General features: G+C 60.7%; 49 protein-coding genes and 1 riboswitch (2 of these 50 running past the window's edge). Of the genes, 10 read left to right on the top strand and 39 right to left on the bottom strand.

The genetic code is table 11. The annotated features are described in order from the left end of the window. The 13 genes from ACQZ5F_RS14790 to ACQZ5F_RS14850 all read right to left on the bottom strand — a co-directional run. On the bottom strand, positions 1 to 987 hold the 5' portion of the coding sequence (locus tag ACQZ5F_RS14790) for an ABC transporter ATP-binding protein (protein ID WP_225338590.1). The gene continues 648 nt to the left of window position 1, outside the view; 987 of the gene's 1,635 nt are visible here — the first part of the coding sequence; it begins with the start codon at positions 985 to 987; its stop codon lies off the left edge, out of view. Further along, the gene (locus tag ACQZ5F_RS14795; protein WP_046801390.1) at positions 984 to 1,802 is read right to left on the bottom strand and encodes an ABC transporter permease; all 819 of its coding nucleotides are present in this window, start codon (positions 1,800 to 1,802) and stop codon (positions 984 to 986) included. Before ACQZ5F_RS14795 ends, ACQZ5F_RS14790 begins: the two co-directional genes overlap by 4 nt. Next, the gene (locus ACQZ5F_RS14800; RefSeq protein WP_003511005.1) at positions 1,799 to 2,743 is read right to left on the bottom strand and encodes an ABC transporter permease; all 945 of its coding nucleotides are present in this window, start codon (positions 2,741 to 2,743) and stop codon (positions 1,799 to 1,801) included. Before ACQZ5F_RS14800 ends, ACQZ5F_RS14795 begins: the two co-directional genes overlap by 4 nt. Before the next feature lie 180 nt (positions 2,744 to 2,923). Next, positions 2,924 to 3,829, bottom strand: a complete 906-nt coding sequence (locus ACQZ5F_RS14805) for a LysR family transcriptional regulator (protein ID WP_046801479.1) — start codon at positions 3,827 to 3,829, stop codon at positions 2,924 to 2,926. 117 nt (positions 3,830 to 3,946) lie between these two features. Then, positions 3,947 to 4,891, bottom strand: a complete 945-nt coding sequence (locus ACQZ5F_RS14810) for an isoaspartyl peptidase/L-asparaginase family protein (protein WP_137086498.1) — start codon at positions 4,889 to 4,891, stop codon at positions 3,947 to 3,949. Positions 4,892 to 4,936: 45 nt separating this feature from the next. After that, a complete protein-coding gene (locus tag ACQZ5F_RS14815) occupies positions 4,937 to 6,475 on the bottom strand; it encodes a hydantoinase/oxoprolinase family protein (protein WP_225338591.1) in 1,539 nt (512 codons plus the stop codon). After that, entirely contained in the window at positions 6,472 to 7,548 is a 1,077-nt protein-coding gene (locus tag ACQZ5F_RS14820; protein WP_046801393.1) for a DUF917 domain-containing protein, read from the bottom strand. Before ACQZ5F_RS14820 ends, ACQZ5F_RS14815 begins: the two co-directional genes overlap by 4 nt. Positions 7,549 to 7,665: 117 nt before the next feature. Next, positions 7,666 to 9,261: an ABC transporter substrate-binding protein gene (locus ACQZ5F_RS14825; protein WP_225338592.1), complete on the bottom strand. Its 1,596-nt coding sequence runs from the start codon at positions 9,259 to 9,261 to the stop codon at positions 7,666 to 7,668. Between the two features lie 43 nt (positions 9,262 to 9,304). Beyond that, the gene (locus tag ACQZ5F_RS14830; RefSeq protein WP_004438394.1) at positions 9,305 to 10,438 is read right to left on the bottom strand and encodes a DUF917 domain-containing protein; all 1,134 of its coding nucleotides are present in this window, start codon (positions 10,436 to 10,438) and stop codon (positions 9,305 to 9,307) included. After that, positions 10,431 to 11,987, bottom strand: a complete 1,557-nt coding sequence (locus ACQZ5F_RS14835; protein ID WP_225244282.1) for a hydantoinase/oxoprolinase N-terminal domain-containing protein — start codon at positions 11,985 to 11,987, stop codon at positions 10,431 to 10,433. Before ACQZ5F_RS14835 ends, ACQZ5F_RS14830 begins: the two co-directional genes overlap by 8 nt. A 17-nt stretch (positions 11,988 to 12,004) precedes the next feature. Then, positions 12,005 to 13,651 carry a nickel ABC transporter ATP-binding protein NikE gene (gene nikE / locus ACQZ5F_RS14840; protein WP_225338593.1) on the bottom strand — a complete coding sequence of 549 codons (1,647 nt, stop codon included), beginning with the start codon at positions 13,649 to 13,651 and terminating at the stop codon, positions 12,005 to 12,007. Positions 13,652 to 13,655: 4 nt separating this feature from the next. Next, the gene (locus tag ACQZ5F_RS14845) at positions 13,656 to 14,537 is read right to left on the bottom strand and encodes an ABC transporter permease (RefSeq protein WP_046801396.1); all 882 of its coding nucleotides are present in this window, start codon (positions 14,535 to 14,537) and stop codon (positions 13,656 to 13,658) included. Beyond that, positions 14,537 to 15,565, bottom strand: coding sequence for an ABC transporter permease (locus tag ACQZ5F_RS14850; protein ID WP_006311992.1), 1,029 nt, complete (start codon positions 15,563 to 15,565; stop codon positions 14,537 to 14,539). Before ACQZ5F_RS14850 ends, ACQZ5F_RS14845 begins: the two co-directional genes overlap by 1 nt. A 136-nt stretch (positions 15,566 to 15,701) precedes the next feature. Between ACQZ5F_RS14850 and ACQZ5F_RS14855 the strand changes: the two genes are divergently transcribed. Continuing rightward, complete coding sequence (locus tag ACQZ5F_RS14855) at positions 15,702 to 18,053, top strand: helix-turn-helix transcriptional regulator (RefSeq protein ID WP_448730618.1); 2,352 nt, start codon at positions 15,702 to 15,704, stop codon at positions 18,051 to 18,053. 3 nt (positions 18,054 to 18,056) lie between these two features. Here the strand turns inward: ACQZ5F_RS14855 and ACQZ5F_RS14860 are convergent, their stop codons facing one another. From ACQZ5F_RS14860 to ACQZ5F_RS14905, 10 genes are read right to left on the bottom strand one after another with little or no spacing between them, the layout of a single operon-like run. Continuing rightward, positions 18,057 to 18,767 (bottom strand): ribonuclease activity regulator RraA, encoded by a 711-nt coding sequence (locus ACQZ5F_RS14860; protein ID WP_052818966.1) that lies wholly within the window; start codon positions 18,765 to 18,767, stop codon positions 18,057 to 18,059. A 34-nt stretch (positions 18,768 to 18,801) separates the two neighbouring features. Beyond that, entirely contained in the window at positions 18,802 to 19,599 is a 798-nt protein-coding gene (locus ACQZ5F_RS14865) for an NAD-dependent epimerase/dehydratase family protein (protein ID WP_225338595.1), read from the bottom strand. 10 nt (positions 19,600 to 19,609) lie between these two features. Beyond that, positions 19,610 to 21,334 carry an L-arabinonate dehydratase gene (gene araD / locus ACQZ5F_RS14870; RefSeq protein ID WP_225338596.1) on the bottom strand — a complete coding sequence of 575 codons (1,725 nt, stop codon included), beginning with the start codon at positions 21,332 to 21,334 and terminating at the stop codon, positions 19,610 to 19,612. Between the two features lie 38 nt (positions 21,335 to 21,372). Further along, positions 21,373 to 22,452, bottom strand: a complete 1,080-nt coding sequence (locus ACQZ5F_RS14875) for an ABC transporter ATP-binding protein (protein ID WP_225338597.1) — start codon at positions 22,450 to 22,452, stop codon at positions 21,373 to 21,375. 22 nt (positions 22,453 to 22,474) lie between these two features. After that, a complete protein-coding gene (locus ACQZ5F_RS14880; protein ID WP_052818962.1) occupies positions 22,475 to 23,518 on the bottom strand; it encodes a carbohydrate ABC transporter permease in 1,044 nt (347 codons plus the stop codon). Further along, entirely contained in the window at positions 23,511 to 24,479 is a 969-nt protein-coding gene (locus tag ACQZ5F_RS14885) for a carbohydrate ABC transporter permease (protein ID WP_448730617.1), read from the bottom strand. Before ACQZ5F_RS14885 ends, ACQZ5F_RS14880 begins: the two co-directional genes overlap by 8 nt. 57 nt (positions 24,480 to 24,536) lie before the next feature. Then, positions 24,537 to 25,808, bottom strand: a complete 1,272-nt coding sequence (locus tag ACQZ5F_RS14890) for an ABC transporter substrate-binding protein (protein ID WP_046801403.1) — start codon at positions 25,806 to 25,808, stop codon at positions 24,537 to 24,539. Positions 25,809 to 25,829: 21 nt separating this feature from the next. Beyond that, positions 25,830 to 26,903 (bottom strand): Gfo/Idh/MocA family protein, encoded by a 1,074-nt coding sequence (locus tag ACQZ5F_RS14895; protein ID WP_052818959.1) that lies wholly within the window; start codon positions 26,901 to 26,903, stop codon positions 25,830 to 25,832. Further along, on the bottom strand, positions 26,900 to 27,916 hold the full coding sequence (locus ACQZ5F_RS14900; RefSeq protein ID WP_046801405.1) for a Gfo/Idh/MocA family protein: 1,017 nt from the start codon (positions 27,914 to 27,916) through the stop codon (positions 26,900 to 26,902). Before ACQZ5F_RS14900 ends, ACQZ5F_RS14895 begins: the two co-directional genes overlap by 4 nt. Then, positions 27,909 to 28,961, bottom strand: coding sequence for a Gfo/Idh/MocA family protein (locus ACQZ5F_RS14905; RefSeq protein ID WP_448730616.1), 1,053 nt, complete (start codon positions 28,959 to 28,961; stop codon positions 27,909 to 27,911). The genes ACQZ5F_RS14900 and ACQZ5F_RS14905 overlap by 8 nt, the downstream gene beginning before the upstream one ends. A gap of 102 nt (positions 28,962 to 29,063) precedes the next feature. Between ACQZ5F_RS14905 and ACQZ5F_RS14910 the strand changes: the two genes are divergently transcribed. Continuing rightward, positions 29,064 to 29,777: a GntR family transcriptional regulator gene (locus ACQZ5F_RS14910; protein ID WP_225338599.1), complete on the top strand. Its 714-nt coding sequence runs from the start codon at positions 29,064 to 29,066 to the stop codon at positions 29,775 to 29,777. Between the two features lie 33 nt (positions 29,778 to 29,810). Beyond that, positions 29,811 to 30,731, top strand: a complete 921-nt coding sequence (locus tag ACQZ5F_RS14915) for an SMP-30/gluconolactonase/LRE family protein (RefSeq protein ID WP_225338600.1) — start codon at positions 29,811 to 29,813, stop codon at positions 30,729 to 30,731. Between the two features lie 24 nt (positions 30,732 to 30,755). Here the strand turns inward: ACQZ5F_RS14915 and ACQZ5F_RS14920 are convergent, their stop codons facing one another. The 10 genes from ACQZ5F_RS14920 to ACQZ5F_RS14965 form a co-directional block, all read right to left on the bottom strand. Beyond that, on the bottom strand, positions 30,756 to 32,069 hold the full coding sequence (locus tag ACQZ5F_RS14920; protein WP_225338601.1) for an HlyD family type I secretion periplasmic adaptor subunit: 1,314 nt from the start codon (positions 32,067 to 32,069) through the stop codon (positions 30,756 to 30,758). Continuing rightward, positions 32,056 to 33,918 (bottom strand): type I secretion system permease/ATPase, encoded by a 1,863-nt coding sequence (locus ACQZ5F_RS14925; protein WP_225338602.1) that lies wholly within the window; start codon positions 33,916 to 33,918, stop codon positions 32,056 to 32,058. The genes ACQZ5F_RS14920 and ACQZ5F_RS14925 overlap by 14 nt, the downstream gene beginning before the upstream one ends. A 13-nt stretch (positions 33,919 to 33,931) precedes the next feature. Continuing rightward, positions 33,932 to 34,687 carry a calcium-binding protein gene (locus ACQZ5F_RS14930; RefSeq protein WP_046801410.1) on the bottom strand — a complete coding sequence of 252 codons (756 nt, stop codon included), beginning with the start codon at positions 34,685 to 34,687 and terminating at the stop codon, positions 33,932 to 33,934. A 104-nt stretch (positions 34,688 to 34,791) separates the two neighbouring features. Beyond that, on the bottom strand, positions 34,792 to 37,566 hold the full coding sequence (locus tag ACQZ5F_RS14935; protein ID WP_225338603.1) for a TonB-dependent receptor: 2,775 nt from the start codon (positions 37,564 to 37,566) through the stop codon (positions 34,792 to 34,794). A 149-nt stretch (positions 37,567 to 37,715) separates the two neighbouring features. Then, positions 37,716 to 38,711, bottom strand: a complete 996-nt coding sequence (locus ACQZ5F_RS14940; protein ID WP_448730615.1) for a FecR family protein — start codon at positions 38,709 to 38,711, stop codon at positions 37,716 to 37,718. Positions 38,712 to 38,823: 112 nt separating this feature from the next. Next, positions 38,824 to 39,324 (bottom strand): RNA polymerase sigma factor, encoded by a 501-nt coding sequence (locus tag ACQZ5F_RS14945; protein WP_046801413.1) that lies wholly within the window; start codon positions 39,322 to 39,324, stop codon positions 38,824 to 38,826. 173 nt (positions 39,325 to 39,497) lie between these two features. Further along, positions 39,498 to 40,253, bottom strand: coding sequence for an ABC transporter ATP-binding protein (locus ACQZ5F_RS14950; protein ID WP_448730614.1), 756 nt, complete (start codon positions 40,251 to 40,253; stop codon positions 39,498 to 39,500). Next, entirely contained in the window at positions 40,247 to 41,314 is a 1,068-nt protein-coding gene (locus tag ACQZ5F_RS14955) for a FecCD family ABC transporter permease (RefSeq protein WP_225338604.1), read from the bottom strand. The genes ACQZ5F_RS14950 and ACQZ5F_RS14955 overlap by 7 nt, the downstream gene beginning before the upstream one ends. Beyond that, entirely contained in the window at positions 41,311 to 42,450 is a 1,140-nt protein-coding gene (locus ACQZ5F_RS14960) for an ABC transporter substrate-binding protein (protein ID WP_225338605.1), read from the bottom strand. The genes ACQZ5F_RS14955 and ACQZ5F_RS14960 overlap by 4 nt, the downstream gene beginning before the upstream one ends. A gap of 96 nt (positions 42,451 to 42,546) precedes the next feature. Beyond that, positions 42,547 to 43,680: an ABC transporter substrate-binding protein gene (locus ACQZ5F_RS14965; RefSeq protein WP_225338606.1), complete on the bottom strand. Its 1,134-nt coding sequence runs from the start codon at positions 43,678 to 43,680 to the stop codon at positions 42,547 to 42,549. A gap of 114 nt (positions 43,681 to 43,794) precedes the next feature. On the opposite strand from ACQZ5F_RS14965, the gene ACQZ5F_RS14970 reads away from it, so the two are divergent. Further along, positions 43,795 to 44,619: a class I SAM-dependent methyltransferase gene (locus ACQZ5F_RS14970; protein WP_225338607.1), complete on the top strand. Its 825-nt coding sequence runs from the start codon at positions 43,795 to 43,797 to the stop codon at positions 44,617 to 44,619. Between the two features lie 17 nt (positions 44,620 to 44,636). Here the strand turns inward: ACQZ5F_RS14970 and ACQZ5F_RS14975 are convergent, their stop codons facing one another. The 5 genes from ACQZ5F_RS14975 to ACQZ5F_RS14995 all read right to left on the bottom strand — a co-directional run bounded on the left by ACQZ5F_RS14975 (position 44,637) and on the right by ACQZ5F_RS14995 (position 49,363). Then, positions 44,637 to 45,110 carry a pseudoazurin gene (locus ACQZ5F_RS14975; RefSeq protein ID WP_225338608.1) on the bottom strand — a complete coding sequence of 158 codons (474 nt, stop codon included), beginning with the start codon at positions 45,108 to 45,110 and terminating at the stop codon, positions 44,637 to 44,639. Further along, positions 45,107 to 45,907 carry an ABC transporter ATP-binding protein gene (locus ACQZ5F_RS14980; protein WP_046801420.1) on the bottom strand — a complete coding sequence of 267 codons (801 nt, stop codon included), beginning with the start codon at positions 45,905 to 45,907 and terminating at the stop codon, positions 45,107 to 45,109. Before ACQZ5F_RS14980 ends, ACQZ5F_RS14975 begins: the two co-directional genes overlap by 4 nt. Then, positions 45,904 to 46,932, bottom strand: coding sequence for a FecCD family ABC transporter permease (locus ACQZ5F_RS14985; RefSeq protein ID WP_046801421.1), 1,029 nt, complete (start codon positions 46,930 to 46,932; stop codon positions 45,904 to 45,906). Before ACQZ5F_RS14985 ends, ACQZ5F_RS14980 begins: the two co-directional genes overlap by 4 nt. Next, entirely contained in the window at positions 46,929 to 47,960 is a 1,032-nt protein-coding gene (locus ACQZ5F_RS14990) for an ABC transporter substrate-binding protein (protein ID WP_052818947.1), read from the bottom strand. Before ACQZ5F_RS14990 ends, ACQZ5F_RS14985 begins: the two co-directional genes overlap by 4 nt. A 160-nt stretch (positions 47,961 to 48,120) precedes the next feature. After that, a riboswitch (cobalamin riboswitch) is annotated at positions 48,121 to 48,356 on the bottom strand. Positions 48,357 to 48,484: 128 nt separating this feature from the next. Next, positions 48,485 to 49,363 (bottom strand): GNAT family N-acetyltransferase, encoded by an 879-nt coding sequence (locus ACQZ5F_RS14995; protein ID WP_225338609.1) that lies wholly within the window; start codon positions 49,361 to 49,363, stop codon positions 48,485 to 48,487. A 240-nt stretch (positions 49,364 to 49,603) separates the two neighbouring features. Here ACQZ5F_RS14995 and argE point away from each other — a divergent pair, with 240 nt between their 5' ends. The 6 genes from argE to ACQZ5F_RS15025 all read left to right on the top strand — a co-directional run bounded on the left by argE (position 49,604) and on the right by ACQZ5F_RS15025 (position 56,243). Further along, positions 49,604 to 50,728, top strand: a complete 1,125-nt coding sequence (argE, locus tag ACQZ5F_RS15000) for an acetylornithine deacetylase (RefSeq protein WP_448730613.1) — start codon at positions 49,604 to 49,606, stop codon at positions 50,726 to 50,728. Positions 50,729 to 50,746: 18 nt separating this feature from the next. Beyond that, positions 50,747 to 51,673, top strand: coding sequence for a 2-hydroxyacid dehydrogenase (locus ACQZ5F_RS15005; protein ID WP_225244264.1), 927 nt, complete (start codon positions 50,747 to 50,749; stop codon positions 51,671 to 51,673). A 29-nt stretch (positions 51,674 to 51,702) separates the two neighbouring features. Then, a complete protein-coding gene (locus tag ACQZ5F_RS15010) occupies positions 51,703 to 52,059 on the top strand; it encodes a cupin domain-containing protein (protein ID WP_004438300.1) in 357 nt (118 codons plus the stop codon). 190 nt (positions 52,060 to 52,249) lie between these two features. Further along, a complete protein-coding gene (locus ACQZ5F_RS15015) occupies positions 52,250 to 53,713 on the top strand; it encodes an aldehyde dehydrogenase family protein (RefSeq protein WP_225338611.1) in 1,464 nt (487 codons plus the stop codon). 13 nt (positions 53,714 to 53,726) lie between these two features. Continuing rightward, entirely contained in the window at positions 53,727 to 54,770 is a 1,044-nt protein-coding gene (locus ACQZ5F_RS15020; RefSeq protein ID WP_225338612.1) for a tartrate dehydrogenase, read from the top strand. A 15-nt stretch (positions 54,771 to 54,785) separates the two neighbouring features. Further along, on the top strand, positions 54,786 to 56,243 hold the full coding sequence (locus ACQZ5F_RS15025; protein WP_225338613.1) for an NAD-dependent succinate-semialdehyde dehydrogenase: 1,458 nt from the start codon (positions 54,786 to 54,788) through the stop codon (positions 56,241 to 56,243). A gap of 218 nt (positions 56,244 to 56,461) precedes the next feature. On the opposite strand, the gene ACQZ5F_RS15030 is transcribed toward ACQZ5F_RS15025, so the two are convergent. Next, positions 56,462 to 57,671 carry the 3' portion of an NAD(P)/FAD-dependent oxidoreductase gene (locus ACQZ5F_RS15030; protein WP_225338614.1) on the bottom strand. It continues 65 nt past the right edge of the window, so 1,210 of the gene's 1,275 nt are visible here — the last part of the coding sequence; its start codon lies beyond the right edge, outside the window — the gene reads right to left on this strand; it ends in the stop codon at positions 56,462 to 56,464.

Here is a 57,671-nt window from a genome sequence, read left to right on the forward strand (position 1 = left end):
GGTGCGGCCAAGCGTGGTCTTGCCGGAACCGGAACCGCCGACCAGCGCCACGACCTCACCCTCATGAATATCGATACTGACGCCGTGCAGCGCCCGCTTGGGCTTGGCTTTCTTCAGCAGGGATTTGCGTCCGGCATAATCGACGACGATATCGCGGGCCGAAACCATCGGCGCCTTGGACGTGTCGATGGCGCGCGGCTCGCCGCGGAACGGCAGGGAGGAAAGCAGCTTTTTGGTATAGGGATGCTGCGGCGCGTCCAGCAGGTCTTCGGTGCGGCCCTGCTCGACGATCGCACCTTTTTCCATCACCACGATGCGGCTGGTATAACGCGCCACCATCGGCAGATCATGGCTGATGAGCAGCACGGCCGTGCCTTCCGCTCGCGTCAGCTCCACCATCAGCTCCATGACATCACGCTGGATGACCGCGTCGAGCGCCGTCGTCGGCTCATCGGCGATCAGCAGGGCCGGTTTCAGCAGCATGACCGAGGCCAGCATGATTCGCTGGCGCATGCCGCCGGAAAACTCGTGCGGATAGGCCGTCAGCGCGCCTTCGGGATCGCGGATGCCCACGCGCCGCAGCATATCGAGAATTTTCTCGCGGCGTTCTTCCGGGGATAATTTCGTGTGAAGGATCAAGCCCTCTTCCAGCTGCCGGCCAATCGTCATCGACGGGTTGAGGGAGGTCATCGGCTCCTGAAACACGACACCGATCTCCGCGCCGCGCAGACGCCGAAGATCCTTCACCGGCAGGGACATGACATCCTGCCCCTTGTAGATGATCGATCCGCCGGTGACGGCGATGGCCGGTGGCAGAAGCGAAATGAGCGCGCGGGTTGCGAGCGTCTTGCCCGAGCCGCTTTCGCCGACGATGCCGAAGATTTCGCCCGCGGCAATATCGAAGGAAACATCCTTGACCACCCGGTGGCCGGTTCTGGCGACTTCGAGCGAAAGGCCGCGAACGGTGAGAAGTGTAGTGTCCGTCATTTGAGACCTCTCATGCGCGGGTCAAGCCTGTCGCGCAGGGCATCGCCCAGAAGATTGATGCCAAGCAGCGTCAGCGCGATGCAGAGACCGGGGAAAAGCCCGAGCCACACGGCCTGCTGGATGAAGGGCCGGCCGGCGGCCAGCATGTTGCCCCAGGTGGGCGCCGGCGGCGGCACGCCGAGGCCGAGGAAGGACAGCGCACTTTCCGAAAGGATGGCCCAGCCGAACATGGAGGTGGCAAGAACCGTGATCGGCGCGATGCAATTGGGCAGGATGTGGCGGAACATGGTGTAGATCTCACCATTGCCCATTACCAGCGACGCCTCGATGAATTCCCGCTCACGCAGAGAAAGCACGGCACCGCGCACCACGCGGGCCATGGACGGCGTATAGGCGATGCCGAGCGCAAAGATGATGCCATACTGGTTGGCGCCGAAAACCGCGAGCAGGCCGAGCGCCAGAAGAATGCCCGGAAAGGCCAAGAGCGCATTGTTGATGGCCATGATGACGCCATCCACCCAGCCGCGCGCATAACCGCTGACAAGGCCGATCAGCGTGCCGAAGATTGTCGCGAAGCTGACCGTCAGAAAACCGATCCAGACGCTGGCACGCGCGCCGACCATCAGGCGGCTCAAAACATCGCGCCCGAATTCGTCGGTGCCGAGAAGATGGCTTGGGCCGGGCGCGGCGAGACGCGAGGCGAAACCGAGCTTCATCGGATCATAGGGTGTCCAGAACAGGCCGGTCACGGCGGTGATGAGCAGGAGGGCGATGAGAAAGCCGCCGATAAGCCCGTTGAGTGTGAACTTTTTCATTCGGCAACCACACGCGGATCGAAGAGGGGATAAAGCAGGTCGACGAAGAGGTTGACCAGCACATAGGACAGCGAGACGAACAGCAGGCAGCCTTGAATGACGGGATAGTCACGGGCAAAAATACTGTCGACCATCAGCCGCCCGAGACCGGGAATGGTGAAGACCGTCTCGATGACGGCGATACCGCCGAGAAGATTGCCGAGGATAAGGCCGATCATTGTCCAGGTGGGACCAAAGGCGTTCTTGAAAGCATGCCGCCAGAGAACCGCGCTTTCCGAAAGGCCCTTGGCGCGGGCATGGGTAATGTAATCCAGCCGCAGAACTTCCAGCGTCGAGGCGCGCGCCATGCGGATCAGCACACCCATTTCATGGATCACCAGCGTCATAACGGGCAGGACGAGATAAAGCATGCCGCCGACGAGATTGTCGCTGATCGACACATATCCGAGCACCGGCAACCAGCCGAGCTTGAGGCCGAAAAACAGAAGAAGCAGAAGACCCAGCCAGAATGTCGGAATGGACAGTAGCAGCGTCGCCGTTCCCACCAGCGCAAGATCGGTCAGACTGTTCTGTTTCCAAGCGGCGATCACGCCCGCAGGAACCGCAATCAGGCTGGCGAGCAGCACGGCGACGACGACGATCTCGGCGCTGACGAGGAAGCGCGAGACGACCAGCGGCAGCACCGCCTCGTCATTGACGATGGAGCGGCCGAAATCGCCCTGCACCACATTACCCGCCCAGATGACGAATTGTTGCGGCATGGACTTGTCGAGGCCGAGTTCGGTCCTCATGGCTTCGATCTGTTCCGGTTGCGCCATGTCGCCCAGCATCAGGGCAGCCGGATCGCCCGGAATGAAGCGGATGAGCGCGAAAACCGTGATCGACACGAATGCGATCGTCGGCAGCGCCATCAAAAGACGGCTCAGTATGAATCTTATCATCGGTTCCCCACGATTGATGGCGGGGAATGATATCCCGCCTCTATCGGTTTCGTTGCTGGTGACTATGACGGATTGATAAATAAGGCGCAATATTATGCGTAAACGTCATATATCTATGCAGAATGGCGGCGCGTTTCATCCTGATGAGGACAATGAGATTTCCCGCCCAAAATCCCGTTTTCAGTCGATTTTTTGCGAAAGCTGGATTTCCCGCTTCAAGGCATCGCTCAGCGCCTGTGCCGCGATGGACAACGGTGCACCGGAGGCGCGGGCTAGACCGAATTCCTGCGTCGCCTGCGGAACGAATGGCCGGGCGACAACGGGAAGATGCCGGTAGAGGTTGGCATAAAAGCTGCTGATGATCGTCACCCCCAGCCCATGCGCCACATAGGCGCAGGCGGAACTGTTGGTGTGGGTCTCGATCTTCACCATCGGCTTGACGCCGGCCTTCTTGAAGACCTGATCGAGCGCCATGCGGTTCGGCCGCTGCCGGCCAATCAAAATGAGCGGAACATTGCGCAGGTCCTTGACGGTAATTTCGTCGAGTTTGGCCAAGGGATGATCCTCCCGGACCACACAGACGCTTTTGCCGGTGGCGACACGCTCGACATCGATGCCCGGGCCAATCTCGCCTTCCATCCGCAGGAAACCGAGATCGATCACCCGCTCACCGACAAGCTTGTTGATGGCGGTCGTCGTTTCAAAAAAAGTCTCGATGCGAACGCCGGGAAAATCCCTGACATAGTCAATCAGCATGGCGGGCGCGAAATTCTCCCACATGCTGCTCGGCAGGCCGATGCGGACGATTTCCGGGCCGGCAGCGCCGTTGCGCAAATCCTCGGCGTGGCCGGACATGCGATCAACGGCAAGCAGCACATTTTCCGCATCGCGGGCAAGAAGTGCAGCCTCGGGCGTTGGGATCAACCGTCCCTTGTCGCGGGCAAACAGCGTCAGCGACAGATCCGCCTCAAGCTGCGCCAGAAGCCGGCTGATACCGGACTGGCTGAGCCCCATGGCCTTTGCGGTGGCGATGGTGGAGCCGGTGGAAAGAAGCGTGCGCAGGACTTCGAGCTGCTTGATATTCATGAGGCAAGCACCATGGGTGAAAGGACGAGCCGGTTTCGGTTCAGACGTTTTGCCGCCGATGACGCTTGATGTCACCGGTTTTTTTAGCACCGTCATGCGGCCCCGTCTGGCCGCCGCTTACAGTTCCACCTCATAGACCCTGTCGTGGGTGGCAACACGCGCCTCTCCGGAGGGCGTCACCCAGCCGCGGAACATGCCAGGCGTATTGTAGGGTGCGGCAATGCCGCCTTCGGCGTCTATCGCGACGAGACCGGCGCCAATATCGTAAGGCGCCAGATCCTTATGGACGAGATCGCCGGCCGCAGTCTCCAGATCCTGCCCGAGATAGGCGACACGGGACGCGATCTCGTGGCCGACGACATAACGGATGAAAAACTCACCCTTGCCGGTGCCGGATACCGCGCAGGCACCGTCGCGCGCATAGGTGCCGGCCCCGATCACCGGGCTATCGCCCACCCGGCCGTTCGGCTTGTTGGTATAGCCGCCGGTGGAGGTCGCCGCCGCAAGATGCCCGGCCGCATCGAGCGCCACCGCGCCGACGGTTCCGTGCTTTTCGTTTTCCGTCGCTTCCGTTCCAGCGGCGGCATGGACCTTCATGGCCGCCAGCGCCTCGAGACGTTTTTGCGTGGTGAAATAGGATTGAGGTTCGGTGGCAAGCCCCTGCTCTTTCGCAAACTGGTCAGCCGCTTCGCCGGTGAGATAGACAGCACGTTCATCCGCCATCAGCGCACGGGCAGCCTTTACCGGGTTTCGGATGGCGCGTGATGCGCTGATTGCGCCCGCCGCCAGCGTTTCACCATCCATGATCGAGGCGTCGAGTTCGTGAACCCCGTTCTCGTTCAGCGCCGCCCCATGGCCTGCATTGAAATGCGGGCTGTCCTCCATGACGACGACCGCCGCCTCAACCGCTTCAAGCGCGGTTCCACCGGCCTTCAGCACGCCATAACCGGCCCGCAAGGCCGCCGCCAGATCGTCGCGCGCCGCCTCCCATTCCGCAGGCGTCATGCTGTGTTCCGGCATCACGCCGCAACCGCCGTGAATGGCCAATGCGATCTTCGTCATGTCCTCACTCCACTGTCGCCCCGCCACAAGCAGGGCCTCTTACCATCAATGAAAGGCGATATCGCCGATGACCCGCACCCGCACCCGCCGCGCGCCGCCCGGCAGATAGGCGATCGGAATATCCTCCACCTCAAGCGTCTTGAGGCTCGCCCGCTCCGCGCCCGAAGCGACCGCCGCGTTCTGCGCTTCGGTTTCTGCTTTCGCAAGGGCCTCGTCGCGGCTCAAGCCGGAAAAGACCTGATCCACTTCGCCCGAAACCTGCGCCATGGCTGCACCCAGCGCATTGGCAACGCCTGCATTTTCCACACGCAACACCTCGGATGCGCCCGAAACCCGCTCCGGTATCAGGAACGCCCCGCCGCCGACCGCAACCAGCGGCACATCTTCCGCAGACGTCTTCATCTGGTCGAAACTGTCAGCCACCATGTCGCGGATACGGGAAAGCGTCGCCTGCACGAATGCCGGATCGAGGTCTTTCACACGATCCTTGTCGCCCATCTCGATCAAGCCTGCGGCCACGGCGATATCCGATGTCGTCAGCGTCTCGCCGCCGAACACGCGGGCTTCCGTCAGGATGCGATATCCGACCGAGCGCGGGCCGATCTTGCCGGTCTGCGGATCGACGATCGTGCCGCCGCCAAGGGCGACAGGCAGAAGGTCGGGCATACGGAAGAGCGTGCGTACCCCGCCAATATGAACGATATTGTTCGCCTCGCGCGGAAAGCCGCCGACAAGGCAGCCGATATCGGAGGTGGTGCCGCCGACATCCACCACCATGGCATCGGAAAGACCGGTGAGGAAGGCCGCACCACGCATCGAGTTCGTCGGGCCGGAAGCGAAGCTGTGCACGGGGTTCGCGGCGGCCACATCCGCAAGCGCCACGGTGCCGTCATTCTGGGTCAGATAAAACGGCGCCTTCACGCCCGCTTCGCGCAGCGCATCCGAAAATGCCTGAACCGTGGTCTTGCCGAGCGTTTGCAGCGCTGCGTTCAGGAGGGCGACGTTTTCCCGCTCCAGAAGCCCGATACGGCCAAGCGTATGGGAGAGCGTAATGCGTGCATCGGGAATGACCGAACGGACGATTTCCGCCGCCCGCACCTCGCACTCCGTCGTCAGCGCCGAGAAAGTTGCCGAAATGGCGATGGAGGTGATGCCCGCATCGCGAATTTTCATCGCCGCTTCGCGGATTTCACCCGGGATCATCGGCACCAGCGGGCTTCCGTCATATTCGTGGCCACCATGAACCATGAAGATCAGCGGATTGACGGCCTCGTGTAAATCCCCAGGCCAGTCGCACATCGGCGGCAGCGAAGAACCGGTCGGCAGCGCGATGCGGATGGCGGCGACCCGCTCCAGCCGGGCGCGCTCCACCACCGCGTTGGTGAAATGTGTTGTGCCGATCATCACCGCGTCGATGGGCCGGTCCGCCGCGCCGACATGGCCCGCCACATGGGCGAGCGCCGCCTTGACGCCGGACAGGACATCCTGCGTGGTCGGAACCTTGATGGAGGCGACGATCGTGTCTCCATCGATGAGAACGGCGTCCGTATTGGTGCCGCCAACGTCAATACCGATGCGTTTCATGGGAATACCGATCTGAAATCAATGTCATAACCGAAGGCACGCGGGCCGACGGCAGCGATACCGGCAGGTGTCGTCAAAAGTTCCGGCGCCGGCAGGGCGACAACCGTGACGCGCTGGCCATAACGCACCGATTCCGTGCCGATGGCGCTGCCCGAGATAGTGTCGAGAAGGCAGAGCAGGTCCGGCGTCATGGCAACCGGCTGGCCATCACGGAAGGCGACCGCCCATTCGTTCTGGAAGGCGAGTTCCAGTCGCGAGCCTTTATCCGCATCGATGCCTTCAATGGTGGTGCTGCCGCGCAGGAAGCCGCCGGTGGTTTCACGCGCCACGTCCACCACCTTGCCACGGAACAGCTGCTTGCCGCCCTCATGGTCAAGAACCGCCTGAACGGGGTCATCATGGCGTTGACGCGCCGCCATCACCGCGCGGCCGAGCTCGGTCGCCTTGGTGACGGTGTAGTGAATGCCCCATTCCTTCACCTCCTTGCCGGTGCGCGGCGCCTTGCAGGTGGCGGCGGTGGAGCCGACTTCGGTGCAGACCTTGCGCGAGATGCGCTCCATCCATTTCCACGAAGCCGCCCGCGTGACGATCACCTCATTGTCGCGCACATCGACCAGCGACAACGGGAACATCGGCAGGTTGCCGATGGCGAAGGAGGTCATCTGCGCTTCGGGATAGGCGCGCCCCATGGCATCGGCATTAACGACCGGCCGGTCGAGCATCGCAGCGGCTAGGAAGGAAGAAAGCGCATTCGAACCGCCGATTTCCACGCTCATGATCGCCCGGAACGGTTTGCCGAGATAATCCTCCATCACCTCGACAGCGCGGGCGAGATGGACGGGGTCCCCCAGCCGCTCCTGACCGACAAGCGGCGCCCCCATCTTGGAGACAACGGCAACCATGTCGTCATCGGCAAGCGCCATGGGATCCATGACCTTCACCCGCCTGCCCTCGGCATAAAGACGGCGCAGGTTGAGCGTCGAGATATAGGGGTTGCCGCCGCCGCCCGTTCCCAGAATCCAGGCGCCGGTGGCCAGAGGTTCGATATCGTCTTCGGAAAATTCCTGGATCATGCGTCATCCTCGGGCATGCCGCAGCCTTTCCGGCCGCAGGCGATGCTCCTTCCCTTTGAAGTTCCAAGTCTGGCCAACCCCGCCTTTGTGGCGGGGCCGGTTTTCATCAGGCGGAGATCACTCCGCCTTGCAGTCCCAATGGAAGTTGGAGAAGTTCAGGTCCCAGCTCTGCATGGGAATGAACTCGTAACCCTGAAGGCACTTGTTCGCCGCATAACGGCGGTTCGGTGCAACCGCCCAGACGTCTGGCTGAAGATCGGCGATCTTCGTCTGCAGCTCCTTGTAGGTGGCGTTCTGTTCGCTGACATCGGTGGTGGCGCGGACCTTGTCGATCAGCCCGTCGATTTCCGCGCTCTGCAGCCATTCCATCGACATCCAGGTGCCGGAGGCCTTGGAATGGTACTGGTTGTAGAACATCGCATCCGGCGACGGGTAGGTCGGCGAGATGTTCACCTGCGTCGATGCGGGCGTCGTTTCCGGCTTGGAGGACAGTTCGACAATGCGGTTCCACGGCTCGGGCTTGATATCGAGCGTGATGCCGATCTGCTCGAGGCTGGATTGCAAAAGCAGCGCCACTTCGGCCTCGAAGGCCAACGAAGCGACATAGCTGTTGACCAGCGTGATCTTCTGGCCGGCATATTTCGACTTCGCCAGCTCTTCCTTGGCCTTTTCCAGATCATAGACGCCGGGCTGGATATCGCCGTTATGCGCATCCTTGAACGCGTCGGAAAGCGGTCCCTTCATGTCGAAACCGGGATAGATCACTTCCTGGATCGTCTTGTAGTCGGTCGCATAGGCAATGGCGCGGCGCACGTGCACGTCGTCGGTCGGATAGACCTTGGTATTGAGCTTGATGACGAAACCGCCGGCGGTGCGGGTCTGGATCAGCTTGTAACCCTTCATCCGGCCGATGGATTCATAGGTATCGTTGCCAAGTCCGTGCGAGGAAAGGCCGAGTTCGCCCTTTTCCGCCAGCGCCTTTACGGTGGCGTCGTCGCTGGTCTGCACGAAGCGCACTTCATCGATCGGCTTGCCCTTGGTCCAGCCGAGGAAATAATCGGCATTGCGGGCAATGACCATATCGGCCGAGCGGTTGTAGCTGACGAGCTTGTAGGGGCCGGAACCAGCGGAATGTTCGCCGACATAGGCCTCACCCCATTTGTCTTCGGGCTTGGCATTGGCTTCGATCAGCGTCTTGTTCATCGCCATCATCAGCGGCGTCGCCGCCATGAAGGGCGAGAACTGGCGCTCGATCTTCATGACCAGCGTGGCATCGTCGGGCGCAGTGACGTTTTCGGGCTTCAGCACGCCGACGATGAGGTTCGACGGGCCCTTGTTGATGCCGAGCAGACGCTGGATCGACCAGGCAAGATCGGCAGCCTTTACCGCCGTGCCATCCTGAAATTTCGCGTCGTCGCGCAGGTGGAAGGTGTAGGTCAGGCCGTCTTCCGAAATATCCCAGGATTTCGCCAGATGCGGCACGATTTCGCCCTTGGCGTTCACCGTGGTCAGGCCGTCATACATGTTCACGATGGCCATGTAGCCGGTGTAATCAGTCACCTTCGCGGGGTCGAGCGAGCTGAATATCTGCATGGTGTTGACCGCAACTGACACCTTGTCTTCCGCAAGGACTGCAGAAGAAAAAAGCGGCAACGCGAGCGCCGTGCCGAGCGCCAGCGCGGCGAGACGGGAAGCAAGTACAGGCATTTTCATTATCGTTCTCCTCTTTATTGCGGAGCATTGGCCCCGCTTATGGTTAGGCAGCCTTGCTGACCGGGACGGGCAGCGGTGAGAAAGGAATATCCGGATAGCCAAATGCCGCCGGCCCGACGACCTCAAGCGCGCGGGCGCTGCGCAGCAGGTCATGGCAGGGGATGGCGATGACGGCCACGCGCTGGCCGTAGCGCAACACTTCGGTGGTGATCGGATAACCCGTGTCGACATCGAGAAGGACGATCAGGTCGGGCACCGTCACTTCCACCTTGCCATCTCGGGAAAACAGCAGGAATTCGTTCTGAATGGCGACGCCCGCCGTCTGGCCGGCGCAATCATCGAAGCCGGACAGCGTGAGATCACCGACAGCAAAACCGCCGCGCAGGTGGCGCTTCAGATCGGTGATCTTGCCGTTGAAGATGCGCCTTCCGCCTTCCAGTGCGCAGACCGCGGCAATCGGGTCTTCCTGCTGCTTGCGGGCACGGATCACTGCCTCGCCGATGGCAATCGCCTTGGTGTAGGTTTTCGGAATGCCATACTGGTGCACGTAATGCGCCTGCATCGGCGCGGTCGCCAACATCGCGCCGCCGCCCTGCGAAACGACGCAGGCGCGCGCCATGCGCTCGTGCCAGACCTCGGAAACGGCATGGCTGAAAATGACGGCATTGCCGTGCAGATCGCACATCACCGAGGGCGTGGAACTGTGGCCATAGATGGAGAAGGTGGTCATCTGCATTTCCGGGAATGCCCGGCCCATGCCGTCGCAATCGAGGATCGGCAGGCCGCCGAGCGCCGCTGTCACCAGCGGATTCATGGAATTGGAACCGCCGATTTCCTCGCAGACGATGGCATCGACCGGGGTGCGGATCAGCTCCTCCATCGCCCGCAGGCAACGCAGGCCCTCGCGGCCTTCGCGAATGCGCTCAACGCCGACGACAGGTGCGCCGATGCCGCCGATGGACATGCAGAGCGCATCCGGTTCGATGGCATCGGTGGCAAGGATCTTCATCTCGTAACCGGCCTTCATGGCTTCCAACGCCAGAAGCTTGCCGAGATAGGGATTGCCGCCGCCGCCAGTGCCGAGAATGCCCGCACCGATTTCCAGCGCGTCGAGATCTTCCCGCGTCAGCGTCCGCAATGCCGCTTCGTCATATTTCAGCTTGCGTGTCTCAGCCATGGTTGGCTCCCATTTCTCCAACAACTTTCACATGAATGCGGGTGGCATTGCCGGGCAGATAGGCAAGCGGCATATCCTCGCGCTCAATCACTTCCAGCGTCTCGGCGACCGCGCCGGCCGCAATCGCCTTCTCGCGCGCCTCCGCTTCTGCCTCGGCCAGTGCACTCTCGCGCGTGCGTCCGTCCACCAGCGAGAAGACCCGGTCGGTCTCGCCGCTGATCTGCGCGATTGCCGCGCCGACGGCATTGGCCACCGCGAAATTCTCGGGCCGGATGACCTCAAGGTCACCGATACGATCCGGCATCAGGATGGAACCGCCGCCAACGGCAATCACCGGCACCGGTGACGACGAGATGCGGCTGCGCTCCACGCAGGCCTCGAGCATGTCGTTGATCTTGTCGACCGCCGCATCCACGAGCTTTTTGTCGAGGCTGGAGACCAGCGCCTTCTCACCCACATCCGCCTTGCCGGAGGCAACCGCGATATCGGTTGCCGTCAGGGTCGAGCCACCGAAGCAGAGTGCATCGCGGCGAACGCGGTAACCGACGGATTTCGGGCCGACGGTCAGCCCATGGTCGCCCTTGACCACCAGCGAACCACCACCGAGACCGATGGAGAAGACGTCAGGCATGCGGAAATTGGTGCGCACGCCGCCAATATCCACCGTCGTGGAAGCCTGACGCGGGAAGCCATGCGACAGCGAGCCGACATCGGAGGTGGTGCCGCCGACATCCACCACGACGGCATCCTTGAGACCAGTAAGGAAAGCCGCACCGCGCATGGAATTCGTCGGGCCGGAAGCGAAGGTGAGCACGGGGAAGCCACGCACCACATCCGCCGCCATCAACGTGCCGTCGTTCTGGGTAATGTAGAACGGGCAGGTGATGCCCGCCGCCTTCAGCGCCTCGCCGAAAGCCGCGACGGTGCGGTCGGCAAGCGACAACAGGCTGGCATTCATGATCGCCGCGCTCTCGCGAGCGAGCAGACCGTGGCGGCCGATATCCTTGGACATGACAACCGGCAGGCCGGGGCAACGCTCCTGCAGGATTTCCTTCGTCCGCAGTTCCATCGCATCGTTGATGCCGCTGAAAACACAGGTGACGGCAGCGGCCTTCAGGCCCTTGGCGCGGATATCGGCGGCGATGCGGACGATCTCGTCCTCATCGAGCGGCGAAATTTCGCGGCCGTCGAATTCGTATCCACCGCGCACCTGATAACCGTGGTTGCCGACGATTTCCCGGAGATCATCCGGCCAGTCGACCATGGGCGGCAGGCCGGCGCCGGACGGCAAGCCGAGACGGATGGCGGCCACCTCATCCATATGCCGGCGCTCGATCACCGCATTGGTGAAATGCGTGGTGCCGATCATCACGGCGCCGATGCGCGCCCTGTCGATGCCCGACGCCTCGATGACCTTTTCAAGGGCTTCGATGACACCGGACGTCACATCCTCTGTCGTGGAGGCCTTCACCCCCGCCAGAACGGTTTTATCCTGCAACACAACGGCATCGGTATTCGTGCCGCCGACGTCAATTCCAACGCGATACACGTCAGGCTCCTCTTTCATCAATCAGTCGTTTTTACGAGGAAGCGCATGCGCTCTTCCTCGGTCACGGTGGGTTTGAGACGTTCTTCCTCGTCGGTGACGACGGGGATGGCCGCGATCAGGGCGCGGGTATAGGGATGGGCCGGCTCGGCGAAGACCGCCGACGTCACGCCCTCCTCGACAATCTCGCCGCGCAGCATGACGGCGATGCGCGAGCAGAAATTGCGCATCAGCGACAGGTCGTGCGAGATCATCAGATAGGTCAGGCCAAGCTCCTCGCGCAGCTGCAACAGAAGGTCGATCACCGTCTTCTGCACCGAAACATCGAGCGCTGCCGTCGGCTCATCGAGGATCAGGATTTTCGGCTCGGCGGCCAGCGCACGGGCAATTGCCACGCGCTGCTTCTGGCCGCCGGAAAGCTCATGCGGATATTTGCCGAGATAGGATTGCGGCAGCCGCACCAGCCCCATCAGTTCCTGCATCCGGCTTTCCCGCGCCTGCCCATCCATGCCGATGGATTTCAGCGGCAGGGCAAGCGTCTGTTTCACCGTGCGCTTCGGATTGAGCGAGGTGCCCGGATTTTGATAGACGATCTGCGTCAGCCGCTTGCCGCGCTCAGGCGCCGGGGCGTCGATGACGAGATTGCCGGAAGTGGGACGCGAAAGGCCCATGATCATGCGGGCAACCGACGTCTTGCCGGAACCGGATTCGCCCGCCAGACCGAAAACCTCGCCTTCCTTCAGCGTCAGGTTCACATCGCGCACGGCATGATAACCGTTGCGCCTGCCGTAAATCTTGTTCAGCCCTTCGATGGTGACGATGGGCGAGCGCTCGCTCTGCGCCAGATCGGTGACGCGCGGGCCATAAAGCGGCGGCACGGCATCCAGCAGCGAACGCGTATAATCCTCGGCAGGAGCATGCAGGATCTGCGTGCAGGGACCGGTCTCAACAATATCGCCGTGGTGCATGACCACGACCCGGTCCGCTACCTTGCGCACGACGCCGAGATTGTGGGTAATCATCAACAGCGCCATGTTTTCTTCGGCGACCAGCTGGTTGATGAGGTTAAGGATTTCATCCTGCGTGGTAACATCCAGCGCCGTGCCCGGTTCATCGGCGATCAGGAGCTTGGGCTGGTGCAGCAGGGCAAGCCCGATCAGCACGCGCTGGCGCATGCCGCCCGAAAGCTCGGACGGATAGGCATTCATCACCCGTTCGGTATCGGCAAGTTGCACCCGGCGCAGCACCGCTGCGATACGGGTGCGACGCGCAGCCTTCGACGAATTGATGCCATCGCGCTTGTCGGCAAAGCGCATGACGTCGTCGAGATGCGTGCCGATCTTGAAGACCGGATTGAAGGAGGACAGCGGGTCCTGCATGATCAACGAAAACGCCGTGCCCTTCAGCGCCTCACGCTCCCTGCGCGGCATGGCGAGCACATCGCGGCCATCGATGATGATGGCGCCGGAGGTGATCGCTGCATTCTTCGGGAGGGTGCCGATGATCGCCTTGGCGGTGACGGACTTGCCAGATCCGGTTTCGCCGATCAGCGCCACACGCTCACCGGCAGCAACCGTGAAGGCGACATTGCGCAGCACCTGCCGGGTGCGGCCGTAATTGGTGAAGGTGACGTTGAGGTTTTCGACCTTGAGAAGCGGTTCAGTCATGGTTTTAGCTTTCCACGTCGAACATGTCGCGCAGGCCGTCGCCCAGCAGGTTGAAACCCAGCGTCACGTAAAGCACGGCCGCACCCGGGCAGAGGACTTCCCACCAGAAATCCGGCATGAACTGGCGCCCGTCAGCAACCATCGATCCCAGGTCGGGCGTCGGCGGCTTAACGCCGAAACCGAGGAAGCTCAGCGTCGCACCGAAGAGGATGACGAAAGCCGCATCCAGCGTCGTCTTGACGGATATGACCGAGACGCAATTGGGCAGGATTTCGCGGAAGAGGATGTGCAGCGGCCCGGCGCCGGCAAGACGCGCGGCTTCGATGTAGTCTTCAGAGGCGATGGACTTCGACACCGAATAGATCAGCCGCGCGTGCCAGGTCCACCATAGCAGCGTGATCGCGATCATGGCGTTCGTCAGCGTCGGTTCCAAGAGGTTGGAGACCGCCAGCGCCATGACGAGAGGCGGCATGGCCAGCATCACATTCGTCAGGCCGCTGATGATTTTTTCGGTCCAACCGCCGAAATAGCCGGCGATCAGGCCAAGAACCGTACCGACGGGAACCGAAATGCCGAGCACGCCGATGACGAGAAGGAGAGAAACACGCAGCCCGAAGATGGTGCGGGAAAAGATATCGCGCCCCGCCTTGTCAGTGCCGAACCAGTGTTCCAGATCCGGCGGCATGTGGCGGGCGCGGAAATCGACGACGGCGCCGATATGTTTGGGATAGGGCGTGAGCCAGGGCGCAAAGACCGCCAGCACCAGCACCGATAGCAGGATCAGCGAGCCGATGACGGCTGCCGGATTGCGGCTGAAGCGATACCACATCATGTAACCGGCGCTTAAACCGCGATCGGTGGGTTCGAGCATTTTCATATCAGCCATCAGCGAGCCTCCTTGCGGCGCAGGCGCGGGTCGATGATCGAGATCAGGACATCCACGATCAGGTTCGCAACGATGAAGAACAGGCCGGCCACCAGCACCACGGCGGTCACGGCATTGAGGTCTTTCTGCAGGATGGCGTTCAGCCCGTAGGAGGCAAACCCACCCCAGGCGAAGACCATCTCGATCACAAAGGCATTGCCGATCAGGGACGCGAATTCGAGTCCCATGATCGTCAGCGGCGCGATGGAAGAGAGCTTCAGCAGATATCGGAAGATGATGACCCGCTCCGGCACGCCGAAGCTCTGGAGCGTCAGCACATGGTCCTTGCGCTGGTTCTCGATCATCGAGGAGCGTGTGATGCGGGTGATCTGGCCGATGCCGGCCATGGAAAGCGCAAAGGCCGGCAGCGCGAGATGCTTCAGCGCATCCAGCACCACATCGAAACGCCCGGCCAGCGTGCCGTCGATCAGGATGAAGCCCGTCGGGCCACCCTGCCAGCCAAGCCCGTGGTCAAGCCTGCCGATGATCGGCCAGCCGGAGAGAAACCGGGCGGCCAGCAATTGCAGCGTGATGGCGAAGAGAAAGCTCGGGATCGTTACCCCGGTGAGCGAGAGGATGCGGCCGATATGGTCGAGCGGCCGGTCGCGATAATGCGCGGTGATAACACCCAGCGGAATGGCGACGGCGAACATGAAGATGACCGAGACCAGCACCAGCTCGACGGTGGCCGGAACGGTCTGCGCCAGATCGGTGGTAACGGGACGCTGCGACACCAGCGAGAAACCGAGATCACCGTGCAGGGCGTTGCCGATATAGTCGAGATATTGGACGGCCAGCGGCTTGTCGAGACCCATCTCGCCGCGCAGCGCATCCACCTGCTCCTGCGTTGCCGCAGGCCCCAGCGCCATGCGGGCGGGATCGCCCGGCACCACACGGGCCAAAGCGAAAATCATGATGGACAGGGCGATCATGACCAGCACGAAAGCGCCGAGCCTGTTCAAAATCGCGACCAGCGGATGTTGCTGCATCGGTGGAACGTTCCTTGTGCATCAGTTGCCTGAGCACAAGTTTTCACCACATGTCGGTTTGAACAATTGCCGAAAGGTATAGTTTTTTGAAGAATGAGTATAGGTTTTTATATCTGGATACCCTATCCCTTTCCCGATGACACTCCTGCCCCGCCCCCGCCTCTGCCACCGCATTGCCAGTGAAACCGCTGGCGTGGTGTTTGTTCGCGCGCCGGCGGGTGCCGGAAAAAGCGTGCTGCTGGAGATGTTAGCAAAAGAACTGGGAGCGCAGATATGCCGCACGCACCAGCCTCAAGGCGACGACGTAACAAATGGCTGTCTGCTCTGGGACGTTCCAGTCTTTGCACGGGCGGTACGCATGCCCGCCCCCATTCTGGAGTCGGTGCGTTTCGTCGTCATCGCCTGCCGGCCAGACCAGCGGATCAGCGGCATGGCGCGGCACATCCTGCATCGCGGCTCGCTCACCATAGGGGCGGACGAACTGGCCTTACGGCCAGATGAGGCGGACGGCCTTCCGCCCGAACAGAAGCATCTGGCACTCGAGGATTATGCGGGATGGCCGGCCTTTCTGTCGCTGGCGCGCCTGCCGGATGAAATGCTATGCGCCGACTACCTGCGGGAAAGCTATCTGCCGCATCTTTCCCCTGCCCAAACGGTCGAACTGTCCTTCTGGCTCGAAAATCCCTCTGCAGAGCCCGATGCGGACTGGACCAGGCTTCTGCCGCCCTTTCTGACGGGAAAGCCAGACAATCACCGCACGCTGATAAGGCTTTTGACGGTCGCGGCAAAAGAACGCCTCGCCACATTGCAGGCCGGCAGCGCCGTGGTGGAGGTCGCATCGGCGTTTGAAAAGGCAGGGCGTTCGCTGGCCGCCATGGCCATGCTGCTGGACCGCGGTTATGAGACCCATGCCGCGCAAATCCTCGAGCGCGCCGATGGCCGTGAGCTGATCTACAGGAGCAGCGTCGACCGGTTTCGCGAAATCATCATGCGGTTTTCGCAAGATATGATCGCGGCGAATGAAACCGTGCTCTTCGCCGTCACCCGCGCGTTGCTGAAACAGGGTGAATTGCAACGCGTGCGCCATCTGCTCGGCAAAAGCCTTGGATCGGATTATCTCGATCCGCTGAAGGTGCTTGCCCGTGGTTCGCGGTTTTCCTTCGCCGCCCGCACCTTCCGGCTGAACCTGATGATTGCCGAGGACCTGACCCCCAATGACGCTGTGATAACGCGTCTCGCCGAGTTCATGGCCGATTATCCCATGGACGACCACGGCAAATGGGCGGCCTATTACAATGCGCTGCTGGAATTCGAAATCCGCCGCCGAAATTTCCGCGAGGCGGAGGCGGCAGCGGCCCGCGCGCTCATCTATCTGCGCAAGATGGGCGGGCAGCCCCTGCTCGAGTTCTTCATCCATCTTCACCAGATCGTGCTGCGGTTGATGAGCGGTGATGTGCTTCTGGCCCGCCGGGCGGCGCAGGAGGCACGCGCACGGCTGGAACAGGTGCCGCATGATGCCGCGCAGGAGTTCCGGATGTTGCGGCTGGCGGAAGCCTGCCTTGCCTATGAGGCGGGAAAGCCGCGCGACCTTCTGCATTTTGTCGAGCACGAATTCGATCACTTCGCCGCTGCCGAGATCTGGCCGAGCCTGATGCAGTTTGCCCTGTTTTACGCCTCACAGGTGTTGATCGATCATTTTCCGATGACCGTTCGCCCCGGTTTTCTCGATGGCTTGTGGATCCATCTTTCGGAAGGGCTGCAATTCCATGCGATGATGGAAATCAGGACGGCCCTCGCCTATCAGAACGCCAACCGCTGGGCGGATGCCGCCGCGACGCTTTCGGCAATCCGCATGCCGATGGGCCGCAACTGGGTGGAAAGTGCGCATGAGGATCTTTCCCGGCTGACACGCCGGGACGAAATCGCCTATGTCATGGCATGGCTGCGCGATGCGGTGCATCTTTTCACGCCGCGCGCCTATCTCTCCCGGCAGATCGACGCGATGATCGCCAATCCCAAGGTCACCAATCGTGAGAAGGTCGCGCTGAGGATCTGGCAGAGCTATGCCGCGCACCAGCGCCGCGACAATGCCGCCGCCCGCGCCCATATCCTCACCGCACTTGAATCGGCAACCCGTCTTGGCTGCAATGGCGTCCTGTCGGAGGAGCGCGTCTTCCTGTCGCCGCTTCTGAACAATCGCCGCATCCGCAGCTTCATCGAAACCTCGTCCGATGTCCGCACCGCGCTGTCGATTTTCGCCGCTTCAGTGAATTCACCGCAGGCGCGCGCCCTGCATGGCGGGCTTTCGCAGCGGGAAGCGCAGATGCTGCAACTGCTCGCCAGCGGCATGTCGAACAAGAAGATCGCCCAAACCCTCAATATCTCGGAAGTGACGGTGAAGTTTCACCTCGGCAACCTGTTCCGCAAACTGGATTGCAAACGCCGCGCGGAAGCGATCCGCGCGGCGAAAGCACTGGGCTGGCTGTGAGGCTCAGCGATTGTTCTTCTTGCGCCATTCGGCAAAAGCCGTCTGATGTTCTTCCTTGGTGCAGGGATAAAGCCCGATGATCGTCTGGCCGGCCTTCACCTGCTCCACCACGAAGTCCTCGTAAGCCGTCATTTCCACCGCCTCGGTGGCGATCTCGTCGGCAATGCCGGCGGGAATGACGATGACGCAATCGGCGTCGCCGACGATGATGTCGCCGGGAAAGACCGGGGCGTCACCGCAGCCGATAGGTCCGTTTATTTCGATGGCTTCATGCTTGGTAAGGTTGGTCGGGCTGGAAGGCCGGGTGTGATAGGCTGGAATATCCAATTCGGCAATGGTGGCGGCATCACGAAAACCGCCGTCGCTGACGATGCCGGCACCGCCGCGCACCATAAGGCGCGTTACCAGAATATCGCCGGCCGAGGCAGCGCTCGCATCCTTGCGGCTGTCGATCACCATCACATGACCCGGAGGGCAGGTTTCGATCGCCACCCGCTGCGGATGTGCAGGGTTACGGAATTCGACGAGCTGGTTGCGGTCCTCGCGGGCCGGCATGTACCGCAGGGTAAACGCCGGGCCGACCATGTTCGTGCCCTTATAGCCGAGCGGATGTACGCCCTGTATGACCTGGTTTCGCAGGCCGCGCTTGTAAAGCGCTGTCGCCAGCGTGGCGACGGAAATCGTCATCAGTTTTTCCCGCGTTTCGCTGTTCATTTTAGTCTCCTCGCAATGACCGGATGGATGTGTTTCATGTCTTGTGAATGGGCTCGTCTATGAAGATGCCGCCCTGATATTTTGCGATTGCCGCCTCGAGATCGGGTCGCGGCACATCGCGCTCGATTTCCGCCCGGTAGCGCGCAGCATTGTCGCGCCGTTGCCAGCCGAGAAAATCCACGTGCGAATTGTCCCACCAGCTGTCGTCATTGGCGGAAACGCCCCAGATGACCGGGCAGCCGAGTTTCGGTGCGCGGTATATGGCCTCGATCAGCGAGACAAAATCGTCATGGCTGAACCAGGTCGACAACATTCGCCAGTTCGTGGGTTTTGCTTCGCAGGAGCCGATGCGGACGATGGCCGTCTCCTGGCCGAATTTGGAGTGGTAAAGGCTCGCCATCGCCTCGCCGAAAATCTTCGAGACACCGTAGAGGCCGTCGGGCAGAAAAGGCGTCTCGGGAGTAAGCTGCTTGCCCTGCGGATAATAACCGATCGTGTGGTTGCTGGAAGCAAAAACAATGCGCGGCAGGCCATGTGCCCTCGCCGCTTCATAGAGATTGTAGAGCCCGCGCAGATTGGCCGCCTCTATCGGATCGAAAGCCTTCTCGACGGAAACACCGCCAAGATGGATGATGCCGTCACAGCCCCCCACGAGATCATGAACCGCCTGCTCGTCCTCAAGCGCGCAACGAACGAGTTCCTCATGAGGCGCGGGTGGACCGAGATCAACGATATCAGAAAGGCGGATGGTCTCGGCGACATGGCCAAGCCGCCCTCGCAGCATGCTGCCCAGCTTGCCGCCAGCACCGGTGATGAGCAATCGCTTCAACATGATGGCGTCCTTAGAAAATATCGGGCTCGCCGGCGGTGCGGCCGAAATCCGTCTGCAGGAAGTCGAAATCGCAACCTTGATCGGCCTGCGTGACATGCTTGGAGAAGAGATAGCCATAACCGCGTTCATAACGCGGCGCGGGCGCCTGCCACCCGGCACGGCGGCGAGCGATCTCTTCTTCGCTGACCAGCATGTCAAGCCGGCGCTGCGGCAGATCGAGACGCACGATATCGCCGGTTTTAAGGAGCGCCAGCGGGCCGCCGACGAAGCTCTCCGGTGCGACATGCAGCACGCAGGCGCCATAGGAGGTGCCGGACATGCGGGCATCGGAAATGCGCACCATGTCGCGATGGCCCTTTTTGATCAGCGCCTTCGGGATGGGCAGCATGCCCCATTCCGGAAAACCGGGACCGCCGAGCGGGCCGGCATTGCGCAGCACCAGCACATGATCCGGCGTGACATCAAGGTTCTCGTCGTCGATGGCCTTCTTCATCTCCGGATAGCTGTCGAAGACCAGCGCCGGGCCTTCGTGAACATGGTATTTCGGATCGCAGGCGGCAGGCTTGATGACGGCGCCATCAGGGCAAAGATTGCCGCGCAGCACCGCAAGCGAACCTTCCGCATAAACGGGATTATCGAGCGAGCGGATGACGTCGTCATTATAGACCTTCGCGCCTTCGAGGTTCTCGCCCATGCTGCGGCCGGTCACGGTGAGCGCCGAACAGTCGAGACGGCTTTCCAGCTGCTTCATCAGCGCCCGCAGGCCGCCGGCGTAATAGAAGTCCTCCATCAGATAGTCTTTGCCGGAGGGGCGGACATTGGCGATGAGCGGCGTGATCCGGCCAAGTTCGTCCAGCTCATCGAGCGTCATCGGCACCCCGGCGCGGCGGGCCATGGCGATCAGATGCACGACGGCATTGGTGGAGCAACCGGTCGCCATGGCGACGATGGCGGCGTTGCGAAACGCGGTCGCGGTCAGGATACGGTCCGGCGTCAGCTCCTCGGCCACCATCTCCACGATACGTCGGCCGCAACCTGCCGACATGCGCTGGTGTTCGGCATCCACCGCCGGAATAGAGGAGGCTCCCGGCAGGGTGAGGCCAAGGGCATCGGTGATGGCGGTCATGGTCGAGGCGGTGCCCATGGTCATGCACACACCGGCGGAGCGGGCGATGCCGCCCTGCACGCCGCGCCATTCCTCGTCCGTGACGTTGCCGGCACGGCGCTCATCCCAGTATTTCCAGGCGTCAGAGCCGGAACCCAGCACCTTGCCGGCATAATTACCGCGCAGCATCGGGCCGGCAGGCAGATAGATCATCGGCACGCCGGCCGAGATCGCGCCCATGACGAGGCCAGGCGTCGTCTTGTCGCAACCGCCCATCAGCACCACGCCGTCGAGCGGATGCGAGCGGATCATTTCTTCCGTCTCCATCGCCAGCATGTTGCGGTAGAGCATCGATGTCGGCTTGGTGAAGCTCTCGTCCACCGAAAGCGACGGCATCTCCACGGGGAAGCCGCCCGCCTGCAACACGCCGCGTTTCACATCCTTCACCCTTTCAGGGAAATGTGAGTGACAGGTGTTCAGCTCCGACCATGTATTCAGGATACCGATGACGGGTTTGCCGACAAAATCCTCCTCCGCATAACCAAGCTGCATCATGCGAGAGCGGTGGCCGAAGCTGCGCAGGTCATCGGGTGCGAACCAGCGGTCGGAGCGGAGTTTTTTATCGGTCATGTCAATGGTCCTGCGTTGCGGGTTGCGCCAAAAGCCTGTCAGTCCTGCCGGAGCGTCAGCCCGCTCGTCGTATCGAAAAGATGGATATGTTCCAGCGGCGCCGACAGGCGGATGACTTCGTCCGCCGATGTCGAGGTCTGGCCGGAAAGATGCAGCGTCACCCGGGTGCCATCCCCGAGAGTACCGTAAAGATAGGACTCGCCGCCCAGCTGTTCGGCGGTGCGCACCGACATGGTCAGTGCGCCTTCGCCACCCGCCTGCACATGGTTTGGGCGGATGCCGAGCGTCACTTTCTGACCGGGTTTGTAGGCAAAACCGGTCTGCGGCAGGGGGATCAATTCGCCGGTCACGATCTTCAGCGACGGCGTTGCATCCGAAGTCACGTCGCCGGCAAAGAAGTTCATCTTCGGCGAACCGATGAAGCCCGCCACGAAGAGATTGGCCGGACGGTTATAAAGATCGAGCGGCACACCAAATTGCTCCAGCTTGCCGGCGCGCAGAACGGCGATCTTGTCGGCCATGGTCATGGCTTCCACCTGATCGTGCGTCACATAGATCATGGTATTGCCGAGACGCCGGTGAAGACTGGAAATCTCACCGCGCATGTCGACGCGCAGTTCCGCATCGAGGTTGGAAAGCGGCTCGTCGAAGAGGAACACACGCGGCTCGCGCACCACGGCGCGGCCGATGGCGACGCGCTGGCGCTGGCCGCCCGACAGGTCCTTGGGGCGACGCTCGAGAAGCTGGTCGATCTGCAGCATCTTGGAAACCTGGGAGATCTTTTCGGCGATGTCCTTTTTGGAGGTGCCGATGTTCTCAAGTCCGAAGGACAGGTTTTCGCGCACCGTCATATGCGGATAGAGGGCATAGGACTGGAACACCATGGCAAGGCCACGATCTGCGGCCGGCACGGTATTGACCACATCGCCGCCAATAACGATATCGCCACCGCTCAGTTCTTCGAGACCGGAGATCATGCGCAGCAGGGTCGACTTGCCGCAGCCGGAAGGGCCGACGAAAACACAGAACTCGCCGTGCTTGATATCGAGATCGACACCCTTGATCACATCGAGGGCGCCATATGTCTTTTTGACCTGACGAAGCTCTATACTTGCCATTGTCGTGTTTCCTCCCTGAGGATTATTTGCCGCCCGTCGATGCAATGCCGGTGGCGATGTATTTTTGCAGGAACATGAAGACCAGCGCGATGGGTGCGAGTGTCAGCACCGTCATGGCCAGCAGATTGCTCCATTCCGTCGTCATCTCCCCCTGGAAGGAGTTGAGCGCCAGCTGCAGGGTGAAGTTGTCGTTGCGCGTCAGCACGATCAGCGGCCAGAGGAAATCGTTCCAGCGCCACATGATCGCAAGAATCGCCAGCACCGCAAGCGCCGGCGCCGAAAGCGGCAGGATGATGCGCCAGTAGATCTTCCACTCGCTCGCCTTGTCCATGCGGGCGGCATCGAGGATTTCATCCGGGATCGTCAGCATATATTGCCGCAGCAGGAAGACGCCTGTGGGTGTCGCTGCTCCTGGAATGATGACGCCCCAGAGACTGTTGATCATGCCGAGCTGACTGGTGATGAGAAACAGCGGCACCAGCACGACGGTCTGCGGAATCATCAGCGTGCCGACAACCAGCGCCAGCACCACGCCTCTGCCCTTGAACTGGTATTTCGAGAGTGCAAAGGCCGCCATGGAATTGACGATCAGCATGATGAGAGTTGACGTCACCGTGATGAAGGTCGAGTTCCAGAAATAGAGCGGAAAATTGAAGCGCTGGAAAAGCTCGGTGTAGTTTTCCGTGGCCAGCGCCACCTTTTCAGCCGGCTTCAGCTCGTTGAACGGCATCTTCAGAACTTCGGTCGGCTTTGCAGGATCAACCACCTGGGCCACGAGACCGATGCGGCGAACCATGCCGAACTTGCGGCCATCCTTGTCGACATAGGCCGGCAGCGGCGCTGCCTGCCCGTCCACCACCACGGTTTCCTGCGTGTAAGGCAGAAGGCGCGGCGGAAAGCGCTGGAGATCGGCCTCCGTCTTGAACGAGGAAAGCACGAGCCAGACGACGGGACCAAACATCATCAGCACGGCCACGCCGAGATAGGCGTAGGATAGCCAGTCGGTCCAGTGCAGTTTGCCGTTTCGGCCGCGCGTACGGGTCAGAAATGCGCCAATCCTAGCCATCGACCTTGCTCCTGTTTGCCCGGAATTGCAGGGCGGTCAGCACCACGAGCACCACGGCGAGCAGCAGCGAAGCGGCAGCCGCCAGCCCGAAATTGCGGGGCGTCCCGGCAAAGCCGGTCTGATAGATGAACTGAATGATGAAGGTGGTCGCCGAACCCGGGCCACCGCCCGTGAAGGCGAAGACTTCATCGAAGGTCTGCACGCCCTTGATGAGCGACAGGACGAGAACGACGAGCATGGTGGGTGCAAGCAGCGGCAACGTAATGCGCCGGAAGATGCGCCACGGACTTGCCTTGTCGAGCTGCGCCGCCTCATAGACATCACGCGGGATCGCCTGCAGGCCGGCGAGAAGAATGAGCGTGTAGAAACCCATATGCGCCCAGACTGAGAGGAAGACCGACCAGCCGAAGGCAAGGTTGGCTTCGAGCAACCAGTCGACCGAGCCGAGGCCGAGCCTCTCCATCGCCGCATTGAGAACGCCGAAACGCTGGAGAATCCACTTCCAGATCAAAGCCACAACGACGGGCGACAGCAGCACGGGGAAGAAGAAGACGGCGCGGAAGAACCCGCGCGCCCGGATATCGCGGTTAAGCACGATGGCCGTGATCAGCGAGAAGCCGACCATGAAACCGACCTGCAGCACCACGAAGAAAACCGTGTTCCAGACCGAGCGCCAGAACAGGTCGCGCTGACAGGAATTGGGGTCGAGGTAGTTCTGACAGGAAAGAAGGACCGAAAAGTTCTCGCCGCCCACCGAAGGGCGCTCAGAAAGCAATATGTGTTCGCTGCCGGTCACGGAATAGGCCATGTTCAGCACGATCGGCAGAAAGGCGAAGACCGCGAACAGGATCAGGTTGGGTGTAAGAAACACCCAGGCGATCCGCCGATGGCCGAGAACCTTCTGCAGGAAGGCAAAGGGCAGTTCGACGATGCCCATGACGGGCGCAAGAAATTTATACATGAGGGTCCTCCTTCGATCCGGCGCGGCGCGGCATGCGCCGCGCCGGAAGGCGATGGATCACTTCGCCTGTTTCAACGCTTCCTCGAGGTCCGTCTTCGCACGGGCCATGGCTTCATCAACGGTGCTTTCACCGACGATGGCCTGCGTGATGCGCTGTACGGAGATGTTGAACATGGCGCGATTGTTCTTGTAACCCTGATAGGTATAGGCAATCGGGCTGAGGCCGGGGATCTGGTCCAGCCAGGCGTTCATGGCCTTCTGCGTCGCAGGCGTCGCACCAGTATAGGTCACGCCCTTGTCAGCCACGGCCTTATGGGCGGGAACGTTGCGGGTGCGAACCGTGAAGTCGAGATAATTCTCGTCCTGAGCGAGGAAGTTCAGGATGTCGGCAACGATCTTCGGGTTCTTGGTCTGCTTGAAGCCGACAACGCCAGTACCGCCCGGCATGCCGGTGCAGGCAGCGCCGCCGCAGGGCTGCGGCACGACTTCCCAGTCGAACGCATCGCCGACCTGGCTGTCAAAGCGCGCGGTCTGCCAGCTGCCCGAATAATAATAGACGAGCTGGCCGTTGATGAATTCCTGCGCGGCGTCACGATAGGTATTGCCGCCCTGCCCGGCCCAGACGTCACGCGCCATGGTGCCGTCCTTGTTCCACTCCACGAATTTCTTCACGAAGGTCGTGAAACCTTCATCGACGAGAATGGGCTTACCATCAGCATCGAAAATCTTCGCGCCATAGGAAATGGCCGGACCGGCAATGCGGTGGCCGGAACGGTCGATGGCCATCGGGTAAGGCGTGCCAGTCGCCTTGGCAACGGCATTTGCGGCCTTCGCCCAGTCGTCGAGCGTTGCATCCTTGCCGGGTACGGCGACATTGGCCTGATCGAACAAAGTGCGGTTGATGAAGGCGCCGGTGATGGTGAGCTGGGTATGCATGCCGTAGATGCCCTTGTCGTCAGGGCCGCTGCGGTACCATTTCAGCACGTTGGAGAAATTGTCTTCCCAATATTTCGCGTCCACATAGGGCGTGAGATCGAGATAATAGCGGTTGAGGCCGCCAAGATCGGTCACGGTTGCGAAATCCGGGCCGCTGCCGCCGGCAAGCTGCACGGGCAGGCCTTCCAGCAGCGCCTTGTAGGGCACGACGTCAGTGACGATCTTTACGTCCGGATGCTGCTTTTCGTAACGCGCGAGAATGTCTTTCAGAATTTCGCAGCCGTTGCCGTCATAAGCGCAGGTGAAGCGCACTTCCTGGGCCGCCTGGGCGGCGCCTGCAAAGGACGCCGCGCCAATGGCGAGCGCCAATGCCATGCTGTATTTACCGATCATCTCTTTTCCTCCCTTAGATGATTATGCGTTGGCGGATGTGCGCGGAGCCCAGCCCTTGATCCACTCGCCTTCAGCGGCATAGGACAGGCGGACCGGCTTTCCTTCCCTGACCGAGCGATAGATGGCGGTAACGAGTTCGATGGACTGCAAGCCGTCATTGACGGTCACTTCCTTGCCGCCGCGCCCTTCCATCGCGTCAGCGATCGCTTCGACAAAACCGGCAAAGCCGTTTTCGCCATCGGCCACCGTTGCCAGAACGGCGTCGATCTGGTCCTGCGTGGTGGGTGCACGGGCGATGAAACGCCATGTGTCTTCGGCCGGGCGATAGGGCAGCGTGCCGCTCTCGGCGGTGAAGCCTTCGAAGCAGAAACGCAGGCGGGACGTATCTTCGGCGGCACCGAGCGTCACCGAGCTCGTCGCCAGCGCGCCGCTTTTCATGCGGAAGCTGAGTGCGGCGCAATCTTCGGTTTCGATCTTGTTGACGCGCGTATCGGCCATGGCGAAAACTTCTTCGACCGGGCCGAGAACGTGGCAGAGAAGATCATGCGCATGGATGGCGTGACCGAGGATCGCGCCGCCGCATTCACCCTTCCAGGTGCCGCGCCACGGAATGTCGTAATAGCTGGCGCCACGGTTCCAGTGAACTTCCGAACTCGCGACGAAGGCCTTGCCCGCAAGGCCTGCATCGATGAGCGCACGAAGCTGCCGCATCGCATGTCCGAAACGGTACTGGAAGACCGGAAACACGCCACGGCCGGTCTTTTTAACGGAGTCGATGAGCGCATTTGCCTCTTCAAGCGAGCGGACGAGCGGCTTTTCGCAGACCACATCCTTGCCCGCCGCATGCGCCTTCAGCGTAACGGGGAAATGCAGGTGCGGCGGCAGGCAGACGTCGATCAGCTGGATGCTCTCATCCGCCAGAACCTCATCGAGATCGGTCGTCAGGCGGATGGACGTATCCTCACCCGCCACGGAACGGGCGCGCTCCAGATCGAGATCGCAGATCGCCTTGACGACGAAGCGCTTCGGCAGGGCCCGATAGCCGCTCAGATGCTGGGCGCCGATGCCGGCGCCAATGATGGCAACACCGATCATTTCGAAGCTCCCTCGGCCTTGGCCTGCGCCTGCAGCGACAGGTCGCATACCTTGAACACATGCTCCTGCGTCATCGCCGTTTCCGTGCGGTTGCGGATATCGTCGCACAGGCGGCCGAAATAGGGCAGGCCAGCACCGGAAGCATCGATATATTCGCAGCGGTCGCCATTCACGAGAACGAGGCGGTCGGTGCCTTCCTTGTTGCCGACATCGACATATTTGCGCAGCTCAATGTAGCCCTCGGTGCCGAGGATCGTCAGGCGGCCGTCACCCCAGGTCGGCAGCGCATCGGGCGTGTACCAGTCGACGCGGATATAGCCGTGGCCCTTGTCGCCGCGCAGCACCACTTCGCCGAAATCCTGCAGGCCCGGATCGCGCGGGTTGGCATAGTTGGCAACGGTGGCGGCCACGATCTCCACTTCGGTCGAACCGGTGAAGAACATGAACTGGTCGATCTGGTGGCTGGCGATATCGGTGATGATGCCGCCATAGGCTTCGCGCTCGAAGAACCACTTCGGGCGGATCTGCCGGTTCAGGCGATGCGGCCCGAGGCCGACGGTCTGGATCACGCGGCCGATGGCGCCCTGCGCGACCAGTTCAGCGGCCTTGGTCACGCTCGGAACTTCAAAACGCTCGGAGAAGTCGACGGTCCAGATGCGCTTGGTCTTTGCCACGGTCTGTCGAAGGCGATCGAGCTGTTCGAAGGTAGTGCAGCCAGGCTTGTCGGACATCACGTCCTTGCCGGCCTCCATGGCGGCGATGGCAAGATCGGCGCGCTTGGACGGAATATCGGCGATGACGACGAGATCAATGGTGCCGTCCGCAAGCAGGGCTTCCTTCGAAGCGGCGCGCGGCACATTCGGGAAGCGCTTCACGAAGCCTTCCACGACGTCGGGTTCGCCCTCTGTCCACCAGCCGGCAAATTCGGCGCCGGCATCCAGCAGGTTCTGGGCCATGCCGAAAATGTGCCGGTGCTCAATACCAAGAGCGACGAACTTGATTGCTTTACTCATCCTGCAGTTCCACTTCCTTGCCGGTATCGGCTGAGTTGATGATCGCGTCGATCAATCTGTGAGACAAAAGAGCCGCTTCACCGGTAACGACCGGCGCGCGCCCTGAGGAGATGGCATCTGCGAAATCTTCGAAGACGCCCTGATGCCATTCATGCGTGAAAGCCATGGGGTCGGCGCCGCCACCCGTGCCGGAGGCCGTGCCGCCGAAGGTCTCCTGCCGGCCATCGCGCCAGTCGACATGCAGGAGGCCCGAGGCGAGCCGCAGGCTGGCATTGTCGAAATGCAGGACAATCGATTCAGGAGTGCCGGGAAAACTTGCAGTGCTTGCCACGAGCGAGCCGACGGCGCCGTTCGTGAACCGCAGACCGGCCGCGACATAATCTTCCGTTTCCATACGATGAAACCGTGTCGTCGCCGCCATGGCCTGAACACGCGAAACCGGCCCGGCAAGGCTGAGCGCCAGATCGATGGTGTGGATTGCCTGGGAGATCAGAACACCGCCGCCGTCGCGCGCCAGGGTGCCGCGGCCGGGCTCATCATAATAGGATTGCGCGCGCCACCACGGCACGGAAACTTCGCAGAGACCCAGCGCTCCGAGCGTCCCGTCGTCCACAAGCTCACGGGCTTTTTGCGATGCCGCCCGCATGCGATGCTGGAAGATGATGCCAAGCGTGACGCCGGCGTCACGACAGAGGGCGACAAGGCCTTCGGCTTCCTGCGTGTTGCGGGCGATGGGTTTTTCCATAAGGATGTGTTTGCCCGCTTTCGCGAGCTGTCCGACGATATCAATGCGGGCATTCGGCGGTGTCGCGATGATGGCGAAATCGACATCCGCATCGCGCGCTGCCTCCTCGACCGAGGAATAAACGGCAACCTCATATCCAGCGTGTTTCGACGCTTCGGCCGCCAGCGCCCTGGCGCGGCCCGAACCGCCATCAACTAAACCCTTCAGGCGAATTTTTTCCGGACTTGCCGCACAGGCGAGCACATGCGTCCTCGCCACCATTCCGGCGCCAACGATGACGCAGGTCTTGATATTTTGCATTTCGGGAGCCTCCTTCCCATGCACAATCATTTGCATACCGGTATGCCGGTTGTCAACAGACTTGTGTTCCGGTATACCGGTTATGAAAACGCTGGAGGGTATATGCCGAAAATTCCCGTGACAGGCGGCACCGTGCCGACGATGGAGCGACTGGACCTTAACCGTCCGGTTGTGGACCAGATCTATTCCGCGCTGAAATCGGCCATCCTTTCCCGGGAGCTTTTTCCCGGCCAGGCGGTTTCGGAAAACGAAATCGGGCAGTCCTTCAATTCCAGCCGCACGCCGGTGCGCGAAGCGCTGAGCCGCCTGCGGGATGACGGCCTGATCGTCACCCTGCCAAGCCGTGGCACCTATGTCTCCAGATTGTCGGAAAAACACATTCGCAGCGCGCAATTCATCCGCGAGGCACTGGAAGTCGCTGCCGTTTGCAGGCTGTGCCAGATCGGCCTAACAGCGGAAGCCGAGCTGGAGATCGAACACGCCCTTACCGGCCAGCGCGCAGCCATGCACCGCGGGGACAGAAAGGCTTTCCGTGTGCATGACGACCAGTTCCACAGTGCGCTTGCCGCCGCAACGGGTCTGGAGAGGCTGGAAACGCTGTTGATCCGCGAAAAGGCGGGGCTGGACCGCCTGCGCGCGCTCGCCATCACCGACGAGGCGCATATGGCGCGGCTGCTCTCCGAACATGAGGCGGTGTACGATGCGATCAAGGCCGGGGACGAAGCCCGCGCGACCGATGGTTTGCGCAAGCACCTGCGACGCGTCCTCGGCATTCTTTCGCAGGTTTTCGAGAACCACCAGGACTATTTCGAATAATTCCGCTCCATCACTTTCAACGGTTCGAGCATCATGAATACGGCAAATCCCGAAAAAGCGCTTGCCATGTCCCAGGCGAGACTTCTGTGCGACACGATGAGCACACTTGCGGAATCCCCTGTCTGGGACGAGCGGCGACAGGTGCTTTTCTGGTGCGATATACTCGGCAGAACGGTGCGATCCGCAGCGCTTGAGCCGGGCCTTTATCGCGAATGGGCGTTTCCCCATACGGTATCGAGTCTCGGGCTGCGTCAGAACGGCGATCTCATCGTCGCCTGTGGCATGGATATTGTCATCCTCGATCCGGACAGCGGCAAAACGCGTCTCCTCCACTCCATTCCGGCGCCGGACGGCATTCCTTGCCGGCTGAATGACGGACGGGTTGGCCCCGACGGCGCTTTCTGGGTGGGAACCATGCACAATGTGCCACTCGCGGACATGGAGCCCCATGGTGAACTTTGGCGGATCACCGAAAAGAGCGCCGAGCGCATGCAGACCGGCCTGACATGCCCGAACGGCCTCGCCTTTTCCCAGGACGGTTCCATCATGTGGCAGAGCGATTCCGTCCAGAAGTGGATACGCCGGCGAAAATTCGACAGCAGGAACGGCACGTTCGATGAGGGCGTGCCGGTGGCCCATATGACGGAAGAGACCGGAAGACCCGATGGCGGCTGCCTCGACAGCAGCGGCACCTATTACAGCGCGGGCGTTTCCGCGGGCCTGTTGAACGTTTTCACACCCGACGGCGGTCATGCGGAGGTGCTCGCAGCGCCCGTCCCGCACCCCACCATGCCGTGCTTCGGAGGACCTGATTTCAGCATCCTTTTCCTGACATCACACCGCCACAACATGTCCGAAGACCGGCTCGCGAAAGCACCGTTTTCGGGCGGCGTCTGGGCGATCCCGACAACGACGAAGGGATTTGCAGCCTTCCGTTTTGGCGAAGGTGGATAGAGCCCGGAAACCGAGCGCAGATTCCTACTCCTCCCGGAAGGCGCGGCTGATCTGGTCCGTCAACGGCTTAGCGATATAGGACAGCGCCGTCCTTTCACTGGTCTGAATGAAAGCCTCTGCCGGCATGCCCGGCACCAGCGGCGCATTGTTCAGCTTTTCCCGCTCTATGACCGGCACGGAAATCCGCGCCAGATAATAAGAGAGACCGGTGCGCTGATCGGTGGTGATATCCGCCGCGATGCGACTGATATGGCCCTCCAGTTCCGGCGTGACGCGCTGGTTGAAGGCGGTCATGCGCAGCATGGCCTTTTGCCCCACCTGCAACTGGTCGACATCCTTCGGTACGATCTGCACCTCGAGCGCCAGCTCGTCCCCATCGGGCACGATGAGCATGATGGGGTCTGCCGGCGTCACCACGCCGCCGACGGTATGCACCGCCATTTCATGCACCATGCCGGATTGTGGCGCGATGATATCGATGCGTTTCAATTCATCTTCGGCGGCGACCTTGCGCTCGACAAATTCACCCATCTGGGCCTGTATCTCGCGCAGCTCCCGCCCGACTTCGGTGCGCAATTCCTGATCGATCTGCAGAATTTGCAGCTTCGTTTCGGTTATGCGGCCGGCAGTCTGCGCCTGATAAGCAATTTTTTCGCCGCGCTCGCCGCCAAATGTCGCGGCCTGCGTCTGCAGGCTGTTCAGCCGCTGCACGGACACGACGCCCTGTTCCCGCAGGGATTTCTGCGAGGTGATTTCAGCCTGTAAAACCGCAAGACCGTTATCATAGGCGACTTCCTGCGCCTTCAAGCCTTCGATTTCATGCTCGAACTGGGTAATTCGTTCGGACAGCTGCGCTTTTCGACCCTCGCGATAGGACTTGCGGAACTCGAACAGCCTGGTTTCGCTGCGCATGGAGGAAGCGACATCGGGATCATCCTTGCGTGACAGCAGAGCCTGCGGAAAGACGAGTTCCGGCATATCGTCCCGCTCGGCTTCCAGCCTCGCCATGCGCGCATTCAGCTCATCCAGACGCTTTGTCACGATGGCGAGATTGGCGCGGGTCTGGGTCGCGTCGAGGCGCATGACGACATCTCCGGCCTTGACCCTGTCGCCCTCATTCACCAGAATTTCGCCGACGACGCCACCGCTCGGGTGCTGCACTTTCTTGCTGTAGGAATCCACCACGAGATGACCGGAGGCGACCACAGCACCGGCAAGATTGGTCGTCGCAGCCCAGCCACCGACACCGGCCAGCAACGCAACGCCTGCGGCAAGGCCGGCAAGCAAATGTGTGTGGATGGAGCGGGATACATGGGCGCGCTGATCAGTGTTTGACATCCGCATCTCCTTCCTGGCTGTTCTCTTCCCGGGCATCTTCCAGCGCAACTGGCTGGGCTTGGGTATTGGCCACGACACGCAACGGCGAGACCGTCTGGGCGGATGCGGTGTATCCCTTGGGAGCCTGCCCTTTTTGAGCCTGCCCCTGAGGAACGCGCAGCACTTTTGAGAGTACCTCGTCGCGCGGGCCGAAGGCCTTCATACGACCCTCTTCCATCATCAGAATGAGATCGACAACGCCGATGGCGCTCGGCCGGTGGGCGACGACGACGGCGATGCCCTTGCGCGCCTTGACCGACGCAATCGCCTTGACCACGGCGGCTTCACCTTCCGCATCAAGATTGGCGTTCGGCTCGTCCAGCACCACGATGAAGGGGTCGCCGTAAAGCGCGCGGGCAAGCCCGATGCGCTGGCGCTGCCCGGCCGAAAGGGCAGAGCCCGCCTCACCGATATCGCTGTCATAGCCCTTTTCGAAACGCAGGATCAGTTCGTGCGCTCCGGCAGCTTTTGCCGCGGCGATGATGGCCTCGGGATCGGGATTGTCCTCGAAACGGGAAATATTCTCACCGATCGTGCCGTCGAACAGCTCCACGCCCTGCGGCAGATAGCCGATATGACGGCCAAGGGCCTCGCGATCCCATTGATCGAAGCTCGCGCCATCCAGCCGAACCTTGCCGGCCGCCGGCATCCAGGCGCCTGTGAGGATACGCGACAGGGTAGATTTTCCGGAGCCGGAGGGGCCAATCACCCCGAGCGCATTTCCGGCAGTGATGACAAAGCCAAGACCGGTGACAGTTGGCTTTCTCTCGCCCGGCGGAACAATGGTGGCGTTCTCTACCCGCAATTCCTTTTCAGGTTTCGGCAGTGCCATGGCTGTGGCATTAGCCGGCATCTGCGCGAAAAGCTCCCTCAGCCGCGCCCAGCTTTGCCGAGCGGCCACGAAGGACTTCCAGTTGGAAATGGCAAGATCGACGGGCGCCAATGCCCGGCCCATCATGATCGAGCTGGCAATCATCACGCCGCCCGAAGCCTCCTGGTTGATGACAAGCCATGCGCCGACCGCAAGAATGGCCGATTGCAGCACGACCCGCAGGGATTTCGCGATATTGCCAAGACCGCCGGCCACATCGCCCGCCTTGCGATTGGCTGCGAGATAGGCCTCGTTGGAGTTTTGCCAGCGTTTGCCGAGCCTGCCGCCAAGCCCCATGGCCTGCACAACCTCGGCATTGCGGCGCGAGGCCTCCAACTGCCGATTGCGAGCCATGTTTTCGACCATCGTGTCGCGGATCGGCTTCTGCGAAAAGATGTTGGTCAGGATCGTCAGCGATATGAGCAAAATGGCGCCGGCAAGGGCCGTCACGCCGATCCAGAAATGAAACAGAAAACATATGCCGAGATAAAGCGGCATCCACGGCAGATCGAAAAAGGCCGTCGGCCCCGTGCCGGAGAGGAAGCCGCGGACATTGTCGAGATCGCGCAGCGGCTGTAGCCCATCGCCCGGCATGCGGTTGACGAGCGGCAGGCGCACCACCGCATCATGTACCCTGCCGGAGTGTCGCATGTCGAAATCTTCGCCGATGCGGATCAGAACGCGGGCGCGGATGATATCAAGCAGGCACTGGAAACCATAGAGGCCGAGCGCGAGAAGGGCCAGCCCGACCAGTGTCGGCAGGCTGCCGCTGGCCAGCACGCGGTCGTAGACCTGCAGCATGAAGAGCGGCGAGGTGAGCGCCAGTATGTTGACGACACCGCTGACGAGCGCGACGCCGAGAAATGTGCTTTTAAGGGGCGAAACAACCGCCGCAGTGAGGGACTGCGGCGGTGTCTGCTGGTGGTTTTGAAAGCCCACAGCCTGTTTTTCCTTATGCGGCAAGCGCCGATGCGCTGGCGAAAATGAAGTCCGATGCGTCGAGTACGCTGGAATCTACACCAACGAGTGTGATCGAAACGGAGGCGTCGGAGTCTGATTCCACCACCGCATTGCCGTTGAGGTTATACCAGAACAGGTCTGCGACCGAGGTTGAACCCCAACCGGATACATCAAGCTTATCAGTACCATCCTGATAACCATAGGTGCCGGTTGGTCCAGCGGTTACGATATCGTTACCACCCGAGAAGACGAATGTATCAGCGCCGGCAAAACCGGTCAGCGTGTTCGAAGATGCAGTATCTTCGACTACAGTGCCGGTAGCCGCGAAGTAGTCATAAAAGCCGGCCAGCGAGCCGAAACGCGCAAGCTGGTAAACTGCGAGATCAAGTAGATCGCGCGCGCCGGCGAGCGAATAGGCGCTGTCGGGATCGATCAGCAGTTCCTGCTGGCTGACGGCGATGCCGCTGGTGGACTGGCTGTAGCCGGTGCCCAGAACGATGCTGTCAACCGAACCCGTCAGGTTGCCCTGGGAGTACTGCAGAGCGCCGCTCATGACGATGCCCTTGCCGCCGTTGCTGCCATCGCCCCACGCCTCATAGGTCGTGTTGGGATCGATGGTGGTCGTGGCGAGAGAGCTGGTCTGAGCGTCGTAGAACGCACCATAGGTCGAACCGAAACCGCTCGTCCAACCGTTGAGGTAGCCGATCAGGTCGGAGGAAGACTGCGTCAGTTGAATTGTGGTAGCCATAGGTGTACTCCTTTGCTGGCCAATATCGATACCTTCGTCCTGTGACAAAGGCGTTTCATCTCCGGGACGGGCTGCAACCCGGCCCGGAGAATCTCTTCCGCGCCTCAGAATTTCACGTTCATCGTCGCGATAAAGGTACGGCCAGGCGCGGTGTAAGCGCTTGTTGCCGGAATATATTTACGGTCCATCAGGTTGTTGACGGCGAAACGAAGCGTCGCCTTGTCATTGAAAGCGTAGGACCCATAGAGGTCTACCGTCGTGTAAGGATCGGTCACCTCACGCAGATTGCCCTCCGTATCGAGCGTACGCGATTGTGTCGGCGTGACGTGGTTCAACCGTGCGCCCAGAGAGAATTTTTCCTCAAAGAAACGCATACCGCCATCGAGCGTGAGCTTCACCTTTGGGGCCACATCGCCGGGCCAGGCGACGATCTCGCCGCTCGTTGTTGTGGTGCCGTTGGAAAAAACCTGCGTTTTGTCCGGCCAGTCTGTCTTCAGCAACGTTGCCGAACCACCAAGCCAGAAACTTCGCGCATCATAATTGCCCTCAAGTTCAAGCCCGCGCATATAGGTCGTGCCATCGAGATTGACGAAGCTTGTATAGGTGCGGCCAGGAACCTGATCGGTGACGAGATAACCTAGCGCGATGTAATCTTTCACCTCGCGGCGGAAGGCAGCCATTTTGATGCGCACAGAATCGTGGTCCAGCAGCACACCGTCGAAGCTCATATTCGCACCGATCTCATAGGTGGTGGCTTTTTCAGCCCGGAGAGACTGGTTCGGGGCATATTCGTAACCAACGGAATCTCCGGGGCGCGCACCGGCAAAAAAAGCCTCCAGAGTTGTCGGCGGGCGCAGGCTTTGAGAATAGCTCACATAGGGGCGAAGCCAGTCGAATGGCTTGAATTCTATTGTGGCTGAGGGAAGCCACGCGCTATAGGTACGGTCGATGTCCGTCTCATAGGCAGGGTTTTCGACAACGGGATCATATCGTGTGGCCGAAGGTCCGGTTCCCGGCATACAGGTCGATGAAACATTGCTCCAGACTCGGTTGAGAAATCTTGCCTCGGTGATATTTGTGCCGGGATTTTGCGGGAGAAAAACAGCGTAATAATATTGCGACGCAGTGTAATTGTTGCCGATAGGATCGCATGCAACTGTAATCGTTCGCAGGTACGAAATCTCATCGTAATATGTCGACTTGCCTTTCAGGCGCGACCAGTCATATCGCACACCGCCACTTATCGTTACCCAATCCGCAGGTTCAAGTTCACCGTTTAAAAACAGGCTCGCGACATCGCGCCGCCCAGGCGGACTAAAGGCGGTGTAGCTGCTGGCGAAGGCGGGGTTGTTCGCAATGGCGGAACTCGTGGCAACCGATGAGGAAATATCCCTGAAAGCTTCCGCCCCGTAATTCAGGCTGAGGGCACCCGCTTTGGTGTCGAAACGACTGGTATTCTCCACGCTGCCGCCGAAACTGCGCAGGCCCATATCGAGATTCGTCTCTACCGCATAAGTACGCGCGCCCCGCAGTTCATGCGTCATGTTATCGTTCAGCCACAGCGACGACTTGAAATCGATGAGTTCGCTTTCGGGATCCCAGTCCAGCTTGGCCACGATGCTGTCGTTGCGTACGCTTTCCCGGTCGATAAAGTTGGATGCACCCTGCACAAAATCATTCTGCTGATGCATCCATGACAATGAAGTCTGCACATCCCCGAAATCGCCTTCGCCCTTGAAGAAGGTCGACCAGCCGTCCCGGCCGAGCAGGTCTTTCATTGTCAGCGCGGTGCTTTGGGCCTCGCCTTTCGTTCCGATCTTGTATTCGTCCATGATTGTCCGGCTGTAACCTGCAACGAAAGAAAGAGGACCATCCGGCTCTCGAACAGCAGCCAGAACCGAACCCTGAAAATCGTAACCATTGGTGCCGCGGGAAATATTGACCTCTCCGCCTTTGTTCGCACCTTCGGGGATAATATCGGCGGCGCGGATGGTGCGGAACTCAACCTTGCCGCCCAGAGAACCGGCATTGCCGGAGGTGGCATTCGTCATTTTTTCGACCTCGACCGCACGGATAAAGGCCGTATCCACATAGGCTTGGCCGTTATTGGCGGAATAAATCGAGGCGCCGCCGGTGCTGAAACCACGCTGCGCATTCTGCCGCGCACCATCGATGGAGACGACCACGCGGCCGCTCTCCTGCAAACCGCGCACATTGGGCGAAACTGTCGGGAAACTGCCATTGCCTTCCCCGGCATAAACACCGGATACCCGGTTGAAGACATCGCGCGTATTCCGCACGCCGGCGGATTGGATCGCCTCGCGGCTGACAACGCTGACGCTGGCAGGGGTTTCATAAACCCAGTCCGGCGTTCCCTGATAACCGGTGCCGGCAATGGAATTACGCCCGGTTTTACCGGTGACGGTGATTGCTTCCAGAACAGTCGTGCCTTCGACCCCGGAAAGATCGGCGGCCGTCTGCCCCGTGCCGATGACGACCGTTCGGCCATTTCCAGCGATGCGGAAATTGACGCCCGTGCCGGCCAGCAGCCGTGACAGGGCCTCCCTTACCGTGAAACTGCCCGTGACGGCATTGGTGCGCACATTGCCGGCGGATGGCGTGGCAAGCGTGACCTGAAGACCGGATTGCCGCCCGAAAGCGCCGACGACGGACGATAGCGACTGGGCGGGAATATTGAATGGCCGCGTTGCGCCCTGTTCACCACCGGCGCGCTGACCATTTGCGGTATTCGCCGCGGTCTGTGCAAAAGCCGGCACCGAAATTGACACGGCGACCACTGTCGTCGCCAGCAGGGCGGCCCTGCGCGCCCGCTGTCCCGTTTTTTTCTCTGAACCGGTCGTACGTATCTGGAGGCGCATACTAGCTTTGTCTTCCTGTCTTTCACTCCGGATATATCTTGACCGGATTACTCAACAAAAAGACGATTGCCTCGGCAATTTTTTTCAGGCTTTCGGAATAAATTTTATAAATTACTGAAAATAAACATGATTTTTTGCTTCAGAGCGTTTCAGAAGCGGGTGATGATGCGGGCACTATCGCCAATCGCGTGAACTTTGCCCTTATAAGGCTCCACCAGTGCTTCCAGCGCGCGGTCCGGTTCGCGTAAATCGTAAAAGCCCGTCACCCGCTGCTCGGCCAGCGTCTTGTCGGCCATCGTCAGCCATGCCGGATGGTAACGCTGGATCTGTTCCACCACAGAACCGATCGTCGCATCCACCACGTAAAGCTCGCCATTGCGCCAGCCGCCAATATCCTCGACGGACACATTTTCTTTGCGGATCGTGCCCGAAGCGTCGACAATCAGCATCTCGCCCGGCACGAGCCGCGTGGGCGGTGCGTTGCGGAAGGAGGCTTCCACGGAACCGTGGGCAAGTGCGACTTGCGTTACACCATCCGTCAGGTCGACGTCGAAAGCCGTGCCCAGCACCTGAACGGTGACGTTTTTCGCCTCCACGATGAAGGGGCGCGTGGTGTCCGGCACGACATCGAAGAAAGCTTCGCCCTTCAGCACTTTCACAGTGCGGCGACCATTGGTGAAATCCGTGGAAAGCGCACTCGCCGCCGCAAGCTGTACCCTGCTGCCATCATCGAGAGTTATCGTGCGGCTTTCAGCGGTACTGGTCTGATAATCGGCCTTGATACGGACGAGAGACGCCGGGACGAACAGCACCGCAAGACAGAGAGCCGCCGTCGCCATCGCCGCACCGGCATAATGCCGCCCGGACCAACGCCGCCGCGATACCGGTTTCGCGGCCTTTTCCGGCAGATGCGGCGCATCTTCCCAGAGGCTCTTGAAGTCCGGCTCTAGCAGACCGAGGTTGCGCCACGTCTTGCAGGTCCGCTCCCAGGCAAGACGGTTTGCCGGAGACGATGCCAGCCATCGGTCGAATTCAGCCTTCAACCGCGGTTCCACTGTGCCTGCCTGAAGGCGAAGCAGCCATTCGGCCGCTTCTTCCGCCTTCCCGTTCGGCAATTCTATTTTATTGTCTGGATCAATGGTCATTGAACCCGGCCAGTTCCTTTGGGCAGGCGGAGGAGCCGCCTCGTCTTCCGCGTTGTTATAAAGACGTTTGAGAGAGAGATTTTTTTCACGGGATGCGGCAAGCAGGGCAATTTTACTTCATTTCTTTGGTAATCGCGGCAATGCTGCCCTTGATCAGACGGTGAGCGCTGGCCACGGACACCCCGAGGTGACGCGCGATCTCTTCCATATTGTAACCACCGAATCTATGCATTTCCAACGCCACACGTGCCTGAACCGGCAGGGAGGCCAAAATAGTCTGCATCTGCCGGACTTCATCGCAGAACAGCGCATGTTCCTCCGGCGTGCCGTGATCCTGCGGCACACCCCAGAACGGGGTGTCATCCGGCCGCTCCCGCAGGTCCTGGCGACTTCGCCGACGGTTATCGAGAGCAAGGTTGCGAACGATGCGGAAGAGATAGGATTTGAGGTTGGAGGGGTTGCCGGAGGCCTCCGGAACGAATTTCAGGAATGCCTCCTGAACAACGTCTTCCGCATCCGCCCGCGACCCCAAAATGAGGGTGGCGTATTTGATCAGGTCGACCCTATGCGCGACGTAAGCGTTATAACGCTTGTCATCTTCCCGTATGCCCATGTCTCAACCGAGAGAAATTTCAAGGATCAACGAAACTGCACGCCGCTGTTTGGCAGCGCAGATTTCCGGTAAAAATCTCTAGCACTCAAACCGTCAGTCGAACAGATATTTCATGACAATTATCATCAAGAATTTATGCGGCCGCCAGCAGATGCGGCCTGCTTCTGCTGGCGTTAGATAGCTCCGTCGACGATAACCATCGGCCGCCCCTGCGAACAGGGCTCGATACGGGCATCAATGCGATAGATATCGCGGAGCATGTCCGAGGTTATCACCGCCTCAGTACTGCCGCTCACCACCATTTCACCGCGCGCGATTACCATCGTATTCTCGCAATAACGCAGTGCATGGTTGAGGTCGTGCAGGGCGATCAACACGATCATGCCGGTTTTCTGGGCAAGCTCGGTCACGAAACCTAGAACCTCGATCTGCCGGTGAAGATCGAGCGCCGATGTCGGCTCGTCCATCAGCAAGACTTCCGGCTTGCGCGCCAGCGCCTGTGCCAGCGACACCAGCTGCCGCTGACCGCCGGACAACTCGCCGAGGCCGCGGAAGGCAAGATCGTGGATTTTCAGCGCCTTGAGAATGGCATCGATCTCAAACAGCTCATCATCCTGAACGCGCCAGCTATGACCGCCCTGCTTGGCGGATAGAAGCACGGATTCGTAGACCGTCAGCACGGCGTTGGCGCCGGTATCCTGCGGCATGTAACAAATGGCGCGGTTACCGCGCGCCGTATCGGAGAGCTCGACCAGACCGGGACCGGAAATCAGGCTAGCGATACGCTTGAAAAGCGTGGATTTGCCAGCGGCGTTGGGTCGAATCACCGCCGTCACGCTGCCGCTTTCCAGCGTATCGATGCCGACCTTGGACAGAACCGTAGTGCGGCCATAGGCGGCACCGACATCCTTCAGTGCGAGCGCTACCATGCGCGTCTCCTGTTGCCGAAAATGAGCACGAAAAAGAACGGTACGCCGACGAGCGCCGTGATGACCCCGATCGGCAAAATGGCGCCGGGGATGAGGACCTTGCTGATGACCGAGGTTGTCGACAGAAGCAGCGCGCCGCAGATGATCGAGCCGGGCAGGAAGAAGCGCTGATCTTCACCTACCAGCATGCGGGCGATATGCGGACCGACAAGCCCGACAAAACCGATGGTGCCGACGAAAGAAACCGGGATGGCCGCCAGCAGGCTGACCGTCAGCATCGTCTGCAGCCGCAGCCGGCGCACATTGATGCCCATGCTGGCTGCCTTGTCATCGCCCAGCCTGAGCGCCGTCAGCGCCCAGGCGTTGCGCATGAACATCGGCACGGTGATGACGAGAATGACCGCGGTCACATAGACTTTTTCCCAGGTTGCCTTCGTCAGGCTGCCCATGGTCCAGAAAACGACAGCGGCGAGCGCCTGTTCGGAGGCCAGATATTCCAGCAGCGACAGCGCCGCATTGAAGGTGAAGACCAGCGCGATGCCGAGGAGCACGATGGTTTCGACCGTCACACCGCGCAGTGTCGAGGCGAAATGAATGAAGAGCGCCGCAACCATGGCCATGATGAAGGCATTGATCGGCACCATATAATGCACAGCACCCGGAAAGATCGCCACGCCGCCGACAAGCGCCAGCGCCGCACCAAAACTTGCAGCAGCCGAAATGCCGAGCGTGAAGGGGCTGGCAAGCGGGTTGGACAGGATGGTCTGCATCTGCGCGCCCGCAACCGACAGCGATGCACCGACAGTGACAGCCATCAGCGCTATCGGCATACGGATGTCCCAGATCACCACCCGCAGCTGGTTTGCAGCGGCGGCCGGATCGGCAATGGTCGCCAGCACTTGGGAGATTGTATAGCGCGCCGGGCCGAGCGCCATATCCGCGGCCATGCTGAAACAAAGGGCGATGAAAAGCCCGAGAAGAATAACGATCCTGCGCGCGGCAAGGGCGCGATATTGATCGCGCCCGCTGACGCCAACGGCGCTTTCATTCAGCGAACTCATTGGTTCAAACCTTTTTCGAGCGAGGCGAAATAGCCCGGCTTATAGGTAACGGGGAGGAACTTCCGGTAAAATTCCTCAGCGTTTTTTTCCGGATCGAGATCGGCGAAGAGGTCCGGATGGAACCACTTGGCAAATTGCTGGATCGGCAAAAACTCGTAAGGCGCGCCATAAAACTGGTGCCAGACGGCATGGACATTGCCTTGCTTGACCGCCTTCAGTTCCGGAAACGGCGTACGCGTCATCAGATTGGCCAGCCGCTCGCGCGAAAGCGCCACGTCTGCGCCCAGCCCGAGGGGAACGAACTGGTTGATGTCGGATTCCGCCGCCCAGTTCGAGCCGGTGACGATGACATGATCCGGATCAGCGACGACCAGCTGCTCGGGATTGAGATCGCCGAAGGTCGTCTTGATGATGCCGTCGGCAATATTGTGACCACCGGCCAGATCGACCATCGCGCCGAAATTGGCAGGCCCAAAGGTGCGGCAGCAATTGTTCTCGCCGGAAATGCCCGGTGAACGCTCGATGAAGACATTCGGGCGCTTCAGGTCCTTGGCGCTGGCGAGCCGGTCGGTCACGCGGGCGATTTCAGCACGGCGATAGGCGATGAATTCCTTGGCGCGCTCATCGGCACCGAACAATTTTCCGAGGATTTCGATCGAGGCTTCGCTGTTCCTGTCGGGATCGATGCGGAAATCGAGATAGACGATCTTGATGCCGGCGGCAGCAGCCTTCTCTTCGAAACCACTTTCCTTGGCGGTTTTTTCTGTTTCCAGATTGAGGGTGATGACATCAGGGGAAAGGGTGATCGCCGTTTCCAGGCTGAAGTCGCCCTGCGGCAGATAACCGAAGCGCGGCAGTTTTTCGATCTGCGGAAAACGCTCGACATAGGCCGTGTAGCTGTCAGGGTCTTTCTTGAGCAGATCGTCACGCCAGCCGACGATGTTTTCGAAGGTCTTGTCGCCCTTCAGCGTCGCGATGACATGGATCTGGCGGGCTTCGCCAACGATGACACGCTTGGCCGGCAGATCCAGCTCGACCTTGCGGCCGGTGACATCGGTGATCTCGCCTGCATGGGCTGTCATGGTGAGAAGAGAGAAGGCCAGCACCGCAAGATGCCTCAGAGCATTGAGCCGCATGAGAAGTCCTCATTGTGTTCCAAAAGAAAATGATGAAACCGCATCACTGCGGTCTCATCCATCGAACGGACGGCGCTCCTCTTCACCGTCCCTGTCTTATTTCGCGTCCTTCAGAGACACGAAGTAGCCGGGCTTGTAGTCAAGCGGCAGGAAGCGGGCATGCAATTCCTTGAAGGTCGCCTCCGGATCCAGATCCTTGAAGAGGTCCGGATGCAGCCACTTGGCAATTTCCTGAATGGCCACGAACTGGTAGGGATTGTTGTAGAACTGGTGCCAGATGGCGTGGACATTGCCGTCCTTCACAGCCTGCACACCGGTAAAGGCCGGGCGCTTGGTGAGGTTTTCCAGCTTGCGATGGGCTTCCTTCACATCCGCGCCATAACCGACGCCGACCCAGTTGCCGCCGGGAACGTAACCGTTCCAGTTGCCGCCGGTGATGATGATCTGCTCGGGATTGGAGGCGATGATCTGCTCCGGATTGACGGTGCCGAAGGTGCCGGGAATGATGTCCTTGGCCATGTTGATGCCGCCGGCAAGCTCGACCATCTTGCCGAAATTCTCGTTACCGAAGGACATGCAGCAATCGTCGGAATAACCGCCGGCGCGCTCGACGAAGACGACGGGCTTCTTCGGATTGGCCTTGGCGAGCGTATCGGTGACCTTGGCAATGGAGTCAGCACGGAACTTGATGAAGTCCTCAGCGATCTTTTCCTTGCCCGTCAGCTTGCCCATCAGGCGCATGCTCGGCTCGGTATTTTCCATCGGCTTTTCGCGGAAGTCGACATAAACAAGCGGAATACCGACCTTGGCGAGCTTCTCGATGTAGCCTGCCTCTTCGGTCGCCGTCTTGGCGTCGATATTCATCAGGATCACGTCCGGCTTCAGCGCAACCGCCTGCTCGACGTCGAAAGTGCCGTCCTTCATGCCGCCGAAGGTCGGCAGCTTGGCGATCTCAGGATATTTGGCAAGATAGGCGTCATAGGTTTCCGGATCGGCTTTCGCCAGATCGTCGCGCCAGCCGACCACGTGCTGGAAAGGGTTTTCCTTGTCGAGCGCCGCGAGGAAATAGATCTGCCGTCCTTCGCCGAGGATGACGTGCGAAACGGGAACATTAACTTCGACATCCCGGCCGGTCACATCCTTGACGGTGACCTTTTCGGCCAATGCCGGCCAGGCGGTGGATACGAGAAGGCCAAGGGCAAGTGCCGCAGATTTGGCTGAGATGCGCATCGGATATTGCTCTCCAGTGTTGACTGGCGGGGCTGTATTATTTTCTGACTGTACTAGTCAACATTTATGTTTTAGAGCCATTCTCAACTGACCGGCGCACGGGTTGAAGACCAAATGATCGACACTATTCAATATGGCAAAAACGACAGCCTGAGAGATGAAATCAAAGCCTACTGGTCCGGCCGCGCCGCGACCTTCGACCTTTCCCCCGGACATGAGATTTTTTCCGAAGATGAGCGCGAAGCCTGGCATGCCCTGCTTTTGAAGCATCTGGGACCGGGAGAAGGCCGCAAGGCGCTTGATCTCGCCAGCGGAACCGGCGTCATTTCGCACCTGATGGACGATCTCGGTTTTCAGGTCACGGGCATGGACTGGTCGGAAACCATGCTGGCGCTCGCCCGGGAAAAAGCAAAAAGCCGCGCGCGCAACATCCGCTTTTTTGTCGGCGATGCCGAAAATACCATGGAGCCGGATGAAAGCGCCGATGTCATCATCACGCGTCATCTCGTCTGGACACTGGTGGACCCACAGGCGAGCTTCGCCGAATGGTTCCGCGTGCTGAAACCGGGTGGACGGCTGCTGATCGTCGACGGCGATTTCGTCAATGTCGGCTGGCGCGAAAAACTCGTCAAGAAACTGGCTGCGGGCCTCGAACGCGCCGGCCTCGTGAAGCCGGACCAGCCGCACAAGCCGGCGGATCCGGGCAATACGTTCAACAGCATTCTTTCACGGGTCTATTTTTCCGACGGAGCGCGGGCTGACGATGTCGCGGCACTGTTGCGCGCCACGGGCTTCGAGCCCGTCGCAGTCGATCAGGAGCTAAAGGCCATCCATCGCGCCCAGTCGAAAAATTTCAGCCTGCTGAAGGGCATCCTGCGCGGCCTTCAGCACCGCTATGCGGTTTGCGCGGTGAAGCCGGATATGTCCGCGAAAGGCTGAGGACGGCCAGAGCCGTCTCATTTTTCGGCCTGCTCAAAGAGATCGTCCAGCCGGGGTTTCGCTCGGCCGGGCACATCGATTTCCCTGTAGCTCTGCGGCAGGGTCGCCTCGCCCACCTTGATCAGCATGACCATGCCCATGCCGTAATGCGGCGAGCATTTGATGCCATAAAAGCCCGGCCTGTCAAAAGCAGTCTCGAACTCGTCGTTGATGCGGCTCTTGAAGCCTTCGGCGCCTTCAGGAACCATACCGTCGATGGTCGCGGCATTGTGGCTCTTGTGGGTCGGCACGAAGCGCACACGGTCACCGGGTGCGATCTCCAGAAAATCTGGCTCAAACACCATAGGGCCTTTTTCGCCCCGGTTCAGCATTTTCACCTCAAAGGTTTCGGCCATGGCATGCAAGGGAAGGCCCGTGGCCAGCGCCAATACAATTCCGGCCAGAGCATTACGCCGCTGCACGCCAAGGCGAAGCTTTTTCAATCTCGTCATCGTGCCAATACTTTCTTTGCCTGATCGGCCATCCCATGGGCCGGCAGAAAACGAATATGGGAAAAGCCGCCTTCATCCGTGGTGACGACGGACTGCACCCCGAAAACATCGGCGATCGTCGCCGATGTGAGCACCTCGCGCGGTGCACCGGCCGCAATCACCTGCCCCCGATGCATGATGGCGACGCGGTCGCAGAACATGGCGGCGTGATTGAGATCATGCAGCGCCGCCACGACCGTCAGCCCCTGCCTGCGAACCAGATCGAGCAGACCGATCTGGTGGCCGATATCAAGATGATTGGTCGGTTCGTCGAGCAACAGAATGTGCGGTTCCTGCGCCAGGGCGCGGGCGATATGCAGGCGCTGGCGTTCGCCGCCGGAAAGGTGATGCCAGTATCGTTCCGCCTTGTCCGCCATGTCGACATTGTCGAGCGCGGCATTAACGATGGCGTCGTCATTGGCCGACCAGGCGGAGAGCGGACCGAGATAGGGGGTGCGTCCAAGTTCGACGGCCTGTCGAGCCGTAATACGCTCGGTGGTTTCGGCCTGCTGCTCCACAAAGGCCAATCGGCGGGCGAGATCACGCCGTCCGAAGGAGGCAAGCGCGTCGTCACCAAGCGTGACGTGGCCACGGCGCGGCTTGCGGATACCGGCCAGCATGGAAAGCAGCGTGCTTTTGCCGGAACCATTCGGGCCGATAATGCCCAGAAACTCCCCGGAACCGACATCGATGGAAACACCCCGGACGATATCGACATTGCCGGCATGGAAATGCAGGTCGTGAGCGGACAATCTCATGATCGCCCCCTTTTCTGCCCGAGAATGAAGGCAAAGGCCGGCGCGCCGACGAGCGCGGTGATGACCCCGATCGGCAGCACCTGACCGGGAATGACGATGCGCGAGAGAATATCGGCGACGATCATGAAAACAGCACCGGTCAACGCCGTCACCGGCAGCAACATGCCATGGCGAACGCCGACGAAGATGCGCGCCGCATGCGGAATGACAAGACCGACAAAGCCGATGGAACCAACCAACGACACCATGACCGCCGTCATGATCGCCGAAACCGAAATCAGCACCGCATAGGTCCGGCGGACCGGAATACCGAGCGAGGCGGCGGCCTGACCGCCGAAAGCGAAGGCATCCAGTGCCCGGGAATACCAGAGGCACACCGCAAGACCGGCGATGCTGACCGGCAAAGCCATCCAGACATCGGGCCAGCGCACACCGGAAAGATTACCGAGAAGCCAGAACATGATGCCGCGCGCCTGTTCGGCATTGGCGGATTTGGTGACGATGAACGAGGTCATGGCGTTGAACAGCTGCGAACCGGCCACGCCGGCCAGAATGATGGCGCTGTTGCCATGGCCGGCGCGCACCGCCAGAAGGCTGACCAGCGAGAACGCAACAAAAGCCCCGATCAGCGCCCCCACCGGCATGGTCAGAAACCCTGCCCCGATACCCAGAAGCGCGACCGCCACCGCTCCGGTGGAGGCGCCTGCGGAAATACCGAGAATATAGGGGTCGGCCAGCGGGTTGCGCAAAAGCGATTGCAGCACCGCACCGGCAAGCGCCAGCGAAGCGCCGCAACAGGCGGCGACAACGGCGCGGCTCAGACGGTAACTCCAGACGATGCCCTCATCCAGCGGCTCCAGCGGGTAACCGGCATGAAAGACACGGTTGGCGATGGTTTTCGCCACCACGTCGAAGGGAATGGCGGTCTCACCGATGGCCGCTCCGGCCATCAGCGCGACGAGCAGCAGGGCAAGCGCGGCAAAAGCCAGCCCCGCCCTGCCGAGATTGACGGAAAAACCGTTCACTTGGCGAGACCGGCGGCCGAAATCGCCTCGGCCAGCGTTTCAATGCCTTCGATCGTGCGGATGGTCGGGTTCATCGCCTGCGCATCCATGTCGAAGACATGGCCTTGCTTGACGGCGGGCATGATGCTGGCCACGGGGTCGTCTGCGAGGAACTTGTGCTTGACGGCAACGTCATCGGCCGGGAAACGGCGGCGATCCATCTTGCCAGCGACGATGACGGACGGATTGGCCTTGGCGATGGTTTCCCAGCCAACGGTCGGCCATTCCTCATCGCTTTCGATGACATTCTTCAGCCCGAGCGCCGACATGATGTAACCGGGCGCGCCATGGCGGCCCGCCACGTAAGGGTCGATATCCAGTTCGGCGCTGGAGAACCAGAAGACGGCGGAAATCTTGCCATTCGCCGAAGCGATCTTGGCGCGGGCTGCCTCCTCACGTTTCTTCAGATCGGCGACAACCTCTTCGCCGCGATCCTGCACGTTGAAGATTTTCGCGAGATCGCGAATTTCCTGATAGATCAGCTCCATGGTGAAGCCAGTCTTGCGCACGCCGTCACCGCCGCCGGAATTATCCTTGCCGACGCAATCGGCAGGCGAGGTATAAACGGGAATACCGAGTTCGGCGAATTGCGCCGGTGTTCCGACAACACCTTCGGGGCCGATCTGCCACTGGAACTGCGTCGTTACGAGATCGGGCCTCTTGCCGACAACGGCCTCAAAACTCGGATCATTGTCGGCCAGCCGCTCCACCTTGGCGTTGGCCTCCTCATAACCCTTCAAAACCGGGCCGATCCACAGCGCCGTACCCACCACCCTGTCGGCAACGCCCAGCAGATAAAGGACCTCGGTCGTGCTCTGGCCAACGGATACCGTGCGGGCGGGCGCCTGTTTGAAGGTGATGTCCTGACCGCAGCTGTTGATCGTCAGGGGATAGACCGTTTCGGCAGCATGAGCGGAAGCGGCAGGCAAAACCGCAAGCACAGCGGCCAGAAGGCCGGCATAGGCCGGCAGGCGTCCAGGATTAAACATGTGTTCTCCAGTCGAAATTAAATCGCTTGTTCCAGAGCAGCAGGCGTTAGAACGCGCAGCAACAGCGGAACGTCTTGTACGGAGAACAACGACGGGACGCAAACCAAATGTTATGAAATAACATTACAATTTCCTCCTCCGGGCTTCCCCGCCCGTAACGATGGTTCATATTTTGACGGCAGGTCTCCTGGCTCACGGATTTGCGCCGTTCATCTGCCTTCCCGCATTCCGGAGAATGCAGTGGCATGACGCCTTTAAGGCGTCACGGGGATGAGCGGCAATCCGCTTACAGTTGCGGGGGCAGCCACGGCATTGGGCGATGAAAATCACCCGCACCATGTTCCCTATTAATCCCTTCGCCTTTCGGCTGCAGGAACCGTCGTCTTCTCACATAAGGGGCAAGAGGCGAGGCGTCAATCGCCAAAGAATGTCTCCCAAGGGTGTGAAAACTGTCCTGCGACAAACGCATGCACACGACAGGAACCCAAAATGCGTGACATGAATTCGATGGGATGCGGCGCGCTTCAGCAAAGGGATGGGCCTGCCAGAGCAAAGATACCAGCAGAGCCGGTGCCTGCCGGCTGCGGTGCATTTTTTGACATCGTCGTCAGTGTTTCAATCACCACCAGCCCGGATTGCGCCAGAAAATCGGTGAAAAAACCGTCATCGCGCACGGCATCGAGCCGGACAAGCTGGTCGTCGAGATCGGCAAAATGCCGCCTGACCAGCGCGACTGCCTCGGCTTCCCCCTCCGCAACCACCGGGCCGATGATGTGGCCCCGCCCTGCCGCCCGCCGCAGCGCGAAGGCGGCCAGACGATCCGCCTCGAACAGGCCATAGCCGGTGTTTTCCCGCAGGAGACGCCGCAGCACGCCCCGGCGTGAAACGCCGAAAGCCTCCCGGTCCAGATCTTCCACGGCGGACAGATGATCTTCCGAAACCGGCTCGATCCTCTGCTTCTTGCCAAGCTGCGGCGTTTCAGTGGTGCAGCGGGGCTTGCCGCGCAGAAGATGCACCCTTTCCGTATCTCCGGTAAAACCGAGCCCCGCAAAAAGCCGCCGCGACACCTCCGTGGCATTCAACCGCAAGGCAGCGGCAGGATATTTCGCCACAAGCTGCCTGACCAGCCAGGGTGCTACGCCCTGCCCCTGCAGGCGTGGGGAAACGATGACCATGCCAAGCGTCGCAAAAGCCCGATCATAGGGAAAAAGCATGGCGGTCGCGACAACCCGGTTGATCTCGTCCAGCGCCGCAAGGCCGACACCGCATTGGCGCAGGAAACACCATTCATTGGCATGATACCGCCATCCGACAGCCATGGAGAGGGCATGCAGGTGATCCGCCTCCACATCCGCGATATCCACGGTCCGCAACTCGAAACTATCGACTTTGAGCAGCTCCATAGCAAACGGCTCTCATTCCCTCCGGCGCGGAACCTTCGGTCCCGGCAGCCCAGCCCATGACATCCGAAGATAACCGGCCCTGCCGGCAGGAATTTTCTGAAAGCACTGGAAGGACACAACAATCTACCGAAATCACCGGCATTTCAGCAGATAAACGCCGCCGGCCACTCTAAGCTTCTGCGAGGAATAATCCGGCCAGCATAAACGACCGGCCAGTGGGGACGACCAGCGGGGACGACCATGAACGCAATCGAAATCCTTGAGCGTCTCGTCGCCTTCCCGTCCGTTGTCGGCACCGCCAATGGCGATATTGCCGGATGGATCGCCGACTACCTGGAAAGCCAAGGCGCGAAAGTCTCGCTGTTGCCGGGTCCGGAGGGCGACCGCGCCAACCTCTTCGCCACGTTCGGCCCGGCCGATCGCGCCGGTTACATCCTCTCCGGCCACATGGATGTGGTGCCGGCCGGAGAACCGGAATGGTCTTCCGATCCGTTTCGGTTGAGAACCGAAAACGACCGGCTTTACGGGCGCGGAACCACCGACATGAAAGGGTTTCTCGCCATTGTGCTCGCTGCAGCACCGGCATTTTCGCGCATGGCGCTTGAACGGCCGGTGCATATTGCCTTTTCCTATGACGAGGAGGCGGGCTGCCGTGGCGTTCCCCATCTCATCGCCAGCTTGCCGCAGCTTTGTGCCCCGCCGGCGGGCGCCATCATCGGCGAACCCAGCAATATGCGCGCCGTTCGCGCCCATAAGGGCAAGGCCGCAGCGCGCATCACCCTGCGCGGCCGGTCCGGCCATTCCTCACGTCCGGATCAGGGGATAAACGCCATTCACCTGATGACCGGCATCATGGCAAAGGCGGTCCAAACCGCCGATACGCTGACGCGGGGACCTTTCGAGGCGACCTTCGAGCCGCCCTATTCCTCGCTGCAGATCGGCACGGTCAAGGGCGGGCAGGCGATCAACATCATCCCCGATCATTGCACCATCGAACTGGAAGCGCGGGCAATTTCGGGCGTCTTACCACTCGCCCTGCTGGAGCCGGTACAAAGCGCCGTCGAAGCGCTTGCCGCAACGGGCGTCGATATCGAATGGACACCGATGAGCGCTTACCCCGCATTATCGCTTCCAGCCGAAGCGCCGCTTGCTTTGCTTCTGGAACAACTGACCGGCACCCCCAACCTCGCAGCCGTCAGCTACGGCACGGAGGCCGGGCTTTTCCAGGCGGCGGGAATAGATGCCATCATTTGCGGCCCGGGCGATATCGGCCGCGCCCACAAGCCGGACGAATTCATAACCGCGGGCGAACTTGCCGCCTGCCAGTCGATGCTGGAAACACTCGGCCGCCGCTGCGCCGCTTAACCGAATGACGGATTTCAGATGACGTTTCTCTTCAATTCCGACGCAAAGCGCGGCGAAATCTTCCGGCAGGCTCTCGCCACCGAACTGCCGGGCCTGCCGTTTTCAATTGATGCCGCCACTGTCGATCCCGATGCGGTGCGTTACCTCATCACATGGACGGTGCCAGAGGATATCGCGCGTTACCGCAATCTCGAAATCCTGTTTTCGATCGGCGCAGGTGTCGACCAGTTTCACATCGATGCAATCCCGGAAACGGTGAAGGTCGTGCGCATGGTGGATGAAGGCATCATCCGTATGATGCAGGAATATGTCTGCCTCGGCGTGCTTGCCCTTCACCGCAACCTGCCGGCCTATCTGGAACAGCAGCGCCAAAACCTATGGAAAGCCCTGCCGGGCCAGCGGCAGGCGGAGGAATGCCGGGTCGGCGTTCTCGGCCTCGGCATGCTGGGCGTTGCGGCACTGGAACGGTTGAAACCTTTCGGTTTTCCGCTTGCCGGCTGGAGCCGTTCTCCGCGCCAGATCGATGGCGTCACCTGCCACCACGGCGATGATGGGCTGAAAGCCATTCTTTCCACCAGCAATATCCTCGTCTGCCTGTTGCCGCTGACGGACGAGACTACCGGGCTTCTAAATGCCGAGCGCCTTGGCCTGCTGCCGGATGGCGCGGCTCTCGTCCATGCCGGGCGCGGCAGACAGCTCGACCATGGCGCACTCCTCGATGCACTCGACAGCGGCAGGCTTTCCGGCGCGGTGATCGACGTCACAGATCCCGAGCCGTTGCCTGGGGACCATCGTTTCTGGACCCATCCGAAAATCCTCCTGACGCCGCATATTGCCAGCGTAACCCAGCCCCATTCCGCCGCCCGCACGGTCGTCGACAATATCAAACGATACGAATCCGGCCTCGAGCCGCTCGGCCTTGTCGACCGCAGCCGCGGATATTGATCATCCGCCTATTTCAGAAAGGAAAATCCATGCCGCTTCTCAAGCCTATCGACACCAATCCCGATTTTGAGCCGAAGGCCTCCAAGGCCCTGCCGGAACGCCTGATCGCCGGCGACCCTTCATTCAAGACTTGGGCGCTGGACGAAGCCCGCGATGGAACCGTAAAGACCGGCATATGGGAAGCGACCCCGGGCGAAAGCCGTTCGATCAAAGGTGAGACCTTCGAATTTTGCCATATTCTGGCCGGCGTCATCGAAATCACCCCTGATGGCGGCGAACCGCAGCGTTACACGGCAGGCGACAGTTTCGTCATGAAGCCCGGTTTCGTCGGCGTCTGGAAGACCATCGAAACCGTCCGCAAGATCTATGTCACCGTGAACGGATGAGGTAAAACCCGCCGTTTTTCGAGATCGCGCATGGTAGCGGTCAGAAACACACGACAGGCAGCGCGCCGCAAAAGATTGCGCTGTCTGTCGGTGACAAAACGGGATTTTCATTCATCGCCCGCGCCACAGTCGGTCGATTTCGCTTGGCGGCAGGGATTAGCTTTAAGGGCATATCCACAGAGGATTTCCCATGACGCTCAGCTTCGATCCAGACAGCCTGTCTTTGCCAATCGGCCATTTCATCGGCGACCGGCTGATCCCGGCTAAAGACGGCATCGACATGCACCGCCCATCGGACGGCATGGAATATGCCGGCTGCCCGAAGGCGGATGCGGCGCTGGTCGACGAGGCGGTACAAACCGCCAAGGCGGCGCTGAAAAGCAGCAATTGGGGCGGCGTGCGGCCGCGCGAACGCACCAAGGTCTTGCAGCGCTGGGCCGACCTGATCGAAGCGGAAGCCGAGACCTTGGCGAAAATCGAGGCGCTGTCCTCGACGCGGCCGGTGGGCCAGCTGATTGCCGGCGATATCGCCGTCACTGCCGAGCAAATCCGCTTCTTCGCCGAATTCGCGGACAAGGAAGGCGGCGATCTGGTGCCGACCGACGACACAAGCCTCGGCATGATCATGACCGAGCCCTATGGCGTTGTCGGCGCGATTACGCCGTGGAATTTCCCCGTCTCCATGGCCGGCTGGAAGCTCGGCCCGGCGCTGGCGGCCGGTAATGCCGTGGTGCTGAAACCATCGGAAATGACGCCTTTCTCCAGTATTTTCATGGCGCAACTGGCCATCAAGGCAGGGCTGCCCGCCGGTCTCATCAATATCGTGCTGGGTGATGGGCCGGTGACGGGCAATGCCATTACTGGACACCCCGAAATCTCCAAGGTCAGTTTCACCGGCTCCACCGCTGCGGGCGCTGCCATCATGGCCAATATCGCCCGCACGGGCATCAAGCCCATGACGCTGGAACTCGGCGGCAAAAGCCCGCAGCTGGTCTTTGCCGATGCGGATATCGAAAAGGCGGCAGCCGCAATCGCCGGCAATATTCTTTCCAATGCGGGGCAGGCCTGTGTGGCCGGCTCACGCATCATCGTCGAAGAAAGTGCGGCAGACGCCCTTTCCACTGCCATCATCGCCCGCATCAAGACGGTCAAGCCCGGCCCGACCTGGGACGAAACGACCCAATATTCCCCGATCATCTCCGAAGTGCAGCGCAAGCGCATCGACGGCATCGTTCAGGCGGCCGTCGCCCATGGCGGAGAATGCTTGACCGGCGGTGCGAACATGGACGGCCCCGGCTATTTCTACCAGCCGACGCTGATCACCAATGTCGACCAGACCTCGCCCGCCGTCACCGAGGAAATCTTCGGCCCGGTGCTGACGCTGCAGACCTTCCGGACGGAAGAAGAGGCTCTGGTGCTTTCCGACCATCCGACTTACGGTCTGGCGGCGGGTCTTTTCAGCCGCGATATCTCGCGTGTGATGCGCCTGTCGCGCGCCATCCAGGCGGGAACGATCTGGGTCAACCGCTATGGCCGTTCGCGCGACCATATCTTGCCGACCGGCGGTTACAAACGCTCCGGCATCGGCAAGGACCTCGGGCGGGAGGCCTATCTCGCGAACCGCAAGAGCAAAAGCGTCCTCATTGGACTGTAACAGGGGAAAAGTCTTGAAAACGCATCGCATCGCACTCATTCCCGGAGACGGTATCGGCAAAAGCGTGACGGACGCCGCATGGCAGGTTCTCAACGCCGCCGCCAAAAACTCCGGTTTTGCGCTTGAAGGCACCGAATTTCCCTGGTCCTGCACCTTCTACAAGGAAACCGGGGCGATGATGCCGAAGGACGGCATCGAAACGCTGCGCGGCTTTGACGCCATTCTGCTCGGCGCAGTCGGCTGGCCGGCGCAGGTGCCGGACTCGGTTTCGCTACACGGCCTGCTGCTGCCGATCCGCAAGGCGTTCGTGCAATATGCCAATATCCGCCCGCACCGGCTTCTGCCCGGCGTGCAGGGACCTTTGAAGGCCGATGGCTTCGACATTCTCTGCATCCGCGAAAATACCGAGGGTGAATATTCCGGCGCAGGTGGGCGCGTGCATCAGGGCACCGATGACGAGGTGGCCGTTGAGACCTCGATCTTTACCCGCAAGGGCGTGGAGCGCATCCTGCGCTTCGGTTTCGAACAGGCACAGAAACGTCGCGGCAAGCTTGCCTCCGTCACCAAGTCGAACGCCCAGAAATATTCGATGGTGTTCTGGGACGAGGTAACGCAAAAGCTCGCCGCCGAATATCCTGACGTCGAGGTTTCCAGCTATCACATCGACGCCATGGCGGCGCGCATGGTCATGGCCCCGGAAAGCCTCGATGTCGTGGTCGCCTCCAATCTCTTCGGCGATATTCTGACCGATCTGGGTGCCGCCATTCAGGGCGGCCTCGGTTTTGCCGCCTCCGCCAATATCAACCCTGATCGCAGCGCGCCGTCCATGTTCGAGCCGGTGCACGGTTCGGCTCCTGACATCGCCCATCTTGGCATCGCCAATCCCATCGCCGCCATCTGGTCCGGCGCGATGATGCTGGAGCATCTCGGCGAAAGCGATGCGGCAGCAAAGATCATGACGGCGCTGGAAACGGCGACTGGCCTGGGCGTCGGCACAGTGCCGGGCAAGGATAAGACGGATGCCATAACTGCTGCGGTTCTCGCGGCACTCGACTGATTTCGGAGAGAGATGATGCAGGGATTGAAGGACAAGGACCTTTTTCGCCAGACAGGTTTGATCGGCGAGGCATGGAAGGTTGCGGCATCGGGCAAGGTGGTCGACGTGATCGACCCGGCAACGCAGGCGGTGATCGGCACCGTGCCTGACATGGACGGCGCGGAGACCCGCGCGGCGATCGAAGCCGCCAACGCCGCCTTTGGGCCATGGAAGAAGAAAACCCATGCGGAGCGCGCTGCCCTTCTCGAAAAGTGGTTCGCGCTGATGATCGAACATGTCGACGATCTTGGCCTGATCCTCACCACCGAACAGGGCAAGCCGCTGGACGAGGCGAAGGGTGAAATTCGCTACGGCGCATCGTTCGTCAAATGGTTTGCGGAAGAAGCCCGACGCATCAGCGGCGGCACCATCCCCTCGCCGACTCCGGATCGGCGCATCGTGGTGCTGAAGGAGCCGGTCGGCGTCTGCGGCATCATCACGCCGTGGAATTTCCCGAATGCGATGATCACCCGCAAGGTCGCGCCGGCACTTGCGGCCGGCTGCACCGTGGTCATCAAGCCTTCGGAATTCACGCCCTATTCGGCCCTGGCGCTTGGCGTTCTTGCCGAACGGGCCGGCATTCCCGCAGGCGTCATCAACATCGTCACCGGCATGCCGACTGACATCGGCAACGAAATCATGGCCAATGAGACCGTGCGCAAGATTTCCTTCACCGGCTCAACCCGCGTCGGCTCACTTTTGATGCGCGGCGCTGCCGACAGCATCAAGCGGCTGTCGCTGGAACTCGGCGGCAACGCACCCTTCATCGTGTTCGACGATGCCGATCTCGATCTCGCAATCGAAGGCGCGCTGATTTCGAAATTCCGCAATGGCGGCCAGACATGCGTCTGCGCCAATCGTATTCTCGTGCAGTCGGGCGTTTACGACGCCTTTGCGAAAAAACTGGCTGACCGTGTCGATGCCATGCGGGTCGGCCCCGGAACGGAGCCGGGCGTTGCCATCGGCCCGATGATCAACGGGCCGGCCATCACCAAAATCCGCGCGCATATCGACGACGCTGTCTCCAAGGGTGCGACGATCATCACCAGACCACACGATCTGCCTGATGGTCCGCAATATACCGCACCCGTGGTGCTGACCGGCGCTACCACGGCCATGCGGCTGGCGAATGAAGAGACCTTCGGCCCGGTGGCGCCGCTTTTCCGTTTCGAGACCGAAGAGGAAGCGCTCGCCATTGCCAATGGCACACCCTTCGGCCTTGCCGCCTATTTCTACACCGAAAGCCTCAAACGCGCCTGGCGTGTAGGCGAAGCACTGGAATTCGGCATGGTCGGCCTCAACACCGGTGCGATCTCCACCGAAGTCGCCCCCTTCGGCGGCGTCAAACAATCCGGCCTCGGCCGCGAAGGCGCGCAAGTCGGTATCGAGGAATATCTGGAAATGAAGACGTTCCACATCGGTGGGCTTGTCTGAGCCTTCAGTCTTTCTCCCCGCCTAAAGGGCCGCTCTGCGGCCCTTCTTTTTGTGAGCGTGGAACTGAAAAAGCCGTAGCATTTACACTCCGTCACCCGGACTTGATCCGGGGTCCAATGCGATCAAGGACTTGATCGCAGAAGACTCTTTCACCGCGCAGACGCGCGGTGGCTGGATGCCGGATCAAGTCCGGCATGACGGAAGAACAAACAGCCCCCTTACTGAATCTTGTCCAGCATCTTGTAATAAAACCCCACCAGCGGCAAAAACCACGGCTTGCCGAAATGGCCCGGCACCGCCGGCCAGTCCAGCCCTTTCAGCGGGTTATTGTCCGGCCGTCCCAGAATGGCGTCGGCCATGATCATGCCGAGATGGGTGGAAAGCTGCGCGCCGTGGCCGGAATAACCCATGGCGTACCAGACACCATCATTAAAACCGGCGCGCGGATAACGATCCTTGGTCATGTCCACCAGGCCGCCCCAGCAATAATCGATCGGCACATGGGAGAGCTGCGGGAATATGCGATGTAGGGCTTCCGTCAGAATTGCGCCGCTCTTGGCGTCCGAACGCTGGTCGGAGGTTGCGGAAAAGCGGGCACGGCCACCAAAGATCAGCCGATTGTCCGGCGCGAGCCGGAAATAATTGCCGATATTCATGGAATTGACGTAAGTGCGATTGCCCGGAACCGAGGCCCGAACTTCCGCATCCGTCAGCGGCCGCGTGGCGATGATGAAGCTACCGACGGCGATGATGCGGCGGCGGAAATAGCTAAAGCCGGAGGGCGTATAAGCGCCAGTCGCCACAAGAACATTGTCGGCCGTCACCTTGCCGCGCGTGGTTTCCAGCTCGTGGGTTTTGCCGTTCTGGATGTGCTTCGTCACCGCCGCATTTTCAAAGATCACCGCACCATGGCGACGGGCGGCCTCGGCAAGGCCGGCCACATAACGGCCCATATGCATCATCGCGCTCTTCTTCGAAAGCATGGCGCCATAAAAGGGCGAGCCGATCTCCGCCTTGAGATCGTCGACAGACAGAAGCGCCGTATCGGGGTCGACCTCGGCATGGACCGCCTCGAAGTTTTTCGCCAGCCCCTCGAAATGCTGCGGCTTCGAGGCCATTTTCAGCTTGCCGGCCCGGCGGAAATTACAGTCGATGCCTTCCTCTGCAATCAGACTTTCCAGCGTGTCGATTGAGGCGTCCAGCGCCTTGTAAAGTGCGATCGCCCGCTCCTTGCCGAGTTCGGCTTTGGCGGAGAGATAAGAATGGGCAAGGCCGTTGTTGAGGTGGCCGCCATTGCGGCCGGAAGCGCCCCAGCCGACACGCTGCCCTTCAAGGACAATCACGCGTGCGCCAGCCTTGGCGAGCTGGCGCGCCGCACCGAGACCGGTGAAGCCGCCGCCGATGACGGCCACATCATAGTGGCCTTCC

This window comes from Agrobacterium sp. 22-210-1 (assembly GCF_053522525.1).

Bases quoted from the DNA above. Each gene is read 5' to 3' on its own strand.
- ACQZ5F_RS14875 (WP_225338597.1), bottom strand. From the start codon at position 22,452: ATGGCAAGTATAGAGCTTCGTCAGGTCAAAAAGACATATGGCGCCCTC.
- ACQZ5F_RS14915 (WP_225338600.1), top strand. From the start codon at position 29,811: ATGAATACGGCAAATCCCGAAAAAGCGCTTGCCATGTCCCAGGCGAGA.
- ACQZ5F_RS14930 (WP_046801410.1), bottom strand. From the start codon at position 34,687: ATGGCTACCACAATTCAACTGACGCAGTCTTCCTCCGACCTGATCGGC.
- ACQZ5F_RS14800 (WP_003511005.1), bottom strand. From the start codon at position 2,743: ATGATAAGATTCATACTGAGCCGTCTTTTGATGGCGCTGCCGACGATC.
- ACQZ5F_RS14805 (WP_046801479.1), bottom strand. From the start codon at position 3,829: ATGAATATCAAGCAGCTCGAAGTCCTGCGCACGCTTCTTTCCACCGGC.
- argE (WP_448730613.1), top strand. From the start codon at position 49,604: ATGAACGCAATCGAAATCCTTGAGCGTCTCGTCGCCTTCCCGTCCGTT.
- ACQZ5F_RS14995 (WP_225338609.1), bottom strand. From the start codon at position 49,363: ATGGAGCTGCTCAAAGTCGATAGTTTCGAGTTGCGGACCGTGGATATC.
- ACQZ5F_RS14940 (WP_448730615.1), bottom strand. From the start codon at position 38,711: ATGACCATTGATCCAGACAATAAAATAGAATTGCCGAACGGGAAGGCG.
- ACQZ5F_RS14830 (WP_004438394.1), bottom strand. From the start codon at position 10,438: ATGGCTGAGACACGCAAGCTGAAATATGACGAAGCGGCATTGCGGACG.
- ACQZ5F_RS14945 (WP_046801413.1), bottom strand. From the start codon at position 39,324: ATGGGCATACGGGAAGATGACAAGCGTTATAACGCTTACGTCGCGCAT.
- ACQZ5F_RS15025 (WP_225338613.1), top strand. From the start codon at position 54,786: ATGCAGGGATTGAAGGACAAGGACCTTTTTCGCCAGACAGGTTTGATC.
- ACQZ5F_RS14885 (WP_448730617.1), bottom strand. From the start codon at position 24,479: ATGTATAAATTTCTTGCGCCCGTCATGGGCATCGTCGAACTGCCCTTT.
- araD (WP_225338596.1), bottom strand. From the start codon at position 21,334: ATGACCGATAAAAAACTCCGCTCCGACCGCTGGTTCGCACCCGATGAC.
- ACQZ5F_RS14825 (WP_225338592.1), bottom strand. From the start codon at position 9,261: ATGAAAATGCCTGTACTTGCTTCCCGTCTCGCCGCGCTGGCGCTCGGC.
- ACQZ5F_RS14795 (WP_046801390.1), bottom strand. From the start codon at position 1,802: ATGAAAAAGTTCACACTCAACGGGCTTATCGGCGGCTTTCTCATCGCC.
- ACQZ5F_RS14920 (WP_225338601.1), bottom strand. From the start codon at position 32,069: ATGTCAAACACTGATCAGCGCGCCCATGTATCCCGCTCCATCCACACA.
- ACQZ5F_RS14960 (WP_225338605.1), bottom strand. From the start codon at position 42,450: ATGCGGCTCAATGCTCTGAGGCATCTTGCGGTGCTGGCCTTCTCTCTT.
- ACQZ5F_RS14955 (WP_225338604.1), bottom strand. From the start codon at position 41,314: ATGAGTTCGCTGAATGAAAGCGCCGTTGGCGTCAGCGGGCGCGATCAA.
- ACQZ5F_RS15005 (WP_225244264.1), top strand. From the start codon at position 50,747: ATGACGTTTCTCTTCAATTCCGACGCAAAGCGCGGCGAAATCTTCCGG.
- ACQZ5F_RS14860 (WP_052818966.1), bottom strand. From the start codon at position 18,767: ATGAACAGCGAAACGCGGGAAAAACTGATGACGATTTCCGTCGCCACG.
- ACQZ5F_RS14820 (WP_046801393.1), bottom strand. From the start codon at position 7,548: ATGATCCAGGAATTTTCCGAAGACGATATCGAACCTCTGGCCACCGGC.
- ACQZ5F_RS14855 (WP_448730618.1), top strand. From the start codon at position 15,702: ATGACACTCCTGCCCCGCCCCCGCCTCTGCCACCGCATTGCCAGTGAA.
- ACQZ5F_RS15015 (WP_225338611.1), top strand. From the start codon at position 52,250: ATGACGCTCAGCTTCGATCCAGACAGCCTGTCTTTGCCAATCGGCCAT.
- ACQZ5F_RS14965 (WP_225338606.1), bottom strand. From the start codon at position 43,680: ATGCGCATCTCAGCCAAATCTGCGGCACTTGCCCTTGGCCTTCTCGTA.
- ACQZ5F_RS14900 (WP_046801405.1), bottom strand. From the start codon at position 27,916: ATGAGTAAAGCAATCAAGTTCGTCGCTCTTGGTATTGAGCACCGGCAC.
- ACQZ5F_RS14880 (WP_052818962.1), bottom strand. From the start codon at position 23,518: ATGGCTAGGATTGGCGCATTTCTGACCCGTACGCGCGGCCGAAACGGC.
- ACQZ5F_RS14845 (WP_046801396.1), bottom strand. From the start codon at position 14,537: ATGGCTGATATGAAAATGCTCGAACCCACCGATCGCGGTTTAAGCGCC.
- ACQZ5F_RS14950 (WP_448730614.1), bottom strand. From the start codon at position 40,253: ATGGTAGCGCTCGCACTGAAGGATGTCGGTGCCGCCTATGGCCGCACT.
- ACQZ5F_RS14815 (WP_225338591.1), bottom strand. From the start codon at position 6,475: ATGAAACGCATCGGTATTGACGTTGGCGGCACCAATACGGACGCCGTT.
- ACQZ5F_RS14975 (WP_225338608.1), bottom strand. From the start codon at position 45,110: ATGACGAGATTGAAAAAGCTTCGCCTTGGCGTGCAGCGGCGTAATGCT.
- ACQZ5F_RS14865 (WP_225338595.1), bottom strand. From the start codon at position 19,599: ATGTTGAAGCGATTGCTCATCACCGGTGCTGGCGGCAAGCTGGGCAGC.
- ACQZ5F_RS15010 (WP_004438300.1), top strand. From the start codon at position 51,703: ATGCCGCTTCTCAAGCCTATCGACACCAATCCCGATTTTGAGCCGAAG.
- nikE (WP_225338593.1), bottom strand. From the start codon at position 13,651: ATGACTGAACCGCTTCTCAAGGTCGAAAACCTCAACGTCACCTTCACC.
- ACQZ5F_RS14890 (WP_046801403.1), bottom strand. From the start codon at position 25,808: ATGATCGGTAAATACAGCATGGCATTGGCGCTCGCCATTGGCGCGGCG.
- ACQZ5F_RS14980 (WP_046801420.1), bottom strand. From the start codon at position 45,907: ATGAGATTGTCCGCTCACGACCTGCATTTCCATGCCGGCAATGTCGAT.
- ACQZ5F_RS14935 (WP_225338603.1), bottom strand. From the start codon at position 37,566: ATGCGCCTCCAGATACGTACGACCGGTTCAGAGAAAAAAACGGGACAG.
- ACQZ5F_RS14905 (WP_448730616.1), bottom strand. From the start codon at position 28,961: ATGCAAAATATCAAGACCTGCGTCATCGTTGGCGCCGGAATGGTGGCG.
- ACQZ5F_RS14990 (WP_052818947.1), bottom strand. From the start codon at position 47,960: ATGTTTAATCCTGGACGCCTGCCGGCCTATGCCGGCCTTCTGGCCGCT.
- ACQZ5F_RS14895 (WP_052818959.1), bottom strand. From the start codon at position 26,903: ATGATCGGTGTTGCCATCATTGGCGCCGGCATCGGCGCCCAGCATCTG.
- ACQZ5F_RS14970 (WP_225338607.1), top strand. From the start codon at position 43,795: ATGATCGACACTATTCAATATGGCAAAAACGACAGCCTGAGAGATGAA.
- ACQZ5F_RS14910 (WP_225338599.1), top strand. From the start codon at position 29,064: ATGCCGAAAATTCCCGTGACAGGCGGCACCGTGCCGACGATGGAGCGA.
- ACQZ5F_RS14810 (WP_137086498.1), bottom strand. From the start codon at position 4,891: ATGACGAAGATCGCATTGGCCATTCACGGCGGTTGCGGCGTGATGCCG.
- ACQZ5F_RS14850 (WP_006311992.1), bottom strand. From the start codon at position 15,565: ATGCAGCAACATCCGCTGGTCGCGATTTTGAACAGGCTCGGCGCTTTC.